The organism is Balnearium lithotrophicum, from assembly GCF_900182585.1.
Taxonomy (GTDB): domain Bacteria; phylum Aquificota; class Aquificia; order Desulfurobacteriales; family Desulfurobacteriaceae; genus Balnearium; species Balnearium lithotrophicum.
The window spans coordinates 1-50,701 of the sequence record NZ_FXTM01000014.1; the positions used below are offsets into that span (position 1 = coordinate 1).

The window sequence follows — 50,701 nt, forward strand, 5'->3', positions numbered from 1 at the left end:
GCCTCATCAAGGTCTTGGTTATAAGACTCCAGTAGAGAAGTTTGAGGAATATATTAAAAAACTCCAGGGTGTCCACCATGTATTGAACGAGAACACTTTATTCTTTTCCAGAGTTTAAATGTCGTGTAGAGCCGTTTTGCTACTTTCGGGGCAACCGATGCCCTGTTGTTCTCATCTGGAGAGTGGGGAATAACTCCACCACCTAAGACTACAATTTCCTGACAGTTGATTTCTTTAGGAAACGGATACTTGTTTTCAAGAGGTGAGAGAACTACGTTCTTTCCAACTTCTGTAGAAAAAAAAGTACAAAAGTATTAGTGTAGTTACGCTTAAAATGAGAGAAATTCTAACGTTCTTTTTTATCAGGAAGAAAATTAATGTTAACAATAGGAGAATTAAAATTCCTGGAGGGATAAGAAAAACTCCGAGTGTTTTTGAAATGAGAAACATCACCTTAGAGAGCTCTCCATTCCCAAATCCTTAATCATTTGTATATCATCTTCCAATTTCCTTCCCTTGGTGGTAAGGTAGTTTCCAACCATTAGAGCATTTGCAGGAAAAAGAGAAAGTGGTTGGAGCTCCCTCAAGTTGTATTCCCTACCTCCACAGACCCTTATTTCTGATTTAGGAACCCCAAATCTGAAGGCAGTTAAGATTTTTAAACATCTAAGGGGAGTTAAAAAGTTGGCATTTTCCAGAGGAGTTCCCTTTATAGGATGGAGAAAGTTTAGTGGAACAGAATCTACCTCAATATCCCTTAACGTTTCAATTAGCGAATATACATCTTCATCAGACTCACCCATTCCAAAAATTCCACCACAGCAGGTTGATAGCCCAACTTCCTTTGCATTTAGAACTGTCCTTAACCTATCCTCCCACCTTTGAACTTTAGATATTTTTGGATAAAACTCCTTAGATGTTTCAAGATTGTGGTGATACCTGTCGAGTCCACAGGATTTTAGATACTTTAATTCTTCCTTCTTTAGCTGACCTAAGGAGGCACATAGTTTAGCTTCAGGTTTTGATGATTTTATCTTCTCTATTACTTTTCCTAACCTTTTTATTTCCTCTCTTGTGGGTGAAATACCACTTGTAACAAAACTAAATCTGTTTATACCTCTTTCAAAAGCCCTATTCGCTGAATTTACAAGCTCCTCATTACTGAGGAGGGGGTACGTTTTTATTGGAATGTTGTATTTTGATGATTGAGCACAGAACTTACAGTCTGCAGGGCAAAGTCCACTCTTTGCATTTAAAATGGAACATGTTTCTACAAAGTTTCCAAAATACCTTTTTTTTATTTCGTAAGATTCAAATAGAAAACTGTAAAAATTTTCATCTGTAGATTTTAAAATTTCTAAAATTTTCTCTTTCACTGTTTCAAATTTTGAAGTACTTGTCGAGATATTTCTTTAAATGTTTCGAGAACACCAATACCCTTTATAGCAATTGCCTCAAAATCTGGTCTGTTCCATCTATTTAAATCTTTTCTTAGAACTTCAACAGGGAGAATGTTGGGTAAATCTCTCTTATTGTACTGAAATACCAGAGGAATCTCCTCAATCCTTATCTCGTACTCCGTTAAATTTTCAATCATATCGTCCAAGGTGTCTAAATTTGCATCATGCCTTTCCTTCTGAGAATCTGCAACGAAGACAATACCATCAACACCTTTTAGAATTAGCTTTCTGCTTGCCTGATATATTATCTGACCGGGAGTAGTGTAGAGATGGAATCTTACTTTAAATCCCTTTACATTAGTTAGTTCTATAGGAACGAAGTCAAAAAACAGAGTCCTTTCTGTTTCAGTTGCTAAAGTTATCATTTCTCCTCGATTTTCAGGCTTTATGTGCTCATAAAGCCACTTAATGTTCGTTGTTTTTCCAGAGAGACCAGGACCATAGTAAACTATCTTACAGTTAATTTCCTTCGTAGCAAAATTGATGAAGGGCATTTCAACTCCTAGGCTATTCAAAGAGAGTATCTAAGTCAATATCTTCTATATCTATCTCCTGGGATACAGATTTTTCACTTTCAGCTCTCTCTTCAATTTGAGAAATAATCTTTTCCAATTCGTCTTGGTATTTCTTTATCTTAAATCTAACAATACCAATATTAGTAACACTTTTGTTGAAAATGGAAACAAGAATGTACTTATCACTAATTAGAACCATATATATTCCTTCTTTTTCTGTCTCAGTAAACATGTGGTTTATAGATTCATCACCAAGTAACTTTGATAGGGCCTCGGAAGCAGCCACATTTCCTGCAGTAAGTGATGCAAAGGTTATATCGTTAGAAGAAAAAGCCGGAGATTCACTCCGGCTTATTAACTGTCCTGCTTTATCAATAAGAAGTGTTATGTTGGCCTTACTTTCCTCGTTAATCTTTGTAAGTAAGTCCCTAAGCTTCTTATCTTCTTCCGGTTTTAAGTTCAACATGACTTATTCCCTATTAGAAATTTCTTCCATTCTGTTAAGCCACTCCCAACGTCTGTTAACTTCCTCCTGAAGCTCCTTTATTTTATCCTGATTTTCTGGTTTAAACAAGTGTTTAAACCTGCCCTGTAGTTTAAGATACTCCTCTATTGGCTTGGGATTCTTCGGCTTATGAGTTATTCTCCACTTCCCATTCTCAACTTCAAACAGTGGCCAGTAGTTCGTTTCTACAGCAAGTTTGCTTACGAGAATTCCCTCCTCCTCTTTAGAGCGCCATCCCCTTGGACATACAGAAAAGGCATTGATAAATGATGGCCCTTCAGTTAATAGTGCCTTTTTGAACTTTTCCATTAAGTCCTTCCAGTGGGAGGGAGAAACTTGAGCCACGTACGGTATTCCGTGGGCAGCTGCGACTTCTGGAAGCCACTTCTTGTGTTGTGGTTTTCCTAAACTTTCAGAACCTACCGGTTGGGTTGTTGTATTTGCATACTTGGGAGTTGCAGAGGAACGCTGAATTCCCGTGTTCATGTAGGCTTCGTTGTCGTAACAGACGTAGATGAAGTCGTGTCCCCTTTCAAGAGCTCCAGAGAGTGACTGGAATCCTATATCGTAGGTTCCTCCATCACCACCTAAGGCTACAAACTTAACCTTTTTATCCGTTGGCAGTTTCCCCTTTCTCTTTAAGGCCTTATATGCAGCTTCCACTCCAGAAATTGTCGCTGCAGCATTTTCAAAGGCGTTGTGTATCCACGGTGACTTCCAGGACGTGTAAGGATAGATAGAAGTACAAACTTCTACACATCCTGTAGCATTGGCCCATATCAGTTCGTATCCAAGGGCATTTGCAACCATAAACATCTGTCTTATGATTATTGAAGCCCCACAGCCTGCACAGAGCCTATGTCCCGGAGCCAACTTCTCAGGATAGTTTGTAAGTTTCTTTAAAGGGGGAACCTTTATCTCAGCTGTCTTTATTTCTGCCATAACTCCTCCATTACTCGTTTAAATTAAGGTAGTTAACGAAAGGAACCTCTTTTCCTGCTGCCTTCTGCATGACCTTATCTATGGCTTCCTCAATGTGGTGAACGTTTGTATCCCTACCACCTAAGCCGTAAATAAAGCTAACCAATGGATAGTACTTGTTTCTGAGGTGCATTGCAGTAGCAACGTCACTGTAAAGTGGACCTCCTAAAGCTCCAAAGGTCTCGGCCCTGTCAAAAACTCCGACAGCCTTACAGTTTGACGCCTCTATAGCATCCATAACATCGTAGTAGGGGAAAGGTCTGTAGGTTCTTATTTTAATTAGACCTACCTTTATTCCTTTTTCACTCCTTAGTTTGTCTATTACGTACTTGGCAGTTCCTGCCGTTGAACCAATGATTATTAGAATATAATCGGCATCTTCAGTTCTGTAGGTTTCAATGTGTTCGTACTTCCTACCAAACGCCTCCTCAAATTTCTCTCCTACTTCTCTTATGACCTTGTAGGCCTCCAACATTGCTTCTCTCTGCTGTCTCTTAAATTCCATGTAGGAGTCTGTCATGGCAACGGGACCGTGGGTTACAGGATTATCAACGTCAAGGAGAGGATAGATAGGTTTATGTTCTCCGACAAACTCCTCTACAGCCCTGTCTGGAAGGAGCCTTACTCTCTCAATTGCGTGGGAGATGACAAAACCGTCCATTCCAACCATTACGGGAAGCCTCGTCCTTTCGTCCTCTGCAATCTTTATTGCCTGAATTAAATTATCGTACTGCTCCTCAGCATTTTCTGAAAATAGCATTATCCACCCTTGGTCCCTTGCTCCCATCATGTCAGACTGGTCACCGTGGATGTTAATGGGGGCCGAGAGAGCTCTGTTAACAACTGTCATAACTATTGGCAATCTCATCCCTGAGGCAATTCCTAAAACTTCCCACATGTAGGCAAGTCCAGGGCCTGCCGTTGCAGTCATTGCCCTGCTTCCGGCAGCGGCAGCTCCTACACATGCAGACATTGCAGAGTGTTCACTCTCAACCGGAATGTACTCAGTATCAACAAGGCCATTTGCAACAAAGTCTGCAAAGAACTGCATAAGCTCCGTTTGAGGTGTAATTGGATATGCTGCAACGACGTCCGGGTTAATCTGCCTCATGGCCTCTGCAGCGGCCATGTTTCCCGAATAGGGAACGTAAGTAACCTCCTTTATCAACTCAGGCCTCATACTAATCCTCCTCACGGAACAGGTATTCTGGTTTCATTTCAAGGGCGTTTGTTGGACACTCGTGAGCACAGATACCACAGCCCTTACAGTGCTCATAGTCAACTCCTACCATCTTCTCCTCTTTTACTTGGATACAGGAGTCGGGACAGAAGACCCAACAGAGCATACAGTTAACACACTTATCGGCCTCAAAAACAGGTCTCCAAGCCCTCCACTCACCAGTGTTGTACTTTTCACTTGAACCTGGCTCAGGTATAACAGCTCCTATAGGTAGTTCCTTCCAACTCTTCATTCTGACCTTACCTCCTCATAAGCTCTGTGTAGTGCCCTTATGTTTGCCTGAAGGGCATTTTCAGAAATTTTCTTTCCAAAGGCCTTTCTTACATCGTTCTCCACAGTCTTAATGTCAACAAGGCCATTAAGTATCTTAACTAAAGCTCCGAGCATAGGAACGTTCATAAGGGGCCTCTTAAGCTCCTCCATGGCTATTCTTGTGGCGTCTACAGTGTAGATTTTCCTTCCCTCAATTCCGTACTTTTCCCTTACTTCCTGGGGGGATTTGTCCGTGTTGATGAGTAAAGTTGAATTCTCGTCAGTTCCCTCTAAAAAGGGAACGGTCTTTAAAAGTGTTGGGTCAACAACTATTACGATATCAGGGTTTAAAACCATGCAGTGTAGTGTTATGGGGGTCTCAGATACCCTGTTGTATGCCCTCAGCGGAGCTCCAGACCTCTCAGCTCCGTAATCTGGGTTACTCTGAGCGTACTTTCCCTCTTCAATAACGGCAGAAGCCAAAATTTTAGAAGCTGTAACTGCACCCTGTCCTCCACGGGCGTGCCACCTAATCTCTATCATTCTTTCCTCCGACTATAAGTTTCTTGTCCTCTAAAGCTTTTCTCAGTGTAAGCTCATCCGAGGCATCGATAGTTCCACCGTAGGGAATGCCGTACCCAATTCTGTAAACCGTAACTCCAAGGGATTCAAGTCTGTCTGTTAAAAACTTTGCGGTTGCTTCACCCTCAACTGTTGGATTGAGGGCAATTATTACTTCCTTTATTCCCTTTTCCCTTATCCTGTTGAACAAACTTTCGATGTTTAAGTCCTCAGGAGATACGTCCTCCAAGGGGGAGATAACGCCCCCTAAAACATGGTAAAGACCTCTGTACTCTCCCGTTTTCTCTATCGATACTGCATCCCTTGGCTGTTCAACTACACAAACAACCCTTCTATCCCTCTCAACATCGCTACATATTGAACAGAGCTCCCTTACTGCAGGAAGTCCACACTCCTTACAGGGGTGAACCTCCTCCAATTCCCTTAAGGCGTTTGTTATTACTCTCTTTTTCTCCTCAGGAAGCCTTGAAAGGGAAAGGACAGCCCTCTCTGCAGCCCTTTCGCTGATGCCCGGAACCTCAGAGAGGAACTCAATCAGGAGCTCCAAATTCTCAGGGTATATCAAAACAGGCCTCCCATATCGATTCCAAGCCCACCTGTTATCCTCTCAAGCTCCTTGGCCATTTTCTCCTTCGCTTCCCTTAAGGCCTGATTTGCAGCGGCAAGAACCAAATCCTGAACCATTTCCCTGTCGCCGCTTTCAAAGAGCTCCGGCGATATTTCAATGGAGACCAACTCTCCAGAACCCTTTGCCACTACCTTTACTGCTTCCCCTCCAGCCGTTCCTGTAAACTCCATCTGCTCTATCTCTTCCTTCATTCTTGCGGCCTGATTTTGAAGCTGTTTTGCCATTTTCATCAGCTGATTTATATTTCCACCTTTGAACATGAGAATCCTCCATTCTAAAATCTAAATCTAATTGTAAACAAACTGTAAAAATTTAACAACAGGAGAGATATGGAGTTAGAAAGGGAAAAGGTTGCCCTCATAGCCGTAAAGAAAAAGGGGGAGGAAGTTGACCTTGAGGAGTTGAAGGGACTGGTTGAAGCCTTAGGAGGGGAGGTAGTTCAGGAGGTTGTTCAGAGGAGAAACTCCTTTTCTCCATCAACCTACATAGGAAGGGGAAAGCTTGAAGAGATTGATAGGGAAAAGGTTACGTTAATAGTTTCCTACCATCCGCTTTCCTACTCTCAGAAGAGAAATATAGAGGAGATAACGGGAATGCCCGTTATTGATAGGACTGAGGTAATCCTTGAGATTTTTGCAAGGAGGGCAAAGACAAAGGAGGCAAAGCTTCAGGTTGAGCTTGCAAGGGCTTACTATAAACTCTCACATTTAAGGGGAAAGGGAAAGGAGCTCTCAAGGCTCGGAGGAGGTGTTGGAACGAGGGGACCCGGTGAAACCCAGACAGAGGTTGAGGCGAGAGCCCTGAGAAGGAAAATTCACAAGCTGAGAAGGGAGCTTGATGAGGTTCTGAAGAAGCAGGGGCTCCACAGGGAGAGCAGAAGGAGAAAGAACTTTAAGACGGTGGCTGTTGTGGGATACACAAACGTTGGAAAGTCAACATTGGTTAGGCTCCTTACAAAGAAGGATGTGTTGGTCAAGGATATGCTCTTTGCAACCTTGGACGTGAAAACGGGAGCTCTCTACCTTGACGGTCAAAAGGTTCTTATTTCCGATACCGTTGGATTTATTAAAAACCTCCCCCACGAGCTCGTTGCATCCTTCCGTGCCACTTTAAGTGAGGTAAAGGAGGCAGACCTCCTCCTCATCGTTTTTGATGTTTCCTCAGGAAATACTGAGGAGGAGCTCGAATCTGTTAAGGCTGTACTGAAAAAGCTCAAAAGCTGGGAAAAGCCGAAAATTTTTGTTGGAAACAAGGTTGATAAGCTCTTTAATGAGCCGAAGAGTAAGGAGGAAATCTACTCCCTTGTTGCCGGAAAGATACCTGAGGAGAATCCGGAGGTCGTCTTCGTATCTGCAAAGAAAAGGTGGGGAATAGAGGAGCTAAAGAGGGCTATCTCTGAGAAGTTAGCCTCTTAGCATTTTCTCTAATCCCTCTACCTCCTCAACCTCCTTAAGTTTGCTGTATGCCCTCTTTATCTGCTTCTCGTCAACTGCCTCCTTTAAGATTCTTTCGTAAAACTCCTTTGCTTCTTCAAATTTACCCAATTCGTAGAGAACATCCCCTACAATCTCTGAAACCTCACATACCTCGTCCTCTGTAAGTTCTGGATTGTCGAGGATGAACTTTCCTATTTCAACGATTTCCTCCAACCTTCCCTGGTCTAAGAGAATTACTGAAAGCTCTGAGAAGGCATCCAAGAGAACCCAGACGTTGTCGGTATGGAAAATAATTTCCTTAAGGACCTCCTCTGCCTGGTCAAATCTACCCCTTTCGGTGAGAAACTCCGAAAAGGCCTTGAGGGCATCCTCCCTGATAAACCCCTCAGATAGTCCTATCGCCCTTCTGTAGTAGTGCTCTGCCACATCATCCTTTCCTACCATTGCATAGAGGGCTGCAGCACTCTCTAAGAGGTAGACTGCATCTGGAAAAAGCTCCAAAGTATTGTGAACGACCTGCAGAGCTCCCTCGTAGTCCTCATCGCTCACCATAACCTCGATTAACTTCTGCCTGTAGTCCGCATTTTTAAAGTCGAGCCTACAGGCCTCCCTCAACTCCTCTTTTGCCTCTTCCAACTTACCCCACTCTGCGTACACCCTTCCGAGCTCGTAGTGAAGGTCTGCAGAGTTTATGAGTTCTATTCCCCTCCTCAAAACCTCCTCTGCCTTTCTGTAGTTCCTCCTTACTGCATAGAACCTTGAAAGTTCAACGTAAGGAAACTTCGAGTAGGGGTCTATAGTCATTATCGTTTCAAGGGTTTTTACCATTTTCCTGTGTGAATTCATCTCCTTGTAGAGCTTGTAGAGCTCCAAGTATGCGTCCTTTTCAAAGGGGTTGAGCTTGACGGACTGGAGGAGTTCTCTCTCTGCAGCCTTAAAGTTCTTCATAGAGGCAAGGGTTATTCCCCTTTGAAGGTAGTGTCTCGAGCGGTACTCGGTATCTAAAAACCTTGCCTCCTCCAAGTAAATCTCGGCCTTTTCAGAATTTCCGATTCCCTCGTAGGCTTCAGCAAGGAGGAGGTAGTAATCAATGTCCCTGAATCTGTTTTTCTCAAGTTCCTCTATGGCCTTTTTGTACTCCTTTGATTTAAGGAGCTCTTTCGCCTTTTCTAAGACCTTTCCTATCTCTGACCTCTTTTCCTCAAATCTGTTTCTCAATAAGTCCCTCTTGAGAAGGTTTCTGATTTTAAGTATAAATCACTGTTACCGAATTTCAACCGGAGGAAGTATGCTTTCAAAAATAAGGAAAAACCTCAGGGCCTTCAGCCTGCCACTATGGATAGTTGCTGCCTCCTTTGTAGGAACGATTTTTCTGGTCTGGGGAAGGGGCTCCGTTTTGGGACCATCTGGAACAGAAGTTGCTACTGTAAATGGAGAGGGAATAAGCTTGGTTGAGTTTAACAGGGAGTATTCGAACATTATAAATGATTTGAGGACAAAGTTTGGGGAAAACTACAGGAAGTTTATAAAGAACGATGAGATAAAACAGGCAGCTCTTCGCAGGTTGGTTGTGAGGAAGCTTTTACTTCAAACTGCAAAGGACGAAGGTATACAGGTCAGCGACTGGGCTGTCGCAAGGGCAATTGAGGAGATTCCGGCATTTCAGGACAACGGAACGTTTTCAATCAAACTCTACAGGTCCTTTTTAAGGGCGCGCCACATGACGCCCAAGTCCTTTGAGAACATCGTAAGGGAAGATTTGCTTATAAACAAGGTTCTCTCCGTTGTCAACAACTCACCCTCCGTTACCGAATTTGAACTAAAGAAGCTCTACACCTCATTTTTTGGAAAGAGGAAGTTCAAGTACAAGCTCTTTCCCCTAAAGGACTTCAACGTTTCCGTTTCAGACAAGGAGATAGAGGAGTACTATAAGAAGAACAGGGAAGAGTTTTCTAAGGAGGGAGAGGTTTCAAACTTTGTTCTAACCTTTCCAAAGACGGCTGAAGGGGAGAAGGAGGCTCAGAAGGCCTTTGAGATTGCAAGAAGCGGGAAGTTTTCACAACTGTTCAATTTCAATCCAAAACCTCTTAAGGATAAAAATTTAGAAAAGGAGCTCCAGAAAAAACCGTTCATTTTTAAGAGCTCCGATAGAGAACTCCTGTTGGCATTTAAGTACAAAAAGAAAGAGTATAGGCCGCTATCAGAGGTTAAAAATGAGATAGAGGCCGTCTTAAAAACGGAGAAAGCTCTGAAGGAGGCAGAAAGGGCTGCCAAGAGTTATAAGGGAGAACTTCCTAATGAGACGGAATTCTTAGACAGGGCTGAATTTGTTAAGAAGTTCAAGCCATTGGAAATTCCAGAGGGGCTCTACTCCTCTCCAGTGGGAGTTAGGAAAATAGTGAGGCTTGAGAATGGATTTGGCATCTTCTCCCCTGAAACAGATTTAAAGGTGAATAAGTTTGATAAAGAGAAGATGGAAAAGCTCAAGGAGTTTATCATCGCGCAGAAGAGAGAAACAAACTACCAGAACTTTGTAAACCTTTTACTTCAAAGGGCAACAGTAAAGATAAATGAGAAGCTCTTCAGGAGTATTAAATGAAAAGTATGACAGGATACGGAAAGGGAATTTCTGAAAACAGCTTTGCAAGGATAACTGCAGAAGTTAGGAGTCTAAACAGTAAAGCTTTGAGAGTTAGATTTTCAATGGGGAAGGTCTTCAACCCGTTTTTGAACGACCTGAACTCACTGATTTCTAAATATGTAAAGAGGGGTGATTTAGAACTTTCAATTCACTACGTCCTTTCCCCTAACGTTGAGGTTCCGATTTCCGTTAACTACTCAGAGGCAGTTAACCTTGTAAGAGAGATTAAAAAAATTTCATCACTGTCAGGAGAGGAAATTTCGGTTTCACTGAGGGATTTATCCCTAATATCTGATATTTTCCAGAGAGAGGAACTTGATTCCGAAATCTTCAGAGAGCCCCTCTTTGAGGCAGTTGAGGAGGCACTGTTATCACTGGATGAGTCGAGGAAGAGGGAGGGAGAAAAGTTAAAGTCGTACTTTTTGGAAAAGCTGAAAGTGATAGAGGATGAAGTTAGGGGAATTGAGGAAATGGTTTCTCAGTTGGAGGAGCTCCTGTTCAAAAAACTCAAGGAAAGGGTTAGAAAGCTCCTTTCCGGTGAGGAGCTCCCCGAGGAGTTTGAAAGGAGGATAGAGCTTGAAGTTGCTCTCCTTGCTGAAAAGCAGGACATTTCAGAGGAGGTTTCAAGGTTAAAGGTTCACATAGATAGGTTTAGAGAGCTCTTAAATCTTGAAAGTGAACCTGTAGGAAAGACTTTGGACTTTCTCTGTCAGGAGATGCACAGGGAGATAAATACGCTGGGAAGTAAGTTGAAGGAGATTGACGTTACAGAACCTGTTTTAAAGATTAAGACCGAAATTGCGAGGATAAAGGAGCAGGTTCAGAATGTCGAATGAGTTAAAGGGACTCTTAGTAGTTATCTCCGCTCCCTCTGGAACGGGAAAGACGACTCTGACGCACATGCTGTTAAAGGAATTTCCGAATATGGAATTTTCTGTCTCCTATACTACCCGTCCTCCAAGGCCTGGAGAGGTAAATGGAAAGGACTACTACTTTGTTGATAGGGAAACGTTTGAAAGGATGGTTGAGGAGGGGGACTTTTTGGAGTGGGCTGAGGTTTACGGGAACCTTTACGGTACCTCAAAGAGTCAGGTTTTAAAGGCCTTAAACGAGGGTAAGGACATTATCCTTGACATAGATACTCAGGGAGCCCTTCAGGTAAAGAAGAACTTCCCTGAGGCGGTTTTAATCTTTGTTCTACCTCCGTCACTTTCAGAACTTGAGAGGAGGTTGAGAAGGAGGGGAACTGACGACGAGGAAACAATTGAGAGGAGGTTAAAAGTAGCAAGGGAGGAAATAAAGAGAGCTCCCCTCTACGATTACATAGTCGTTAACGACGTTTTGGAAGTTGCCTTTGAGAATTTGAAGTCTATCATTAGGGCTGAAAAGTGCAAAACAGAAAGGTTAGCTGAACAGTTTGAAAAGGTGGTAAAGGACCCTGAAATTGTTACTCTTTTAAAAGGAGGTAGAAATGAGTAAGAGAATCCCTTTAGAACCTGTAATAGAAAAGGTAGGAAACTTCTATGAAACGGTTCACGTTGCCGCTAAGAGAGCAAGGCACCTCTACACGATTGACCCTTATACCTTTGGTAAGGACGAAAGGGGAGAGGAGCACAAGAAGACAATAATTGCCCTCTACGAAATAATGGAAGGTAAAGTCTGTCCTAAGAGAGAGGTTTAATGGAAGTTTTAGAAAATCGCCACGTAACCGGACGGGACTACATTTTAACAGTTAGAGTTCCCTTAGGTACGATTGAGAGGATAAAGCCCGGTCAGTTTGGAATGGTTCAGGTGAGGAGCTCCCTCCAGTTTGACCCCCTCTTAAGGCGTCCCCTTGGAATATTTAACGTTGAAGGGGATAGAGTTTCCTTTCTCTACAGGGTTTACGGTAGGGGGACAGAGCTCCTAACGAAGGTTTCACCGGGAGAGGAAGTTGAAATCCTAATGCCCCTTGGTAATTCAATTCCCGAAAACTACGATAGGTACCTGTTCATAGCAGGGGGAATAGGAATAGGAGGGCTCTTTTTGGCTTCAAGGTGGTTTAAGGAGAGGGGAAAGGAGGTTGTTTTTGTATATGGGGAGAGGAGTTCTGAAAACTTGTCCGGTATTGAGTTTTTAAGAAAGTACGGTATTAACTCTGTTGTTTACACGGAGGACGGCTCCTTTGGGAAGAAGGGACTTGTTACATCGGAACTTCAAAGCTACGAAGACTTTGTCTGGATTGCCTGCGGACCAACACCTATGATGAAGGCCGTTAAGGAGTTAGCAAAGGAATTGAACGTTGAGTGTTACCTATCCCTTGACAGGAGAATGGCCTGTGGTGTTGGAGCATGCTTAGGCTGTACAGTTAAGACGGTAAACGGCTACAAGCGCTGCTGTGTAGAGGGACCTGTATTCAAAGCTGATGAAGTAATTTTTGACTAATTGAAAAATTTTGCTAATTGCAATTAATTTCCTAAATTAAATTTTACTATTACTTTAGGGAAACCTAATGGAAGAAAAGAAGATTTTAGGTATAAGTGACGAACTTGTAGAAAAGTGTGTTAGATGTGGTTCGTGCCGTCAGGTCTGTCCGGTCTTTAACGTTACCCACGAGGAACCCTCCGTTGCAAGGGGAAAGATATTTTTAGCCAATTTAATAAACAAAGGAAAGGCAGAGCTCAACAGAGAAGCTGCCCACTTTTTCAACCTCTGTACCACCTGTTTAAGGTGTGCAGAGATATGTCCCGTTATGGTTGACTATGAAAAAATCATCATCTCAGCGAGGGCAAGGGCTGTTGAAAAGTTTGGACTGCCACCTGAAAAGTCGGCAGCTGTAAAGCTCTTTTCAAACAGGAAACTGTTGGAAGTTACGACTAAACTGTCATCTCCTTTAACAAAGCTCTTTACAAAAAAATCAAAAAGTCCTCAAAACAGACTTTTGCCTGTGAATGTACCCAAATTGGGAAAGGTTCTCCTTCCAGAGCCTTCGTCTAAACCCTTCAACAGTGAAGATAGGCTATTCCCAGCAAAGGGAAAGGGGAAGGGAAAGGTTATCTTCTTTACAGGGTGTATGTTTAACAACTTCTACACTCAAACGGCAAATAACGTTGTTAAGGTTTTAAATGCCCTTGGTTATACAGTTTTTGTTCCGAAGGAGCAGTTTTGTTGTGGAGCTCCGGCCTTCTTCTCGGGAGATTTAAAGACGTTTGAAGAGTTGAAGGAAAGGAACTTAGAGGGCTGGGGAGGAGAAAAGGCCGATTTCATTGTTTCTGCCTGTGCAACCTGTGGACACATTTTAAAAAAGGAGTACGGTGAGGTTTCCATACCTGTTAAGGAGCTTATAGAGGTTCTCTACGAGAGTTTAGAGGAAATTGGAAAGTGGAAACTTCCCCAAAAAGTGACGGTTACGTGGCACCATCCCTGTCACATAGTCAGGGGCCAGAAAATTCCCCGTCACTATCCCTTAGATGTTTTAAGGGTTGTTCAGAACTTGGAGTTTATCGACATGCCTGAGGCCGATAACTGCTGTGGGATGGGAGGTTCCTTTAAACTCTCCCACCCTGAAATATCAAGAGAGATACAGATTAAAAAGGCAAAAAATATAGAGTCAACAAGAGCCGAGATGGTCCTTACAGAGTGTCCCGGCTGTGTTATGAACATTGCAGAGGGGCTGGAGAGAATAAACTCACCCCAAAAATCGCTCCACATAGCTGACATTTTAGTAATGGCTCTTGAGTAGCTCAGGTTCTAAGTTATTTTTAGAGTTTTTCTATGAAATAGCAGAGAAACTACTTGTAACACCATAACTAAACCTAAAAAACGTATAATTTCCCCCCAAATCTTAGAAAGGAGACTAAGATGCCAAAGATAGTACTTGTCAGGCATGGAAAGACCGTATGGAATGCAGAAGGTAGGTATCAAGGGAAGTACGATATCCCTCTGAACGAGGAAGGAAAAGAGCAGGCCAAGAAGGTTGGAGAGGCGCTAAAGGATTTCCCAGTAAAAGCAGTTTACTCAAGTCCCCTTTCAAGGTGTGTTGATACTGCAAAGGAGATAGCAAAGCACCACAATTTAGAGGTTATTAAGAAAGAGGGATTTAAAGAGATAGACCACGGTGAATGGGAAGGAATGCTTGCAGAGGAAGTTGAAAAGAAGTATCCGGAGCTCCTCAAACTTTGGAGGGAAAAGCCAGCAGAAGTAAAAATGCCAGGTGAAACGGGAGAGACTTTACAGGACGTCTACAATAGGGCTGTAAAAGCTTTTGAGGAAGTAGTTTCGAAGTACTCCGATGAAGATTTGATTGTTATTGTAGGACACGATGCAACGAACAAGGTTCTTATGTGTTACCTCCTTGGAACGGATTTGAACAAATTCTGGGCTTTTAAACAGGCAAACTGTGGAATTACAGTTATCGACTACAATCCTAGAACAAAACAAGTAATTATCCACGTTTCAAATGCAACGGGACACTTAGGCAAGGAAATAGACTTTGAGGTTCAGAAGTCCCTTTGATGGTTCTACTCAACGTTAAGGAATTTTTAGGTGAATTTACTTTTGGTCAGTTTTTAGAGAGGGAAAATCGCTTTGTATGTAGAGTTTTAGTAAAAAACAAGGAGAAGAAAGCACACCTTTCAGATACAGGTAGATTAAGGGAGCTCCTTAAAAGGGGAGCTCCCGTTGTTCTCTCTCCAAATCCCAAAGGGAAACTTGACTATAAGGTCGTTTCTATAGGGAACGAAGGAGAGTGGATTTTCCTGAATCCATCCCTTCACTCAAGGATAGCTGAAAGGTTGATAAAAGAGGGATTCATAGGAACTCTTCCTAAATCGATAAGGAGAGAAGTAACTGTTGGAAAGAGTAGAATAGACTTTCTGATTGACGAAAGCTTTTATGTAGAAGTCAAAGGGTGTAACCTTGTAGAGGAAGAAGTTTGTCTATTTCCAGATGCACCAACGTTAAGAGGAAAAAAACACCTATTGGAATTAATAAGACTCAAGGAAAAGGGATTTAGGACGGGAGTTCTATTTTTAGCCTTTAGAGAGTGCAACTGCTTTTCACCTAACCAGAGAACAGATTGGGCATTTTGCAACACTTTTAAAAGAGCCCTCTCTTCAGGGGTTGAGTTTTTTGGATTCAAACTGGGATTTTGTCCTGAAAGTGGAGACATTACTGTAAAAGGCAGACTCAAGATTTGTAGAGGAGTTTTATGAAAGATTAAAAATGGTGCCCGGGGCGGGAATCGAACCCGCACGGGCTTGCGCCCAAGGGATTTTGAGTTACTTGTCTATTGCTGATTTTCAAGGCCTTGAAATGCTACTGAGTGCAAATTGGGTGCAAAAGTGTATTTCAGAGGGGTAGTTTCTTGATAGCTTCCTGTAGGTGTTGAGGAGCTAAATGAGCGTAAATTTCAGTTGTTTTGTAGCTTGTATGCCCTAATAACTCTTGAACTGTTTTTAAATCAACCCCTGACATTACCATTAGAGAGGCAAATGTATGCCTTAAATCATGAACTCTTAACTCTGGAAATCCTGCCTTCCTAAAGTATTCCTTTAGCCTGTGCTCTATGTGGTCTCGGCTGTAAGGAATAACCTTCCCAATTGCAGGATAACGTTTAAGGAGCTCCTTTCTGAGGTTAGGATGAATAGGTATAACTCTCGTTTGGAAGTTCTTTGACTTTCTAACGGTAATCAGGCCCCTCTCTAAGTCAACATCCTTCCAATATAGCCTTACGGCTTCTCCTATTCTCATACCGGTATAGATGAGGAAACGGAAGATGAATAACCACTCCTCCCTGTCTATAACTTCCTCCACTTTAGCTATATCCTGAGGTAGGAGAAATCTTGGAGGCTTCTGCTGAACTTTAAGCTGTTTATATCCCTTCATAGGATTTTCTTTTATGTATTCCCACTCTACGGCCTTTGAGAGAGCCGATTTCAAGGTTCTAATGTGAACGTTAACGGTTACTTTGGAGAGGCCACATTCAAGAAGGTGATTAACGTATTCATCTACATTCCTTTTCGTTATCGCCGATAGATATAAATCTCCTACCACTTCTCTAAATCTGTTTAGAACGTGCCTTGCCTTAGTGAAGGTCTCCTCTGAGCGGTTATTTTTAGCCCAGTCTAAATATTCTTGAGTAAACTGAGACAGGGGGACTCTGATTCCCTCTTTAAGAACTATCAATTTACCCTTCAGGTATTCTCTCTTTAGCTTGTTGTAAATCCTAATAGCCTCCGCCTTGTTACGGGTGCGGAGGCTCTTTTTCTTCCCTCTCTCAAATTCTACATACCAGACGCCGTTTTCTCTCTGAAATAGCCTCATACTGATATTAAACTTCATTATTTGACCTCATGCAAGAGAAGTTCCTCTTTTAATGAATCTTCTCCTAAGAAAGCGTCTATACTTTCCCTGTCCCAGAGCCACTTGTTGCCAATCTTTTTGGCTGAAATGAGACCTTCGAGATAACGCTTTTTGAGGGTTTTAAAACAAAGATTGCTGTATTTTTCAGCTTCTTTCGTAGTTAGCCAACGTTTTTTCATTAGACAGCCTCCCTTTAAGGTTTTAGGGAAGCCGAACAGGGGGACGGGCGGGGAGAGAAAGAGGGATTATCTTTTAGCTTCCTTCTTTTCAAACGGCCATGCAAGGTAGATGAAGAATAGGGCAAGAATAATAAACATTAAAGCAAAAGTTGCTAAAACTAAGTTTTCCATTAATCCTCCAGTTCATTTACTTTCTTTTTATAAAGATACCCTGTAATTAGAACTGAGGCAAATAGCACTATACTTGCAATCAGACCTGTAGCTACAAAATTGTCAAAACCCTTTTGAGATAAGCGGGTTATAGTTCCTGTTGCTACAAGAAGAAAAACAGTAAAAACCTTTCCAAATATGTCCTTGTAAAACTCAATCTCCTTCTCTATCCTGCTCACTCAAATACTCCTTATAGACTTCTGGACAGTGCTTTTGTAGGTATTCTTTAATGGCTTCCCTAATAACTTCTGTCTTTCTCATACGAAGTATCCATTGAGCTTCCTCCAATGCTCTATCCATTTCATCTGAAACTCTCAAGGCTATTAGCTTTTTTAGTTTAGCCATGAATTCCTCTTTAATTCTTCAACTAACCTATCTAAATCCTGCCTATCAAACCTTGTGCTTTTCCCTATCTTCACAGGTTTGATTTTCCCCTCTTTAATGAGCTTATAGAGAGTAGCCTTTGAAATACTTAGATACTCACAAGCCTCCTTTACTGTAAGCAGTTTCTTTTCCACTTTTCCCTCCATCTTTTGAAATTCTATCAGTTTATAGTGGTATTTTGCAGACTTTTAAAGTCTTGACAAGTTTACTGGTGTTTACTAATATAAACGATAGAAAACTACTACATACAGGAGGAGGCTATGCGAGAGACTAAACCAAAGTTCGTAGTGGGTGAACCTACGCAAATTGAGTTCCACGGAGACTACTTAACTGCCGTTTTTGACGGCGAAACTGTTTGGGTAGCCGTTAGACCTCTAATTGAAAACCTTGGCTTGGACTGGTCTAAACAGTATCGCAAAATCATTGCCGACCCTGTCTTATCTCAGGTCGTTGCCCAGAAGGCAACAACCTCTCAAGGCAAGGATGGCAAGACTTACCAAGTTAAAATGCTCTGTCTCCCTCTTGAATACATCAACGGTCTGCTTTTCAAAATCAATCCAAGTAAGATTCCCAACCCGCAGGTAAGAGAAAAGGTCATTCTCTACCAGAAAGAGTGCTACAAAGCTCTCTATAACTACTTCATAGCCGATAAGGTTGAAAGAGCCTACAGTTTTGAGGAGTTTGTTAAATGGGCGGAACTTGAAATCAAAACTATCAAGGCTAAAAGTCAAGGAATAGCAAAAGCCGCAAGGCTTATTAATGCAGTTGTTAGAGCTACGAAAGACCCTGTTCTACAGGACAAGCTAACCCGTAAGGTTCTTCAAGAGTTTGGTTATAAAGATGTTGTTGAGGAAGCTGAAAGGGAAAATCCGAAAACCATTCAACGGAGGTTATTTTGAGGAAGAATTGAGAACGGCCGACGAGGTCATCATCTGGATACTTGACACCCGCAACAACCAAACTTTCCCAATCGTCATCGGCCGTTCTTCTACTCAAAAATTTATTCGTCTGGAGCTCTCCCGCAACCTTTAGGGGGAGCTCCCCCTTTTTTCCTCAATTAGGTTCTTTTACAACTTCCTTCCAACAAAACAAAAACAAATCAAGCTCAGCAATATCATCTTCTGTTAGTTCAAAAGCTCCTTTCTTTCTTATGTTCTCCCAAATATCAGCTATTTCGTAGATAGAGGCCATTATTCCTCCAAAAATTCCCTTTTAAACCACTCCGCTCTTTTCTGCCTTGCTGGGGTGAAAATCGGATTACAATCCTCAACCCATCTATCAAGGTAATCAGCCATCATCTTAACGATTTCAGGTTGATGTTCTTTTAATAAGTTCCACATAGATTTTGCTACAAGCCTTGTCTCCTCTTGAGCTTCGGGATGCAAACGGTGAATAAAGAAATTCAGCCAAGCCCTGTAATCTCCCTGCATCCAGAATTGAGTATAGAGACCTAACGGAAGGAATGCACGGGCTTGTTCGGGTTCCCAACCTTCAGTTATAAGTTGCTCATAGGCCATCTCCCCCATCATACAAGAACCTATCCTAATGTCTGGATGAATAATAGCTTCCCTCCCCAGCCAACAAAAGAACTTCACCTTATTTCCCTTCACATACCGCCTGCTCATTTCCATATAGGAAAAAGCCCTGTGTCTTTGAATTTGACGGGCTACGAAAATCGGAACTTTGAGCTTAAAGGTAGCAAAAAACCTTTTGTTTATACTAATAGAAGATGAGATATAACTGTCATGATCCTGATTGAATTCCTTGATAGCCTTCTCCCAATTTATGTAATCACTATTTCTTAAATCTCCAACATCCCAACACCTCACAAACTCAAACGGACTTTCATGTCCCCGCTCAATCAGCAAGTTCCAGAGCCTATCAGGGTCTTTGCAGTATTCGTTTCCGTAAGAAATAGAAGCTACGAGACAAACGGCTTCTTTCCTACTTTCCTCATTTTCGTTAGCCTTGGAGAAGTCCCAGAGCACCACCTTACAGATTGGCGGTTCCTCGTAATCGTAAGGAAATTTCTCGGCAACTTTGTGGATATATTTAAGTTTCATCCTTCATCACCTCCAAAATGTTAATGCATGCCTCTACGACAGCCTTCCCGAGAGAAGTTAAATAAATAGTTTTGCTCTTCCTCTCTACTAACCTCCACTTTTCCATAAGCTCTAAAGTTTCTAAGACTTTTTCAGTTCCTATCTTCTTAACAAGGGTGCTCTGGAAAGAAGCTCCATTGTTGTAGAGGAGAAACAAAAGAGTTCTCAATCTCAAATCGCTAAGATGCGAGAAAAGCAAGGACAACTTCTTTGTATCTTCTTTTGTTATTACAAGCTCTTTCATGTTTCATCACCCTCTTACGAGATTTACGTTTAGGAGGTTTCCAGAGTGGCTCAAATTCATCTTTTTTAGGAGGCTTAACAAGTTTATCTGCCTCTTCCTTCGTTATATCGTCATAGAAAGCTACGTATATTTCCCCTGCATAAGCATCAACCTTAAAGGGACAGGATAATTTCCCTTTCACTCTTGCCCGCCAGAGTCGTCTTTTTACCAGCCTTGCGTCCTCTCTTGTTCCTACGTACTGATAAACTCTCTTTATCCTCATTTCCTTTTCCTCCATCAATAATCGCTTCAGGACCAAAAATCACTTTTGCTAAAGATTTCGGGAATCCATCCGGTAATATGTAAGTGAACGCCTTGTTGAAGTCTGTAGGCTGTACTACTCTACAAAAGAATTCTTTTTCAACTCCATTTTCTATTATCTTGATGTACTTATCCTGAGTGAACGGCGGTTCTGTAAATTTGTAGATAGGCAAAACTACTTTCATCTCTCCTCCTTAAAATTCGATGTCGTCAGGCGGTTCCTCTTCAGTTGTTTCTTCCTTTCTTGCATCCAACGGGCTGAACTTGTCTGCCCTAATCTCAATCTTGCTTCTGTTTTCTCCACTTTCAGTTTTCCAGGTTGACTGCCTTAGACTTCCTTCAACCAAAACCCTGTCTCCCTTGTTGAACCTGCTAACTGTCCAATCTGCTAAATTGCCCCATAAAACCACGTCTATAAATACAGGGTCTTCTTTCCACTCTCTGTTTTTGTCTTTGTATGGATTGTTGACGGCTACCCTGATTCGGGAGAATGGAGTTCCATTAGAGGTGTGTTGAAGCTCTGGGTCAGCAACTAAGCGACCGATAAGAAAAACTTTGTTTAAGTTCATGATTTCCTCCAGAAAATTTAAAGAATGAAAAAGAGAGCTCCACTAAGGGAGTGGAAGACCTTAGAGAGCTGCTAAGGGAGTTCTATTGGAGCTTCTTCCTTAACTCTATTAGTCAGTTCTTTGGCTTCCGGATACTTAATATCATCTAAAGACTTGCTTAATTCATATTCAGGGTCAATTCCTAACTCCATTATTTTCTTTCTCCACCTTTCCTTGGCTTCTTTGATTACCTCGATAGCTTCCTCTTTTGTTAACTGCTTAGAGGATTCCTTGCCGAATTTCTCTCTGATGTAGCTCTTATAGTCAAATTCAGCCAATCCAGACCAGGAATGAATTCCTTTTATGTATTTCCTGTCTAATTCAATTTTGCTATTCTCAACAGGCTTGGTATTAAGCACTTCCCCAGTTTCCTCATCTATTTCAACTCCCATTTCCTCTGCTACGTACATTCCGGACATTTCACTCGGAAATGCCTCACGAAGAGCCTGAACGAGAGCAACTTTTCTAATCATTGTTGCAGGCATAGTTGCCCAGTTGCTCATTAACTTCCCGTCTTTCGTCTTGCGAGCATATTCCTCAATCGCCACTTCAGTGCGTATAGGGTGATTAAAATCTTTTCTGTAAACCTCAGCCCAGCCGCCAACAAGTTCCTCCTTGCTCTTGATGTAAAAAGCTCCGTTTCTATACGTAACTTCTCCTGTATCTCTGTTAACCGTAATAACTCCTGCTTTGTAACCATCTAACTGCTTTGAACGTTCAGCACGTTTAAGAAAAGCATCTTTTCCAACAACTATTACAGGCTGAGAGTTGCCGTATTTGATGAAGTGAACATCATAGGGAGATAAGCTCCTTAATTTGCAGTAGTTAAAGAACTCTTCTATTTCCTCCTGTTTTGCATTAGGAGCGTGATATTTGACGTAAGTAGCTACCTCGTCAAAGGTATATGTTCTTCCATCTTCTGCTACAATAATTTTTGGACTTTCAATAACTGCTTTTGCCATAACTTCCTCCTTTTATTTATTTCCGCTACTCCCGAAACCGCCCTCTCCTCTATTGGTTTCGGTTAGTTCTTCAACCTCAATAACCTGAAAATCTGAAACGGGAACAGGAACTAATTGAGCTATCTTTTCGCCTTTTTCTATTCTCTGTTCCCGTCCTGAAAGGTTAGCCAGAGCAACGATGATTTCTCCTCTGTAGCCGTTATCAATTACTCCAGCAACCACATGGAGTAATCTTCTTGTTGCCACACTTGAACGGTCTTTGATGAAAGCTCCCCAACCTCTTGGAAGCTCAACAGCTATTCCTGTTCTAACCTTCACAACGGGTATTCCGCCATTTTCATTAACAGTTGGGATAACTACATCTTCAAGAGCATACAGGTCAAAACCTAAGTCTCCCTCGTAAGCTCTTGTTGGTAGTTTTGTATCTGGATGCAGGCGTTTACACTTCACGTTCAATCCTCCTTTTAACTTTCTTAACCTTTTCTATTCCCTCTAAAATCCCTTTCGCAGTTTTCTGCTCTCCTATAGCTAAAAGCAAGTCGTGAGCTGCTTCTAATCTGCTTTGCGTTTCTGTTAGATACAGTTTTATAACTGCTAAGGCCTCCTTACGCTTGACTTTTTCTAATTCTTCGTTTAGTATTAATTCAAAATTCGCATTCATCTCCGCCTCCTTGAAATGGTTTTAAGGAGATGAGAGGGCTTTAGGCCCTCTCAAGGGTTTGTTCTTCTATCCTTGCTATTGTTTCTGCAAGTCTGAGAAGCTCTTTCTGAGCTTCTTCTTTTAGGTCAAAAAGAGCATAAGTGTATTTACCTCCTCCTCTTGTTCTGATAAGCACACGGTATTTCTTCACATCAACATCTTTGGTTACCGAAATAGCCTCTATTTCGGTTATTTTGATAAGAGTTCCCTTGTTAGTCTCTATCCACGGCCACATCTCACACCTCCCATAAAGTTCCGTATCTAATTGCTCTTTCTAAGAGGTCGGAAAAGGGACTTTCCACTTCCCCGTAAGGTTCATATCTTCTATCGTCCCAGACTTCTTCCGGTTCTGCTTTTCTTTCCTCGTCTTCGGGGAGCCATAACTCTGGCTCCCCCATCATTTTGTCAATCCAAGAAGAGTCGTAAACTTCCATGGCTCACCTCCATAAGTTTTCTCTCCCTTTAGGAGCAGAGTCCGTTTACAGAGGGCTTGTTAACCCTCACCGGGCTACGTGCACCCGGCCGGTCTTCGGGAGTTACCCCTACTCCTGCTCCCCGCCCGTTACCCCCTATTCGGCTGTCAAAGAGCTTTCTCAAGCGTCTGCTTTAATAATAAAGCGTATGGATGAAAATGTCAAGTCTTTTGCTTTAGTTTTTAAAGCAAAAGCTATTAATATACACCAACCTCTTGACAGACAAGGGATTAAAGGAGGCAGGATTTGAAGGGAGTGGTTAAAGAAGGGAAGGCAGAGAAAGCCCTTACTTTAGGCTTTCTCTATAGTCGTTCCAGAGGGAAACGAGGTTTTGAAGAAGAAAACGTATGTGTTTTTCGTTTTTTAGATTTGCTACGTTAACATTCTTTTTAAGAGATTGGTTGTACATTTGAAGGTAAAGTCTGTCTTTATACTCTTTAAGATAGAGTTTAGGTAAATCTTTAAACTTTAACGCCTCGCGTAAAACTCCAAAATCTCTTCCGGTTTCTTTTTCTATTTGCTCTAAAAGTTTATCAAGTGGGTAATACTCTACTTCAATAAAGAGAAGATTTTTATCGTCAATACATTTAATACATTTACGGCCAAGAAGAGGAGTTGAATCAGTATTTTTCTTGAGTTCTTCTTCTAATCTCTGAATCTCCTGAAAAAACTCTGAAATTTCTTTTTTGTTTGTTGTTTCTTTGATAGTTTCCTCTACTACGAAATCACAAAACTCACAGTTCTCAGGATAACTTTCTTTAACTAACCTATAGATGAACATCTTCACCTCCCAAGTTTTTATTCCACAACGTTCAGATAAAAAAGGGCAGGGACTACCCCTATCCCTCATAACAAGTTTTATCTTTCTTATCGCAAATTAAATAGAATGTTGTAAAACCAATTCTAATTTCTTTTTCGTCTTCTTCTATTGCTTCAATATTGCTTTCTGTTTCTGTGTAGAAGTCAGCGAAGTTTTCGTACTCCCAAAATTCATTTAAAATATCCATGACTTCCTCTACATCATTTTCATCATAGTCATTTCTCCATTGAGGGTAGCTTTCATCAAGAACTTCCAAAACAACTTCAAATGGAGAGTTATAGCCTTCTTTGATGTTTTCTACTGGGAACTTAAATCCTTCTTCTTCTGCGAACCTCATAGCTTCTAAGACTGCTGTTCTGAATTCTGATGTTCTCATCTCCGCCTCCTTTCGATTTGTTTTCCTTCTACTTAATAATATAGACTCAATTGAGTTTATTGTCAAGGGGGAAGAGGATAATTTTTCAAAAAAATGTCGTGAAATGTATTCAAAACGCGGTTGTATCAAGGGCTTGGAGGGTTTATACTGAAAGAAAATCAGAGGAATTAATGAAAAGTAAGATAATACTATCTCCCGAGCTTGCAGCTTTGAAAAAAGAAGGAATCCCTCAACGCGTTATAAGGCAAGCACTTAACAGAACAGCAAAGTCGGCAAAAGCAGCAATATCAAAAGAAGTAAGAAAAATCTATAACATAAAAAAAAGAGACTTCGATAAACACATCACAGTTACTCCAGCCCGGAACACAGACATCGCCGTTGTAGCTATCAAGGGCAAAAGACTACCTCTCTTCTATTTTCTTTCGAAAAGTAGCGTTTCTATCTCACTTAAAAGAAAAAAGCTTCCGGTTTATGAAAGAAAAACAAAAACCGGAAGAGTTGTAAGAGTTCAATCAAAGTGGCCTGCTCTAAAAGTTAAGGTAAAAAGAACGGAAGGATGGAAAGTTTTAAGGCGTAATGCTTTTATCGCACGGATGAAGTCCGGGCATATTGGAATTTTCAGAAGAATGCCAAATTGGAAACACAAGCTTGTCTCTACTAATCCCCGAAAGTATCATGGTCTCCCAATTGCCGAGCTTACAACTCTCAGCTCAGTTCAAATGGTAGAAAACTCAAAAGCACTTAGAGAAGTCGAAAAGATTATCCCAGAAAGACTTAGAAACAACATTGTTCACTCTGTAGCAATGTACTTATACAAAAAAGGGAGGAGGAGGTGAAGACTATTGTTTATACCTATTTCCCTCATTTTTATCATTCTTTTGTAGCTTACGAAAAGAAGTTGCGGCCTTCTGCAGTCCAGGTCTATTTTGCTCTTCTATCACTTGCGGGAAAAGTAATTCCATGTTCACCAAGAAGCTATCTCAAAGAACAACTTCCCCTTTCTAAAGATACGATAGACAAAGCCTATACATCGCTCATTGTACACGGTTTTATAGAAGAAAGAAAAGGAAAAACAACTATTGAGGTTATCTTAAAGCCAAGAGCTGCAAGGAATTTGCTGCAATCAGGATGCAAAAGATGATGAAATCGGGTCCTTCCTGGCAGGTTGGGTTGCGGGTGCAGGAGGTGCAAAAAACGAGCGAATTTCGCCCAGAGCTTTGCTGTGTCGTCGCCAAGCCTCTTGGACACACAACAAAGCTTTATGGAGGATAAAAATGAGCTTTAAAGCAAGTTTTAGCTTCATTTACGGTTTTCTTCCAGTAATAACAATTTTTTCAAATAAATTTATACCAAAGGGTTTTGGAGGATACAACTACGGATTTATCAATATTATTCGGCCAAAATACAAGGACGATAAAGGTTTAATTAATCATGAGATTCAGCATTCGAAACAGTTCTACAGAACCTTTGGTTTAGCCCCAATATTCCGTTCCTTAGGAATATTTCCCTTCCTTAAGAAGTTTTCAGATAGAAAGATTTTCAACTACGAATGCGAGGCTTACGGGAAACAGCTGTGTTTTATTGACTCTGAAAGTTTCAATTGGGCTCTTAAGCTCTTTTCTCAGTTCGTAGTAACTAAGTACGGCATTGTGGGGTATTCTATAGAAGAGGCAAAGGAGGAAATATTTAAGCACTACGAAAGGTTTAAGAGGAAAGATGGATAAACTTTTTCTATCAACAAAGGAGCTCTCTATTTTGTTTTCAAGGCACGAAAGGACAATTCAAAGGTGGATAGAGAAAGCTCAACCGAGGACAAAGAACGGCAAATACTATGCACCTGACCTTTTCCTCTATTTTGAAAACAGTATTGCAAGAAAAAACGACAAAAGTAAAGAAGAGTTAGAGTTGGAACTTAAAAGGGTAAAGTTAGAAAAGGAAAGGTTTACCCTTGAAAAGGAAAGGGGAGAATACGTTAAAAGGGATGATGTTGAATTGGAGTGGGCTCAAAGGGTTTCAGAAATAAAGTCTGGTCTTTTGGCTTTAGAGTTTCGTTTATCTACTCAGCTTGCAAATAAGAAAAGGAGTCTCCCTAAAACGAGGGAAATCATAAAAAAAGAGATTCTTGACCTTTTGTGGTCCTACGTTAGAAAGGGGAAGTACATTCCTAAAATAAACGAAAATCTTCCGTTAGACAAACAGGAAGAGATTACGTTTGAATTTTTTCAGAAACTCTCTGAAATCCCCTGCGACAACCCTAAATTAGAAATCAAATGCCCTAAAAAGAAAACAAAGCGGGAAAAGAAATGATTGATTGGACAAAAAGGGAACTGAGAGCTCTAACCCCTCCAGAGGGAATAACGGTTTCAGAGTGGGCAGATAAATACAGAATACTTTCCTCTCGTTCAAGTAAAGAACCTGGAAAGTGGAAAACCGAGAGAGTTCCCTATGCAAAGGCTGTAATGGATGCTTTTTGTGATAACGAAGTTGAGGAAATAGTTCTCTGTTACGGAGCTCAGCTTTCAAAGACGGAAACGATGCTCAACATGTTAGGTTATGCCATCCATCAAGACCCTGGACCAGCTATGTTCGTTCTACCGAGTGAAGATATTGCAAGGTCTTTCTCTAAAAACAGGCTTCAGGATATGCTTATTTCCTCAGAACCTTTGAGGGAAAGGCTTCCATCTACTTCTCACGACTTTACAAACCTTGAACTAATAATGGAATCTATGACGATTTACTTAGCCTGGGCGGGTTCCCCTGCAGTTTTGGCGAGTAAACCTGTCAGGTACGTTTTTTTAGATGAGATAGACAAGTACCCTCCCTTTTCAGGAAGGGAGGCAAACCCAATTTCCCTTGCAAAGGAAAGGACTAACTCCTATCAGGGATTTCATAAAATTGTTTACGCTTCCACTCCAACAACAGAAGACGGCAACATCTGGAAGCAGCTCCAAAGCTGTGGAATTATCTATCGCTATCAGGTCCCCTGTCCAAAGTGCAAAAAATTCATGTTCCTTGAATTCCCAAATCTTAAGTGGGAAGATGTGGAGAATCCTGAGGATGTAATAGATAAAACCTGGTACGAGTGTCCTAACTGCGGGGCTAAAATAACGGAAAACTATAAACACGAGATGCTTTTAAAGGGCAGGTGGGTAGAGTGGAAAAGGAAGTCAAAGAGGAGGAGAAAGATAGGCTTCTGGCTCTCAGCTCTTTACTCTCCATTTATCCCTTGGGGAAAGTTAGCTTACGAGTTTTTGGTTTCAAAGGATTCTCCTTCTGAACTAATGAACTTTGTAAACTCAAAACTTGCAGAACCTTTCAAGGAAACGGTTAAGAGGAGGGAAGTTTCAGATATTTTAATCTGGAAAAGGGATTATCCCCCCGGCATCTGTCCTTCCGATACGGTAGCTTTGACGGCAGGGGTGGACGTTCAAAAGGACGGATTCTACTTCACAATCTGGGCGTGGAATACTCAGTTAGAACAGTATTTGGTCCGCTACGGCTTTGTTAGAAACTTTGATGAACTTGAAGCGGTTTTGTTTAATTCCCGTTATCTCGTCGGGGATTACCCTGCAAAGATTTCCCGAATTTTCATAGACTCCGGAAACGACACGAGGGAGGTTTACGAGTGGGCTTGGAAATACTTGGGGGTGGTTTTCCCGATAAAAGGACAATCTCAGATAAGGTCAGGGGTTCCATTCAAAGAAACATTAGTTGAAAGGCTACCGGGGTCAAGTTTAAGGTACGGAACGGGATTGAGGCTCGTTAACATAGACGTTAACTACTATAAGGATGACATCCAGAGGAGATTTGAGCAGGGAAAGATTTTTCTACACAATGAAACCGGGGAAGACTTTGCAAAGCAGATTATTGCAGAGGAAAAGAGGAGGGTTAGAAGGAATAACGTTTATGTGGAAACGTGGGTGAAGGTTCACCAAGATAACCACTATTTGGACTGTCTCGTTTACTCTAACTGTGCAGCAGACCACTTACAGGTAAGATTTTTGGAGCCAATTTTAAAGCAGGTTAACCCTCAGTCTGTAGGGAGCTTTACTCAGAACAATAGCGGCTGGCTTCCTAAAAAGAAGGGATGGTTGAAATGATTAAATACTTTAGCTTTTGGTTTAGGTGGTCTATAATTATTTTGCTTTAATTTTGGACTGCCCATAGATAGAAAAAAGTAATTAAAATGCTGTTGGCTGTATAAACCAGTGAGAAAAATCATATCCCACTCTATAAACAGTTCTTTCTTTTGGTTTCACAGAAATCTTAATTTCCGAAACGGAAACTCCTACCCCACAAATACTATTAGGCTTCATACCTAAAATATGAATTCCTGCAGGTAAATAGAGTATTACTTTTTCTTTAGTTCTTACTTCTGCAACTTTTTCACCATCGATGAAAATTGTAGCTGGACACACCAACGCACCAGGAATGTGTCCTTTATCTTCTTTTACTATTACAACACCACAGTTTTTACAGGGAGTAGAGTATTTATTGGTAAATATTCTATTTTTAGGAACAAGCTTAGCTTGTTCTGTTTTTATGGGTTTAGAAGTATAACAACCAGTTAAAACCAATGGAGTTAACAAAACAATAAGTATTTTAACTAAATTCATATTCCTCCCCTAATTGCGTAAATCAGTGAAAATTTTACAAAATTATTTCCTTCTTTTTTCTATAAACTCCACCAGGTCTCTCATTCTAAAACGTATTATTTTTTCATCTAAAACCACTTTAGGAAGTTTCCCCTGTTCCGCCCAACGCAAAACGGTTCTCTTATCTACCTGACATATATAAGCAACATCGGTAGGTTTTAGCAATCTTTCTGGAAAAACTTCTCTAATTCTTTTCTTCAATACATCTCTCTCCATATTCTATAACCCCCCGAAAAGACATTTTCTTCCGTATTCAGCTATTAGAAGAGCCTCAGCAGGTCCATCACTTTTTATCTGCACTCCAGGGAACATCTGTTTTGCTTTCTCTATTGATTTCTTTTTCTTCTCTTTTCTCGGTCTTTTCTTGTGTTTACTCCCGTGTATAAATGCCTGCCACCTTTGAGGCGGAACTTCTTCAAAGGGGATATGAAGGGCTATCAGTATTCCTAAAATCTGCCCGTAATGTTTCATTAGATTTCCGCTGCTGACAGCTCCCTGTTTTGGGTATGGATGCTGCTTTTCAACAAAACATCGATATATTTCGCCTCTACGCTCAAAAAGAAGGTCAGCAAGGGTGGATGTATCTGGCATAGGAAAAACTTCAACAGATTTACCCTCTGCTGAAGGTAAGAAGGGAATAAATGCAACTCCTCCCTTTTTACCAGGGTCAATACCGACGATTAGTGTTTTCTCAGAAATCAAACAATCCATCTACTTCCTCCTCCCCTTTAGATACTGGTGTAGCTGGGCTTAATGTGAAGTGAGGGAATCCGTTGTCAAAGTCCACGATAATTTCAGAGCCAGCCTTGTTTACACGGCACTTTGCAATTTGAATTACGAGCTTGTCCGGAGCTTCTTTTAAGTTTCTATGGAGCAGTAGAATGTTAGAGGCATCTTGTTCAAGGTTTCCTGTCTCTTTTATATTCTCAAGGCTCGGCTTATCTTTCCCTGTCCTAACTCCACGGTTTAGCTGTGCAAGAGCTACAACGGGACAGGTGTTTTTAGATATTTCCCTTAATTCTGCCGATGCGTAGTCAAGAAATTCTTTTCTTGTCTTGAAATCTTTCGAATGGTTGTGAATTATCTGAACATAATCGATATAGACAATATCTGGCTGAACCTCAAAGATTCTTGCTTTGATTTGCGGCATGGTGAACTGGCCAGCTTCTATGTGAAGTGGCAGGCTCTCTATTTCAGTAACGGCATTTACGATGGTTTCAAAATCCTCCCAGCCAAAGACTATTCGTTTAAGAGGAATTCCTGTGTGGATAGAGATGAGCCTTGCCATAACTTCTTCTTCTGTTAGCTCCAGAGAAAAGAACTGAACCTTTATTCCTCTTTTTGCCTGATTTAGAGCAAGAGCAAGGCCTGTTACAGTTTTTCCTATAGAAGGCCTTGCACAGATAAGGGTCAGTTCATTTCTATATGAAAAGTACTGGTCTATCTCACCTGAACCCGTATGGATTCCAGGAACCGTATCCTGGTTATAAATCTCCTCCATTTTCTCAAGCCATCTGGAACCCACCTCTGCAACAGTTCCTCCCTTTTCCTGTCTATCCCTCTCAAGGTCTGATAGAAGCCCTAAAGCTTCTTCCCTCGTTATCTTTCCAGAGGCTAATTTCTCGGCTATTTCAAGTTCTTTTCTCTTTTTAGAGGACTCTATCAGCTTCTCTACGCAGACTTTGAATTTTTTCTCGTTTTCAATAGCAAACTCTACTGCATAGAGTAGAGTGCTCTCCAAGCTTTCTCTTTCCTTCTTGTTGGCAATTTCTTTAGGGATGCATGTAGTAGCTTCCTCAAATGTTTTGCCGTTTTCAAAGCCTTCCTTAAGCATAGAAAAGATTTTCTGTAAGTCTGTTAGCACGAAATCATCTGGCCTTAATCTTGAAATCCCGTAGTAAAAAGCTTTTTCATCTACAAGCATCGTCCCGATAACTGTATATTCAAGCTCTACATCCCTTGCAGCTGCCACTACTCTACTCATCCCTCCCTCCTCTTCTTTTGTCTGTGCCTACTACGTGAACGGCAATTCCGCACTCAAGCAGTCTTGAAATAGCTTTTTCAGATAAAAGGCCAGGAGAATCCTCGGTTCCGATAAACTTTGAGGGAGGAGCTATATTTGTTGTTACTATGATGAAAGTCTCTGTGTCGTAAGCCTGCAGGATTAGTTTTTCTAAAGCAGGAACGGCATCTTCTTCTAAGTCGTCAATCATTATGATGTCGTAGAACTTTGTAATAGCCGTAAATGGAATTCTTTCCCAGAATTCGTAGTGAGTTCTTGAGGGTGTAATCTTTGTTTCAACGGCATAGGTGATGTCGTCTGTAAACTGCTGGAGCTCTAAGGAACCGTTGTATAAACCTAAAAGCTCATCGTTTGTAAGAAATAGAGGGTAAAGCTTTTCCGTTACTGTTTTTATAGCAAGATACTTTACTCCCATTAATGTCTTATAATTTCCTATATCACCGCTTAAGATTAGGAAAAGTGGTTTGAATCCCTTTTCTCTTATCTCTTCTTCCTGTCTTTTTATTTCATTGAAGTAGGTTCTCGTATATTCTTGCGGAATAACGTTTTTAGACATAGCTTTAATTAACAGCGGAATATCTCCTTTGCGGTTTTTCGGCAGATTGCAGTTAACTAAGCTGTTCCAAATCCTGCTGTCGCAATCTGCCGTCTTTTCTAAGAATCTTTTTAGGTCGTTGAGAGTTAAAGTTTTCATCTCCAACCTCCCTTACAAGCGAATTTGACGTTTGGTGTATTTGTTACTTGATAAGAAACCGGTTGGCTTGTTAAATCAGTTACTCTGTAGCTGAAGGCAAAGAATGAATATCCTTTGTCTATTATCCACTTATCGCGGAATTTAAAGAAGTCAGGAACCTTTTGGATTAGTTGATTAGCAAGGTCTTTTAGTTCCTCTTGGTTAGCTGCAGAATTAAGGAGAGCTTTCTCTACTCTTTTTATTGATGCTGTATCAATTAGAGGGTACCTGTTGAATCTTCTCTTATACTCAGTTTTAAAGGCATTAATGATTTGTTGAACTACAAGAGATATTAGAGAAGGAGTTATTTCCTTCTCTTCTAAATTCTCCTTTCTTTCTTCCTTTTCATCACCATTCGGTTTTTGCTCGGCGGGTTGGTTTTTTACCTCCTTTTTCTCTTCTCTAATATTTTCTTTTAAATTTTTATCTAAATAATCTTTTCTAGAAATATTATTTACGGTGCCATCTGGGCTTTGTGAGGCTTGGGCTTCGGGAGATTTTTTAGACCCATTTTGGGTCTTACTTAGACCTATATTAGGTCTTTCTAAAACCTGTTTTGGGTCTTCTTTAGACCCATTTTGGGTCTTTTTTAGACCTTTATTAGGTTTATTTGAAGAACCTAATTTAGTTGTTATGAATTCTTTTAATTTATCAATGTCTAAAGAGATTTTCTTACCCTCTCGTCTAATGAAAGGGAGTTGTTTTAATTCACAGTAGATATGGTCTTTCCTTATTCCCGTTTTCTCTGCTAAAATATCAATGCTAAAAGCCCCTCCCCCTTTGAGATTGAGGAAGGAGAACAGGCAGAGGACGATGCACCTCTGCCTGTTAGTGAGAAGTTTTGAGTTGTAGAGGAGTTCGGGAAAATCGTAGAGAGAATATTTTTCTTTACTCATTATTTAACCTCCTTTAACTGCTGTTTAAACTTGATTAGTTCGTCTATTGCCTCGTCTATTTCTTTGATGCAGGCTTTAGCTTCCTCTTTTGTTATTTCTCCATCCTCTAACGCTTTAGCTATTTCGGAAATAGCTTCTCCAGTTTCCTTCATTAGTTTTCCAAAGGTTGTAGGGAGAGAACAGGAGTTAATTTCAATAGCCCTCATCCCGATAAGTTCAGCTATTTTTTGAACCGGCTTTCTGAGTTTTAATCCTGCTATGAGAGCTAAAAATCCAGCTAAGGAAGGAACTCTTTCACCGGAGGCGTATTTCTCAACCGATTTCGGGCTAACTCCTACCTTGAAAGCAATTAGCTCGTAGGTATATCCCTTTTCGTGAGCTTCAAGAATTGCAAGCTTTACTAAATCCTCGGCAACTGATTGAAAGGCTTCCTTACACATTTTCTACCTCTTGTAGGTTTCTTTTTTCAGAGCTCCCCTTATCCCCTCTCCTGTTAGGTTTTATCTTCAAAACCAGAAGGGAGGGGGAAATGAAAAAGACGCCCGCCGAAGCGGACGCTTTCCTGGAGGGACTCCAGAAGGGGAGGGAAAGGGGGGATAGATGTTCCATCTATCTTACCCCCGCAGGGGTTTTGCGGGTTAAAACATCAAATAGTGTTTTATCTTTTGGGCTTAAGAGTTCTCTTACGGCTTCTTGTGAATATCCTAACTCCAGTAGAGCCGCTGCTTTATCAGAAGGAAGAAATCTTTTCCCTTTTAGGATTTGGTCTAAGAATTGTGGAGGAATGTTTAACTTTCTGGCTAACTCTGATTTACTCTCTTTAAGCTCTATTTCCAATAGCTTCATAATTAATCCTCCTGCTTTAAATATATTAAAGCTATTGCTTCAGATTGTCAATACTTTAAAGCAAATTAGAGGATTGAAAATTGTTTAATGCAGTTGCTATAAATAACAACATGGCTGAGACAATTGGACAGAAGATTGAAAAGTTAAGAAAAGCCCAAAAATTAAGCCGCCGTGAATTAGCCGAAAGAATTATTAGTAAGTTTGGTGGTGCATCAGTTGAAGGAATGTCTCAATACATTTATCAATTAGAAAAAGGAAAAAGAAAACCAAAAGTAGAAACTCTTAATAAAATAGCTGCTGTTCTTAATGTCCCTCCCTCATATTTCTTTGAAGACCAAAGCCAAAAAGAATTTGAATACTTAGGAAAGTCCGACGGTTATGTAAAACTTCCGATATACGGGGAGGTGGGAGCTGGGGACATGATAGTTCCTGTTTCAGAAGGAGATTTCTACGCCGTTCCTCTTGCTGGTAGGGCAAAGCCTAAGAAAGACTGGTTTGTTCTAAAAGTCAAAGGGAAAAGCATGGAGCCTTACATTCACGACGGCTCTTTCTTGGTAGTAGAACCTGCTCAATTTGGATATGCAGAAAGCGGTCAAATAGTAGTTCTCTGCGAAGAAGATGGAGATTACCTGCACGGTTGCACGGTAAAGAAAATAAAAGATGCAGGGGATAAATGGTTAGTAATACCTCTTAATGAATCGTTTGAGGCTTATACGGTAGATAAAAACAGAGCAAAAATAAAAGGCATAGTGCGGAAAGTGATTTGGGAGCCGTAATCTTTAATCTCATTTAACTGTTGCAACACTTAACTTTAATCATACTGCTTTTATAGTTCCTTATTTCTCCCTTGACAATAAACTCAGCAAATAGAAAAAGAAACCGGAAGAGATTTTGGAGTTTTACGCGAGGCGTTAAAGTTTAAAGATTTACCTAAACTCTATCTTAAAGAGTATAAAGACAGACTTTACCTTCAAATGTACAACCAATCTCTTAAAAAGAACGTTAACATAGCGAATTTAAAAGATGAAGAGCATATACGCTTTCTCCTTAAAACTTTCGTAACTCTCTGGAATGACTACAGAGAAAGTCTGGAATAAGGTTGGTTGAAATGATTACAACAAGCTGTGATAATGTTGATATGGAGATAGGGAAGAAGATAAAATTACTAAGGGAAAGAAAAGGATTGACTCAACAGGAGCTTGCCGAGTTAATAGGGACAACTCAGCAAACAGTTGCTTACTGGGAGGTAGGGCAAAGGAAACCAAGATATTCTAAACTGCAAAAATTAGCAGAAGTTTTTGGAGTTCCTATATCTTACTTTTTAGAAGATAAAAAACAACACTGGGATTTAAATACTGTATTTCAGGAAGGAAAAATAATTCCTGTCCCAATTTATGCTGAAGCTCAAGCTGGTTCCTTTGGTGGGTACACAATGCCAACGCCTGAAAAATACTTTCCAACACATGAATCGATGCTAAAAGGACTTCCTCCTGAGAGAGTTTTTTGGATAAAGATCCAGGGGCATTCTATGGAACCTGAATATCATCCGGGGGATATGATTTTAGTGGCTGACCCTTCTTGGTATGAAGTAAAAGAAGGAGCTCCAGTTGTGGTTTTAAACGGTGATGGGGAATTAACTGTTAAATATTACCACTATGACCCTAAAAATAAAATGATAGTTTTAGAACCAGCAAACCCTTCCTATAAACCAATACTTATTCCAGAAAAGGAACTTTTTTCTGGGGAATATATCTTTTTCCCGGTAATAGCACACACAAGGATTTATTAATCCCTATTTCTTTCCTGCCTTCTAACGTTCTTTCAATATTCGTTCTATTTCATTCAATATAGCCTAATTTTTAGGCTTTAATTCCATTCTTCCCTGCCTTATAGTAATCCAAGGAGGTTAAAAACCTTGACTCTTTCGGAGCTTTACCAGAGGAAGGCAGAAATCCTTACGGCCATTCAGAAGATAGAAAAGGAAGGGCAGGAGTACAGAATCGGCGACAGGTGGATGAAAAGGGCTGACCTTCCTGCACTCTACAAGCAGCTTCAGGAGATTAACTCTCAGATTCAAAGGATTGAATCGGGGGGAACGTTTACCTTCGTGAGGTTTTCAGGGTGAAGGTTTTGGAAAAGGTTGAAAATCTAATCGGATTTTTCTTCCCTAACTGGAGGGCTAAAAGGGAAGCTTTTAAGCTCTACTCCCGTTCATTAAAGGCTGCCGAAAAGGGAAGGCTTACACAGAACTGGAAAAACTGGGTAACTTCCCCCAACTCCATTCTTTCAGAGCTCTCAACAGTTCGCTCCAGAGCAAACTGGCTCTACGAAAATAACTGCTGGGTAAGGGCTTCCGTTGACATTTTACTTTCCAGAATTGTAGGTTCAGGAACTACTTTACAGGCTCTAACAAAAAATGAAGTCTTTAACGATAAGGCCGAAAATCTCTTTAAGGAGTGGAGTTATTCGGCAGACTACTACAGACAGTTTCACTTTGGAGACATAGAGAGGTTAGCGATTTTAAAGCTCTTTACCGATGGTGGTGTCTTTTTTCACATTGTAACCGATACCGACAATAAAGACACAGCTCCTTTTTCAATAGAAGTTCTTGAATACGGAAGGCTTGCATCTTTTTGGGATAAGCCTTACGGGGATAACGAAATAATAAACGGAATAGAGGTTGATAAGTCCGGGAAAGTAGTTGCATATCACTTTACCGTGGCTCCAGACAGCTTTCTTAATCCTACCCTTGAAACTAAGAGAGTTCAAGCTGAGGATGTAATTCACTTTTCTCCGTTTAGAAGGCCTCACCAGCTTTTAGGAATTCCCCTCTTAGCTCCTGTAATTCCCTATGCCTACCACCTTGACGACCTGATAGAGGCGGAGCTGATAAATGCAAAGGTTTCAGCAAGCTTCGGAATTGCAATTAAGAAGAACGCTCCTGTGGGACAGTTTAACCAACAGACCCAGCAGAGGGAACTGGAGATAGCTCCGGGGATGATAGCAGAGCTCAATCCTGGAGAGGACATTGCAGTTATAGACCCAAAAAGACCGGGGAACACATTTGACGACTTTGTAAAGCTGATTTTAAGGGGAATGGGAAGAGCTATTGGCCTTTCCTACGAGCAGATTTCTGGGGATAAGTCGGAGGTTAACTACTCATCTGCAAGACACTCAGAACTTGAGCTCAGGGATTTCATCCTTCCATTCAGGAAGTCCCTTGAACGCTACTTCTTAAGGCCCGTTTACACCGAATTTGTGAAGAATGCCGTTAGTTTGGGCAATCTGAACATAATGGGTGCAATCAAGGACTGGAGAAACTGGACGGCTCACAGGTGGATATTTAAGGGATTTGACTGGGTTGACCCTCTAAAGGAGGCTCAGGCAAAGAGGTTGGAGCTCCTTTTGGGACTAACGACCCTTGCAGATGAAGCTGCAGCAAAGGGTAAGGACTGGAAGGAGCTCGTAAAACAGAGGGCTAAGGAGGTTGAGTTCATGGACAGTCTCGGTCTTTCAGATATATCCGAAACTCAGGTTAGGGGTAAGAAATGGGAGTAAAGCTAAATCGGAAGGGCTACAACCACGCAAAGAAGCTGATTGAAGAGGGAAAGGTAAATAAGACAAGTGACTGGAGCTTTTCAACAGAGGACGAGAACAAGCTCCTTGGAGACGACAACTGGGACGAGTACTCAAAGTGGTTTTTAGCGGTTGACGACAGTGAGGATAAGGAAACCAAGGCTCACTACAAGTTTCCCTACGGGAAGAATGGAAAGGTTTATAGGAGGGGGCTGATTGCTGCGAAACAGAGAGCTTCTCAGCACGGCTACACGGAAATAGAGAATGCTGCAGATAGGCTTTTGAAGATGATTGACGGGGATGACGAGAGGAGCTCCCAGACCGAAAAGAGAGAAGTTCCTTCAACCGGTGCTTTGGTCAGGAGGAACTTCAAGGTTGAAGTAAGGGGAATTGTAGATGAGGAAAACAAGATTGTGGAACTCTCCTTTTCTTCAGAAACTCCAGTAGATAGGTGGTGGGGAAAGGAGATTCTCCTTCACGACAGGGATGCCGTTGACCTAACTCCTCTTATGAGTGCGGGCTCTGTTTTGAGAAATCACGATGCAGACCAACCCGTTGCAGTTCCTTTAGAGGTCTGGATAGACGAAAAGGAGAAAAAAGGCAGGGCAAGAATCCAGTTTAAGAATACGGAACTTTCTCAAAAAACTTGGGAGGAAGTTAAAGAAGGGCTTATAAGGGGAGTTTCCGTTGGTTACGTAGTTGATGAGTGGCTCTACTTGGATGAAAAGGAAACCTGGAAGAGGTTTGAAGGACCTGCTTACGTAGCCAAGAGGTGGAAAGTCCTTGAAATATCACTAACGCCAATTCCTGCAGACCCAAGCGTAGGGGTTGGAAGAAATACCGAAACAAATGAAAAGGAGGTAGATATGCCTGAAGAAGCTGTGAAAGACCAAATAGAAAAAAGGGATGGGGTTCAAACCCCACAAGGAGAAGAAAAGAGTATTACTCCTGAAGAGATTGCAGCTCAGGAAAGAAAAAGGGCTGCTGAAATTCTAACTCTTTGCAAGATGCACGGGTTAGAGGAGAGGGCTCAGGACTGGATAGAGAAGGGGCTTTCTGTTGAGCAGGTCAAGGATGAAATACTCAAAGAACTTTCTCAAAGGAGAACTGCCGTGGGAGCAAGCATTCAGGTTGTTAAAGAAGAGAGAGAGAAGTTCAGGGAAGCTGCCGTTGATGCAATCCTCATGAGGGCAGGTAGGAAGATTGAAAAGCCTGCCGAGGGTTCAAGAGAGCTTATGTCCTACAGACTTGAAGATTTGGCCAAAGAAGCTTTAAAGAGAAGCGGAGAGAGGGTAACAGGGTCAAGGACTCAAATTATTCGCCGTGCCATGTCAACTTCTGATTTCAAGATTGTTCTCATGGACGCCGTTAACAAAACTCTCCTTCAGGATTACAGGGACATTCCCACAACCTACCAAAAGTTTACAAGAAAAGCATCTGCATCTGATTTCAAGACCCTCCACAGAATTAGGGTTGGAAGCCTTCCATCTCTGAAGCTCGTTAAGGAGGGGGTAGAGTACAGAAACGTTACCCTTGGAGAAGAGGGAGAGTCCTACGCAATAGGTAAGTACGGAGCCAGGTTCGGAATTACACTTGAAACGATAATCAACGACGATTTAGACGTCTTTTCAAGGATTCCAGCTCAGCTTGCCCGTTCTGCCAAGAGGACTGTTGAGGAGACCGTTTATGCCCTCATCCTTCAAAATCCAAAGATGTCTGACGGCAAACCGGTGTTTGATTCCTCTCACAACAACTTAGGAACTGCAGGGCCTATAGGTCTTGATACCCTCAAGGAGGCAAGGACGAAGTTTAGGACTCAAAAGGATGTTGACGGACACTACATAAACGTTATGCCTGAATTCCTCTTAGTTCCTCCAACGCTCTTCACAGAAGCTCAGATGTGGATGAAGGACACTACCCTGCCCGGTGGAACAAACGAGCAGAGAAACCCATTTGCCAACTTTGCTCAGGTTATAGAGTCTCCTTACCTTCTGCAGGCTGGAGATGTAGAGGGTTCTGAAACTGCATGGTACTTGTTCGCTTCTCCTAACTCCATTGACACGATTGAGGTTGCCTTCCTTGACGGAAAGGACACTCCTGAAATCACAACAAACGAAAGCTTTGATAACGACGTTCTTGAATTCAAGGTAAGGCTCTTCTTTGGAGCTGCATTCATTGACTACAGAGGAGCATTTAAAAACCCAGGAGCTTAATTGAAGGAGGATGGCTATGAAGAACTACGTTTATGAAGGAGATGAAATTGTTCTTAATGTAGGAACTGGAAAAACATCAGGGACTCCCGTTGCCGTTGGAAACATCGTGGGAGTTCTTCTAACCGATTCCGACTCTGACGGTAATGCAACTGTTGTAACAAGGGGAGTTTTTTCTCTCCCCGTAAAGGGAAGCGACGGCACAAACAACGTTGCCGTTGCTGTCGGAGACAAGCTCTACATCAAAAACGGTGTTATCAGTAAGGATGCAAGTGGAGTTTTCTTTGGTTATGCACTTGGAACCGTTACGGCTGGAGCAACAGAAACCATTGAGGTGAAGGTCAATTGCTGACAGACGAAAGGAATGTTTTCTATGAAGATTTCGGGGTTGACGTTGCACGGGAGGACGGCTCAACCTTCCGTGCCGTTCCTTTTGATGAGGAAACCTTTTCAGATGAAATCGTTGACGGAAGGGCTACAAACCTTGTGGAGTTCTACTTAAGGGCAAAGATGGAGGAAGTAGAAACTCTCTCAACCGGGGAAAGGCTGACGGTAAACGGTGAAACCTACTACGTGGCCAAGAAGAAGGTTTTTAGAGGATTAAAGGAGACGTTCATCTACCTATCGAGGGATGCTGTAAATGAAACGATTTGAGATTATGCAGTTTCTTTCTAAGAAATTGAAGGAAATTTTACCCGAAAACGGCTACCAAACGGATACGGGAAGATTTGTTTTTGTAGCAAAGGCAACTCCTCCAGACCCTGATAGATGCGAAGTTCTGATTTACGACCTTGGGCAGGAAAACGAATACAGGAATGGGATAAGGCAGAGCTCTTTAAGCGTTGAAGTCTTTGTAGTGTCAAGTGAACCCTATCAGGAGCTTATAAAGAGAGTTTACGACATCTACTCTGCAATAGAAAAAGACCCCTTTCTTTTTGGCAGTTCATCCCTTACTAAGGTTGAAAGCGATGAATTCCTCTTGGCTCAGGAAGATAAAAGGTATTTAGGATGTTCCATCAAGTTATCAATCGTCTATTTAGAGGAGGCTTAAATGAGGGCTTCAAGAAAAACAGTTGTTCTTGCAAAGATAGAAGATACCTACGGTGTTGATGCTTTACCAGACCCTACAAATGACGCAATACAGGTTGTCTCAGCTGACCCTTCTCCTGATTACAAGTTCTTGGAAAACAATGAGCTTTCTCCAACCCTCTCCCGCCGTCCCGGTATGAGTGCAGGGGGAACGTGGAAGATTGACATTAAGGTTAAATTGAGGGGAAGCGGGGATAAAACAAAGGAGCCGAGAATTGGAAGGTTAATTGAGGCCTGCTCCTTCAAAAAGGAAGTTCTTGATTCAGATGGGGACGGCTATACCGATACTTACAAGTACACCCCAATTTCCTCTCTGGACTCTCAAAAGAGCCTGACAATTTACCTTTATAAGGATGGAGAGCTCTACAAGTTTGTAGGCTGCAAAGGAGATATTTCTCTTGATGCAGAGGTGAGGGAGTTTTCAGAGGTAACATTTTCATTTGTAGGAAAGCTCTTGGAAAGAGTGGAAGCTCCCGTTCCAGACGTTACCTACGAGGTCACTAAACCGGTAGTCTTTAAAGATGCTATGTGCAAGATTGACGATACCTTTGCTCCGAGGTTTTCAAAGGTTTCTATTGGGCTTAATAACACGATTACGGCAGTTGACGATGCCAACTCTTCAGATGGAATCTGGAAGGTCTTTATAACAGACAGAAAGCCGTCAGGCTCTTTTGACCCACTTGCAACCCTTCCTTCCGAATACGACTTCCTCACAAAGTTTGAAAACGGCGATGTTGCTACCTTGAACTTCACTTTAGGACAGGAAGAGGGCAACAAGGTAGTTGTTACCTCAAAGATTCAGTTTAGCGATTACAAGTTCAGTGATAAGGATGGAGTTCTCACAAACGATATGACGTTCAACCTCGTAACAGAGAACGGGGATGATGAGCTGATTATTGAGTTTAAGTAATTAAAGGAGAAACCATGAATTATGAGCTTTTTGCCCTAATTGTGTTTTTCGGATTAGTCCTTGGCTTTATAGGTGGTAGGCTTTTAAAGTGTGAAGCAAAAAGTTCTTCCAAAAGATATAGATATATCGGTTATCAGCCTGAAAGTGAATTACTTACTCAACCACCCAAAGGAGGAAGCGGGTTAACAAGGATTGGCAGGAGTGGAGGAGCTAATCCCCTACCAGCAACAAAGAAACCTGAGTTTAAGAAAATCCCGCCACAAACTTGCAAGGAGGTGAAATGATACCTGTTAGTAAAGTTCCAGAACTCTTGGATAAGTTGGGAATGAGTGAGGAAGATGTTAAGAAAATGGTGGCGGATACGAGAAAAACGATAGAAGGAGTTTTTAGCAAAGAGGAAGGGAAAGAGGTCGAAAACCTTATTCTTCCTGAATTTCCCGTTTCAAAGGCGATAGAGGTTTTAAGAACTGCAGGAATTGACCCCGATTCTTTCAACAGCGTCTTTGAGGTTAAGGCAAAAGCACTGGCGGTTCTCTACGAGATTTTTTTTGGCCGTACGTCAGAATTAGAAAAGCAATGATTCTCTACTACCTGCAGAAGAGTGGAAAGTTTACCTCATGCAGTGAATGCAGGGAGAAGGGATTGGACGAATACGGAAACTGTCCCTTTCTTCCGAAAGAAAAACACAACCCAAGAGTAGTTTACAACTTGGGGCAGGAGCAATTTGAGTTTTGTCCTGTCCCGTTGGTAGATAAACAGGCAGAGATGGATTTAGAGATGGCCAATCTATTCTGGCAGTTTGGAATTTTGCCAAGGTCTGGAGGGTATTTGGAACAGCCCTATCCTGAAATGGTTGTGTGCCGTTACTTAGCTTCTTTCTTAGCCAAGGAGAGTAAAAATGAGTAAGCAAACCCACGAGCTTTATTTGTTGATAAAGGCTCACGACGAGGCAACGGCAAACATAAGAAAGATTCTAAAGGGTCTTGAAAAGGATATAAACAAGACTCTTGAAAGAATAGACAAAATGGAAGACTCCTTTTCGGGAGTGAATAGGGTTATCTACAAAGCAAAGCAGCACCTTCACCAGTTAGCAGATGAGGCGAAAGATACAAGTGGGGCATTTCAGGAGTTGGGTTCGTCTATAAGGTTCACCCTTGGAGCTATAGGAACTTACGTTGGACTTGATTCGTTAAGGGATGCACTTGAGTTTGCTCTGGACTACAACAGAACAATTGAGGATACGAGGATAGGGCTTGCAGCTGTTCTCTCATCTGTGGGGCAGATAAAGGACAGCACAGGCCATTTGGTCAAGGGACAGGAGAAATTTAATGCTTCCCTGCAGATTTCTGAAAACATAATAAAGAGACTTCAACAGGCAAACCTTAAGACTACGGCAACCTTTGAGGAGCTCCTTGAATCTTTCCGCTCCATTCTCGGCCCTGCGATGTCTGCAGGTTTTAATCTCGACCAGGTTATAAAACTTACTACTGTAGGAGTTAACGCAGTAAAGGTATTGGGGTTACACGATATAAGGCAGTTAGTTCAGGAGTTGAGAGACATTATCCAGGGAGGGATTCAACCAGGAGCTTCAACTTTAGCTACTACATTAGGAATAACAGATGCTGATATTAAAAGATGGAGAGAGGCAGGGGTACTCTACGAAAAATTGATTGAAAGACTGGAAGGTTTTGCAAGGGCATCTGACAAACTTCAGTTTACTTTTTCAGGACTCCTATCTAATCTAAAAGACATTCTTGGTATGACTTTAGGGGAAGGTACAACTCCACTATTTAACTTTTTAAAAGAACAGATACAGGGAATTATAGGAAGCATTGCAGAAGTAAAATATACAGCAAGCGGAGCAATAGAAAGTATTACCCCTAAACCTGAAGTAGTTCAGAGATTACGACAAATATCCTTAGAGTTAGAAGATGTCATAATCGACCTGAAGGAAATAAGTAAATTAGCCTGGCATCATAGAACGCTTCTTGGAGAGGTTCTTAAGCTTATAGTAGCTTATAAATCTCTAAATTGGGTTATCAAAAGCATTTCAGCTGCTTTGATGGCAGTGCGATTTAATCCTTTAATTTTCGCCGTTTCAGCTTTAGGTTTGGCATTTTTAGAATTGAAGGATAGGGTAGATATAGGTACTCTTTCTTTAAAGAAAGCCGGAGAAGCTATCCCAAAGGAAGTAGATAAGATTAACGAAAGCCTTGAAGAATTCAGAAAAAAGATTGCACAGCTAAATTCTGAAAAACTTAAATCAATTGAAATAAATCTACAGCAAGAAATTGAAGATACTCAAAGAAAAATAGACAAGCTTAAAGAAAAGCTTTCCACATTTCCCAAGAAAGATATTTCTGGTCCTCTGGTAGAGTTGAAGTTACAATCTCAGGCCGTTTCAGGTATAAAGAGCTGGCAAGATTATATGAAGGCTGTTAAAGGGAATCAGCCTGTTTTTACAAAAAAACAGCAAGAGATATTAAAAATTCAAAACCAGTTGGTAGGTTATGAGGAAAAGCTTCAAATTCTGAAGAAAAAGATGGCTCTCCTAAAAGGGAAAGAGTACGAGGTTTTCGGGGCTTCTCTTCCTATTCAGTTATCAAATTATAAGTCAGAATTGAATTCTCAAGTTCAGTTAATTCAAGAGAAATTCAAAAAACAAGAACAGGTAATTTCTTTTTCCTATCAGCTTGCCAAAGCTCAGTTAGACAGGCTTAAGCAGTTAGGAATCATAGGAGAAAAGGATTACATAGAATCCCTGAAAGCCCTTGTTAACTGGGAAACCAACAAGGAAATAGAAATTAGGAAAGAATCTTTTGAAAAGAAGAAGAAAGAGTACGGAAAGCTCCTAAAAGGCTATCAGGAGGCTCTAAAGAAGGCTACAAAGGAAAGCGATAAAGAGGAAATCAAGAAAAAGATAGACGAGATAACCAAAGCATTGGAACTTGAATTCAAGAGATTTCAGGCTGAAATAGAAAGAATCAAATCACAGGGAAAGATAAGGCTCTTTGATTTAGATACTCAGCTGTTAGTTTTTGACAAGGAACAAAAAGACAAGTTAGATAAACAGCTTCAAGAACGGGCAGAAAGAGTAAAGAAGCTCATAACCGACGTTACGGGGCAAATTCCCCAAATTCAGGCAGACATAGAGAAAAAGCTTGCAGAAGCCAACCCTCTTGACCCCTACCAAAAGAAATTCGCAGAAGTGAACAAGTGGACAGCTTCAACTATTAGCAAAATTGAGAAGCTAAAACAGAAATTAGACGAGTACAAGGACGTTAAGGGTGTTAAGGAGCTGATAGCACAGCTTCAAGAACTTGAAGATAAAACTAAAGAAGCTGGGAAAGCGGTAACTGAGCACGTTAAGGAGCTCCAGAAAGCAGATACCGATGCAGTTACTGGGGCGAGAAAGGCTTTAGACGACATTTCAAAGGAGATGCACCAAACTGGCAAATACGTTCAGGAGCTTGTTAAAGACACCGTTTACGGTATTGAGGACATCCTTTCTAACAGAGTTTTGGAGCTTTTAGAGGGAAGGGCTATAAAAATCAAAAATCTCTTTCAGGATTTAACGAGAGAGATTCTTTCAATGTTTGTCAGATTAGGAATAAGGGAAACCGTCGGGGTTAGAATTGCTGACTTCTTTAAAGCTCTTTTCCCAGAAAAGAAAGCATCCGGAGGAATCATTACAGGAGGAATACCGGGTAAGGATTCTGTCCCCATCCTTGCAATGCCCGGAGAGTACGTTCTAAACAAGAGTGCAGTTGATTATTACGGCGTTAACTTCATAGAAGCCCTTAATAGAATGAGGCTTCCAAAGTATGCAGGTGGAGGAGTTGTTGGAGCTCCCAAGCCAGCAGTTCAACATCAGCCTCAACCTCAAACGATAGTTATTCAGAACTCCTTCCATGTTACAGACCCTGTCAGCTTTGAAAAGTATGTAAGAAAGAGCGGTATAGATAGGCTCATAGCTCAAAGGGTTAGAGAGGAATTGGAGAACGGATATTAAGGGGGAAGTGTGAAGTTTTACCCGACTGAGATTCCGAGTCTGCCAAACGGAACTTTGAAAACCGTTACATTTAAAACTCTCGTGTCCAACCTTGAAAACGGCAGGGAATTTCGTAGGAGAAAATGGCTCTTTCCAAAGAGAAGCTTTCGGCTCAAATACGACGTTCTAACACAAGAGCAAGCTGATACACTCTGGAATTTTTTCATAGAGCATCAAGGAGCTTACAAACCATTTCTCTTTCAGTTTCCCTACAAAACAAAACACTACAATGAATTTGTGGCACAGGCAGACGGAAGCCAAAAAGTCTTTGACCTTCCATCAAAGGATGCCCAGGACGTTGTTATCTACTTTGACGGCAATCCTGTAGGTGGATTTTTCTTTCTTCCAGAGGGAGGAGAGTACGGAAAGGATAGAGTGGAGTTTAAGGAGCCTCCTCCTGCTGGTGCTTTGATAACGGCCGACTTCTACGGTTATTTAGTGATTACGGCAAGGTTTGCAGAAGATTCTCTATCCTCTGAAATCTTTAAGGCTTACCTGCAGAGAGTGGGCATAGGAATCGTGGAGGTTAGATAATGCAGTCTTTACCCTCTGAAACCCTTAAACGACTTGAAAGCCTTTTTTCTACTACCTGTTTACTCTTGGTCTTTTACCTTGAAGAACCCTTAAGGTTTGCAAATCTTGACATAGATGTCTGGTATGAGGGGAAAAGGTACGTTTCCGTTCCCTTCAAAATAGACGAGGTTTCAAGGGATGGGAGATTAACCTCAGATACCTTGGTAGTTACCTTTGATAACGTTTCCCTAATTCCTGCCTCAACGTTTTTAAACGGAGATAAGAGAGGGAACGGGGCAGAAGTTAAGTATGCCCTGATAGATGATTTTGGGAAACCTGTATCGGTCTTTTCTGTTTTTGACGGGATAATCGACCAGGTAAGAATTAAGGATGGAACTGCTGAGATTACGTTGGTAAGTGACCTTACCCGTTTTTCCAAAAATACTTTTAGAAAGCACATAGCCCTATGTCCATGGAGATTTAAAGACCAGAACTGTAAGTATTCGGGACCAGCATTTTCCTGCGATAAAACTTACGAAACCTGTCAAAAGCTTGGTAATACAAAGCATTTTGGGGGGTTCCGCTATCTTCCGAACATAATGGAAAAACAGCTTCCTTGGGGAAGAAAAAAGTGAGGTTAGCCGAGAAAGTAGAGAAGTTATTGGGGGAAAAGTTAGATATAGAAGGTGTTATTAAGGAGTTTTACCCCGACCTGTCAGGGCTAAAACAGGCAAGGATAAGAAGGGTTGGAGACGTTGTTAAGTGGAACGGTGAAATTATCGGCATATACCTTGGGAACGGCAATCTTTTAACGGCAGAACCTGACGGGGTTTGTGTTGTTCCAGTTCCAAAAGGTTCGACTTTCTGGAGGAAATGATGGGATTCTTTCACAAGATAGGGCACTTCTTTTCTTCTACATTAGGGAGTGCTTTACTTTTGGGGGCTTCCTTCATTCCTTTTTTCACTCCGATTTCTACAATCTGGAAAATTGCAATAGTTGCAACAGCTTTTGCAGGTAGTTACGCTGCTGCTAAATATCAGCAGTCTCTTTTAAAGAGGTCCTTTGGAAAAATTTCTGCAGGGGGGTATTTAGCTAATACCCGCTCTACACAGAGTCAAATCCCTGTGGTTTATGGAAGGTGCAGGGTTGGGATTAACTGGATTTGGGCGGCAACTTCAGGAAATAATAACGAGTATCTCTACATAGTGGGAACCCTTTCCGAAGGTCCTATTGAGAAAGTGGAAGAAATTTGGTTAGACGGAAAACCTCTTGTAGGAGTGAAGGAAATAGAAAAATCAGAAAGCAAGGTTGTGAAGAAGATAACTAATCAGAGGATTAATAAGGTTAAGCTTACTGTAAGCTATCCAAAACTTCTATTATCATCAAGAGCCGACACTTTAGAAATCGCAAGGGGAGAAACAGTTGATAAAGGAAGTTATACTGTCAGTTTTTCTAATGATGGAACTGTAACTGTTGAGGGAAAAGTTATTGACAATGTCTGTGTTAAATGGAGTTATGAGTGGGATGATTATACAAGCTTGACAAAGGTCTGCAAGGAATCCAAGCCTGTTTATCAAAGAATTAATTCCGTTACCTTTAATGAGTTTTCTACAGACGGGGGGAATACTTGGTTTAAAAGCCCTAACGATTTAGTTGAATGGGACTACGTCGTAGGTGGTGAGGATAACTTTAATTCAAAGTTTGGAGGGCTATTCGACGAGGTGAAGAATCTCGGATTCACTGACAATGTCCCTTATACTGCATGTCTTATTGTAAGACTCAAATGGGCAACTGTGAAATCCGGAAACGTTATTCAACCCCGCTGGTCAGGAGTTCCGAACATAACGGCAGTTGTAAACGGTAGAACTGTGGACAATAAGGGAACAGGCTTCAATAAGGATAATCCCGCTCTTATCCTCCTTGATTACCTCACAAATACAAGATACGGCCTTGGAATACCAGAAGAGAAAATAGACATAGAGAGCTTTCTTGAAGTAGCTCAATACTGTGATGAGCAGGGGTTCTCTTTCAATGGAGTAATCTACGATTCGTCTGCAAAGGATGTTGTGGAGCTCCTCTGCAATCATTTTAGGGGAATTCTTATAAAGAGTGGAGGGAAGTACAAACTCAAATACAAAAATCTCTACTTTGAATCTCCAGTTATGAAGTTTGACGAGGCAGACTACATTGAGGGTTCTTTCTCCTACGACTTACCATCAAGAACGAGAATTCCAAACTCCATAAAGGTTGAGTACATAGACCCCGTTATGAACGATACTCCTAATACTCTAACCCTTGAAGTTCAAGACGATGTAACCGTTGAAGAAAATCCGATAGATATAAAGCTCTACGGTGTAGATAGACTTGGAGCTAAAAGGCTTGGAGCTTACTTCCTTGAAAGGGCAAGGCTTAATCATACAGTTACATTCACAACAACTACAAAAGCCCTCCCCTTAGAACCCGGGGACATAATCTCTGTTACCTATAAAGACTTCGGAATAGAGAATCAACTCTTTAGGGTGGAGGAAATCAGACAGGTTGACGATGATACGGTTTCCGTTGTTGCAGTTATAGAAGACTACAAACTCTACAATGAAGATATAGACCTTGAAATAAGAAATGTTGACGTTACAGACTTGCCATCCCCCAATGACCCCCCTCTGCCTGTAGTCCCTTCCGTCTTAGAGTCCACTGAGCTTGATAAAGACGGAACCCCTATGAGCTACGTTGTTGTTAGTTGGCCTCTAACAGAGGGATATATAGACCATTACGAGGTTTGGGTAAATGAGAGTGGGACCTGGGAATTGGCAGGGATAACGAAAGCACCCCCCTACAAAGTCTTGGTCAAAGCAGGTGAAACCTACAAAGTGAAGGTCATCCCTGTAACGATTTTCGGAATAAAGGCAGACTGGGAGGAGTCTCCGGAGGTTTCTATCTCCGTGGCTGGTATAACAGAAGGACCTGTTTTTTCTGGGGGACTGTCCACCAGTATAGACAACACAAAGAAACTCCTAACAGCTACCTGGTCAAGGGTAACTGATAAGGATTTTGACCATTTCACGGTAACTGTCTATAAGAAGGATACTAACGAAATCTTAGACCAATACTTTACATCTACTAACAAAATTACCATTCCGTTAAACTATGAAAGTGATATAACAATTGGAGTTAAAGCCGTTAATACTTCAGGGGTAGCTTCAGAGGAATTTAGAGAAACCATAATAAGAAATCCTTTATTTCCTCTTATTGTAGGGCATCTGAGCTGTGCTGGAAATGTTTTAATTATTAATCCCTGGAAGCCGCTAAACGGTAACCTTACAATAAAAACCCCTATCTTTTTGGTTAGGGATTTCTTCTCCAAAGGGTTTGCAGGACTCAGGTCAGGAAACCTAACAACAGACCAGCTAACCGGTTTGGGGTTTTATTTTGATAATGTAGTTCCTTATAACGATTCTCAGAAAACCTGTCATATTTATAAATTTTCACTAACAGGGGATTTATCACTTATTGACACAATAGAGCTACCGGAGGCTAAGGCTCATCCGTTCTATAGGACAGATACCTCTCCACTTTACGTTGCTGCATGGTTGGATGTTTTTGACTCTAACTTTTATGTAGCTTACTTAGAAAACAAAGATAATCCTACGTACTTAAAAATCTTGAAAAACGGTTCTGACTGGAAAACTCTTGATATTTCGTCAGAAACAGCGAATGTGTACGGGTTTAACTGTAGAGTTTTTGTTTTTGAAAACGAGGAGTTTATAGCGGCTTATGATTACGAAGATAGCGATTTAAACTGGCATTGGAAAGTTTATTCTTCAAGAACAAACTCTTGGATTTCTACAGAAAAACTTGCAAGTTCAGGCAATATTTTCCCTCAGAAGATGAACGATGGGATTTTCTATATAACTAACGACTCTTCTCTTTCTCCGGCAGAACAGTACAGGAAGATAGACTTGAACCTCAACAATACTTTTCTTGCCAATGCCGACCACTTTAGGGCTTACAACCCTTATGAAAGAAATTGGTATATAGGGTATGTAGATGATTATCTCTACCGTTTGACTCAGGACGGTAAAACAGAAACCTGGTGGTATGCTGTTTGGAATAAAGCCTAATTTTTAGGCTTTATTTCTGCCTCCCTATGCACTAACCTAATTACTAAAGTGTAGGGAGGCTTGTAATGGAATTTCCCTTTACCCCTTCGTACGAATCCCTTTCAAAGCTAAAAGGAATAAAAGGGGATTGGGGGGACAAGTTTAAGGTTTCTCTTAACTTTTCTTTTAGTGGAACCCAAAAGAATGATTTTTTACTATTTCACTCAAAAAATAGCTTTAATAATTTCGACTACTATCTGAAAAACAAAACTGTAGGACAAGGGATAAGAAGTTCTTTTAAAGCAAAGGATGTTGATGCAGTTGTTTCTATAAAAGATGGAGCAACTCTCTGGGTAAACGAAAGCATTTCTGAAATTTCAGTTAATGCTGGAAGTGCAGACCAGACGCTAAATGTCTCTCTCTCCCCTATGGGAACCTTAAGAATTGCAATGGAATACGTGGGGGAAGAAGAGTATCTCTACATAGTAGAAGGTGATAACCTATTAATAATTTCTATTCAAAACGATACTCTTATGATGTCTTTAAAAACAACAAATAGTTCCTCAGCTGTAGGTATTTCTGTGAAAGATTTGTACGACGGGGGAGATTTAGGAAAAGTTATATCGTTTTCTGTAGGTTACGATTTAGAAAAGTTTACCTTATCTCACGGTGGGCATACAAAGAGCATCGAAAACAATGCAATTGATATGGCTAATGCTACTGTGCAGTGTCTCCAAAACACTTACGATTTCATTATTTTTGACACAGAATTTCCCGATAGAATCCTCCAAATTCTTAATCAACCGCTGACCGATTCCGTTTCTATTTCCGTAAACGAACCCGACATAAGCATTTCAGAAGCTGTCCCGACCTTTGTTTACGGAAGGCTGGGTGTAACTGCAACTTTCTTAACAAAAGAGGTCAAATTCACTCCAGAAGGAGATGTCTTTAAAACCAAAATTGATTTAACAGAGGTGTAAATTGGGAGTAACGATAAAAACTTCCTTCCAGAATCAAATAGATGCCGTCAACGATGCAGTCAACTATGCTCACTCAAAAGTTGACAGCTTTGTAGCTGGTGTAAGGGGAGAATTCCCGTCTGTTAATGTTCATTTTAACTCTCAACTTATCTGTTCATCTGGAGCAGACGATAATGGTCTA

The 50,701-nt window shown here is 41.2% G+C and carries 70 protein-coding genes; 34 read left to right on the forward strand and 36 right to left on the reverse strand.

The window, feature by feature from the left end; translation table 11 throughout:
* Positions 1 to 449: 449 nt before the first annotated feature.
* From bioB to FN732_RS05925, 9 genes are read right to left on the reverse strand one after another with little or no spacing between them, the layout of a single operon-like run.
* Complete coding sequence (gene bioB / locus FN732_RS05885; RefSeq protein ID WP_142935636.1) at positions 450 to 1,376, reverse strand: biotin synthase BioB; 927 nt, start codon at positions 1,374 to 1,376, stop codon at positions 450 to 452.
* Positions 1,373 to 1,954, reverse strand: a complete 582-nt coding sequence (locus FN732_RS05890) for a GTP-binding protein (RefSeq protein ID WP_142935637.1) — start codon at positions 1,952 to 1,954, stop codon at positions 1,373 to 1,375. The genes bioB and FN732_RS05890 overlap by 4 nt, the downstream gene beginning before the upstream one ends.
* Before the next feature lie 13 nt (positions 1,955 to 1,967).
* Entirely contained in the window at positions 1,968 to 2,441 is a 474-nt protein-coding gene (locus tag FN732_RS05895; RefSeq protein ID WP_142935638.1) for a roadblock/LC7 domain-containing protein, read from the reverse strand.
* 3 nt (positions 2,442 to 2,444) lie between these two features.
* Entirely contained in the window at positions 2,445 to 3,422 is a 978-nt protein-coding gene (locus FN732_RS05900) for a thiamine pyrophosphate-dependent enzyme (protein WP_142935639.1), read from the reverse strand.
* 10 nt (positions 3,423 to 3,432) lie between these two features.
* Positions 3,433 to 4,641 (reverse strand): pyruvate ferredoxin oxidoreductase, encoded by a 1,209-nt coding sequence (gene porA, locus FN732_RS05905; RefSeq protein WP_142935640.1) that lies wholly within the window; start codon positions 4,639 to 4,641, stop codon positions 3,433 to 3,435.
* A gap of 1 nt (position 4,642) precedes the next feature.
* On the reverse strand, positions 4,643 to 4,933 hold the full coding sequence (porD, locus tag FN732_RS05910; RefSeq protein WP_142935641.1) for a pyruvate synthase subunit PorD: 291 nt from the start codon (positions 4,931 to 4,933) through the stop codon (positions 4,643 to 4,645).
* A complete protein-coding gene (locus tag FN732_RS05915; RefSeq protein WP_142935642.1) occupies positions 4,930 to 5,496 on the reverse strand; it encodes a 2-oxoacid:acceptor oxidoreductase subunit gamma family protein in 567 nt (188 codons plus the stop codon). The genes porD and FN732_RS05915 overlap by 4 nt, the downstream gene beginning before the upstream one ends.
* Positions 5,483 to 6,100: a recombination mediator RecR gene (gene recR / locus FN732_RS05920; RefSeq protein ID WP_142935643.1), complete on the reverse strand. Its 618-nt coding sequence runs from the start codon at positions 6,098 to 6,100 to the stop codon at positions 5,483 to 5,485. The genes FN732_RS05915 and recR overlap by 14 nt, the downstream gene beginning before the upstream one ends.
* Positions 6,097 to 6,423: a YbaB/EbfC family nucleoid-associated protein gene (locus tag FN732_RS05925; protein WP_142935644.1), complete on the reverse strand. Its 327-nt coding sequence runs from the start codon at positions 6,421 to 6,423 to the stop codon at positions 6,097 to 6,099. Before FN732_RS05925 ends, recR begins: the two co-directional genes overlap by 4 nt.
* A 69-nt stretch (positions 6,424 to 6,492) precedes the next feature.
* Between FN732_RS05925 and hflX the strand changes: the two genes are divergently transcribed.
* Complete coding sequence (gene hflX, locus FN732_RS05930; protein WP_142935645.1) at positions 6,493 to 7,578, forward strand: GTPase HflX; 1,086 nt, start codon at positions 6,493 to 6,495, stop codon at positions 7,576 to 7,578.
* Here hflX and FN732_RS05935 read toward each other — a convergent pair.
* Positions 7,567 to 8,817 carry a tetratricopeptide repeat protein gene (locus FN732_RS05935; protein WP_142935646.1) on the reverse strand — a complete coding sequence of 417 codons (1,251 nt, stop codon included), beginning with the start codon at positions 8,815 to 8,817 and terminating at the stop codon, positions 7,567 to 7,569. The two genes, hflX and FN732_RS05935, sit on opposite strands and share 12 nt — an antisense overlap.
* A 70-nt stretch (positions 8,818 to 8,887) precedes the next feature.
* Here FN732_RS05935 and FN732_RS05940 point away from each other — a divergent pair, with 70 nt between their 5' ends.
* The 8 genes from FN732_RS05940 to sfsA all read left to right on the forward strand — a co-directional run bounded on the left by FN732_RS05940 (position 8,888) and on the right by sfsA (position 15,432).
* Positions 8,888 to 10,198 carry a peptidylprolyl isomerase gene (locus FN732_RS05940; RefSeq protein WP_185954269.1) on the forward strand — a complete coding sequence of 437 codons (1,311 nt, stop codon included), beginning with the start codon at positions 8,888 to 8,890 and terminating at the stop codon, positions 10,196 to 10,198.
* Positions 10,195 to 11,076 (forward strand): YicC/YloC family endoribonuclease, encoded by an 882-nt coding sequence (locus tag FN732_RS05945; RefSeq protein ID WP_142935648.1) that lies wholly within the window; start codon positions 10,195 to 10,197, stop codon positions 11,074 to 11,076. The genes FN732_RS05940 and FN732_RS05945 overlap by 4 nt, the downstream gene beginning before the upstream one ends.
* The gene (gmk, locus tag FN732_RS05950; protein ID WP_142935649.1) at positions 11,066 to 11,719 is read left to right on the forward strand and encodes a guanylate kinase; all 654 of its coding nucleotides are present in this window, start codon (positions 11,066 to 11,068) and stop codon (positions 11,717 to 11,719) included. Before FN732_RS05945 ends, gmk begins: the two co-directional genes overlap by 11 nt.
* Complete coding sequence (gene rpoZ / locus FN732_RS05955; protein ID WP_142935650.1) at positions 11,712 to 11,921, forward strand: DNA-directed RNA polymerase subunit omega; 210 nt, start codon at positions 11,712 to 11,714, stop codon at positions 11,919 to 11,921. Before gmk ends, rpoZ begins: the two co-directional genes overlap by 8 nt.
* Positions 11,921 to 12,664, forward strand: a complete 744-nt coding sequence (locus FN732_RS05960; protein ID WP_142935651.1) for a dihydroorotate dehydrogenase electron transfer subunit — start codon at positions 11,921 to 11,923, stop codon at positions 12,662 to 12,664. The genes rpoZ and FN732_RS05960 overlap by 1 nt, the downstream gene beginning before the upstream one ends.
* Positions 12,665 to 12,731: 67 nt before the next feature.
* Complete coding sequence (locus tag FN732_RS05965) at positions 12,732 to 13,961, forward strand: (Fe-S)-binding protein (RefSeq protein WP_142935652.1); 1,230 nt, start codon at positions 12,732 to 12,734, stop codon at positions 13,959 to 13,961.
* Between the two features lie 119 nt (positions 13,962 to 14,080).
* Positions 14,081 to 14,734 (forward strand): histidine phosphatase family protein, encoded by a 654-nt coding sequence (locus tag FN732_RS05970; protein ID WP_142935653.1) that lies wholly within the window; start codon positions 14,081 to 14,083, stop codon positions 14,732 to 14,734.
* Entirely contained in the window at positions 14,734 to 15,432 is a 699-nt protein-coding gene (sfsA, locus tag FN732_RS05975; RefSeq protein WP_246051344.1) for a DNA/RNA nuclease SfsA, read from the forward strand. Before FN732_RS05970 ends, sfsA begins: the two co-directional genes overlap by 1 nt.
* A 136-nt stretch (positions 15,433 to 15,568) precedes the next feature.
* Here the strand turns inward: sfsA and FN732_RS05980 are convergent, their stop codons facing one another.
* From FN732_RS05980 to FN732_RS06000, 5 genes are all read right to left on the reverse strand, one after another.
* Positions 15,569 to 16,561, reverse strand: coding sequence for a tyrosine-type recombinase/integrase (locus tag FN732_RS05980; protein ID WP_142935655.1), 993 nt, complete (start codon positions 16,559 to 16,561; stop codon positions 15,569 to 15,571).
* Entirely contained in the window at positions 16,561 to 16,761 is a 201-nt protein-coding gene (locus tag FN732_RS05985) for a helix-turn-helix domain-containing protein (protein WP_142935656.1), read from the reverse strand. Before FN732_RS05985 ends, FN732_RS05980 begins: the two co-directional genes overlap by 1 nt.
* A 170-nt stretch (positions 16,762 to 16,931) precedes the next feature.
* A complete protein-coding gene (locus FN732_RS05990) occupies positions 16,932 to 17,150 on the reverse strand; it encodes a hypothetical protein (RefSeq protein WP_142935657.1) in 219 nt (72 codons plus the stop codon).
* Complete coding sequence (locus FN732_RS05995; RefSeq protein WP_142935658.1) at positions 17,125 to 17,316, reverse strand: hypothetical protein; 192 nt, start codon at positions 17,314 to 17,316, stop codon at positions 17,125 to 17,127. The genes FN732_RS05990 and FN732_RS05995 overlap by 26 nt, the downstream gene beginning before the upstream one ends.
* Entirely contained in the window at positions 17,304 to 17,489 is a 186-nt protein-coding gene (locus FN732_RS06000) for a helix-turn-helix transcriptional regulator (RefSeq protein ID WP_221928605.1), read from the reverse strand. The genes FN732_RS05995 and FN732_RS06000 overlap by 13 nt, the downstream gene beginning before the upstream one ends.
* Before the next feature lie 126 nt (positions 17,490 to 17,615).
* Between FN732_RS06000 and FN732_RS06005 the strand changes: the two genes are divergently transcribed.
* On the forward strand, positions 17,616 to 18,254 hold the full coding sequence (locus tag FN732_RS06005; RefSeq protein ID WP_142935660.1) for a phage antirepressor N-terminal domain-containing protein: 639 nt from the start codon (positions 17,616 to 17,618) through the stop codon (positions 18,252 to 18,254).
* Positions 18,255 to 18,408: 154 nt separating this feature from the next.
* Here FN732_RS06005 and FN732_RS09580 read toward each other — a convergent pair whose 3' ends face one another.
* The 13 genes from FN732_RS09580 to FN732_RS06060 all read right to left on the reverse strand — a co-directional run bounded on the left by FN732_RS09580 (position 18,409) and on the right by FN732_RS06060 (position 23,940).
* Entirely contained in the window at positions 18,409 to 18,546 is a 138-nt protein-coding gene (locus FN732_RS09580; protein WP_185954270.1) for a hypothetical protein, read from the reverse strand.
* Positions 18,546 to 19,418, reverse strand: a complete 873-nt coding sequence (locus FN732_RS06010) for an FAD-dependent thymidylate synthase (RefSeq protein WP_142935661.1) — start codon at positions 19,416 to 19,418, stop codon at positions 18,546 to 18,548. Before FN732_RS06010 ends, FN732_RS09580 begins: the two co-directional genes overlap by 1 nt.
* Positions 19,408 to 19,626, reverse strand: coding sequence for a hypothetical protein (locus FN732_RS06015; RefSeq protein WP_221928606.1), 219 nt, complete (start codon positions 19,624 to 19,626; stop codon positions 19,408 to 19,410). Before FN732_RS06015 ends, FN732_RS06010 begins: the two co-directional genes overlap by 11 nt.
* Before the next feature lie 10 nt (positions 19,627 to 19,636).
* Positions 19,637 to 19,963 (reverse strand): hypothetical protein, encoded by a 327-nt coding sequence (locus tag FN732_RS09645; protein ID WP_221928607.1) that lies wholly within the window; start codon positions 19,961 to 19,963, stop codon positions 19,637 to 19,639.
* A complete protein-coding gene (locus FN732_RS06020) occupies positions 19,854 to 20,186 on the reverse strand; it encodes a hypothetical protein (protein ID WP_142935663.1) in 333 nt (110 codons plus the stop codon). The genes FN732_RS09645 and FN732_RS06020 overlap by 110 nt, the downstream gene beginning before the upstream one ends.
* 9 nt (positions 20,187 to 20,195) lie before the next feature.
* Entirely contained in the window at positions 20,196 to 20,570 is a 375-nt protein-coding gene (locus FN732_RS06025) for a single-stranded DNA-binding protein (protein ID WP_142935664.1), read from the reverse strand.
* A 71-nt stretch (positions 20,571 to 20,641) separates the two neighbouring features.
* Positions 20,642 to 21,571, reverse strand: coding sequence for a phage recombination protein Bet (gene bet / locus FN732_RS06030; protein ID WP_142935665.1), 930 nt, complete (start codon positions 21,569 to 21,571; stop codon positions 20,642 to 20,644).
* 12 nt (positions 21,572 to 21,583) lie between these two features.
* Positions 21,584 to 22,021, reverse strand: a complete 438-nt coding sequence (dut, locus tag FN732_RS06035; RefSeq protein ID WP_142935666.1) for a dUTP diphosphatase — start codon at positions 22,019 to 22,021, stop codon at positions 21,584 to 21,586.
* The gene (locus FN732_RS06040) at positions 22,011 to 22,232 is read right to left on the reverse strand and encodes a hypothetical protein (RefSeq protein ID WP_142935667.1); all 222 of its coding nucleotides are present in this window, start codon (positions 22,230 to 22,232) and stop codon (positions 22,011 to 22,013) included. Before FN732_RS06040 ends, dut begins: the two co-directional genes overlap by 11 nt.
* A gap of 40 nt (positions 22,233 to 22,272) precedes the next feature.
* Entirely contained in the window at positions 22,273 to 22,506 is a 234-nt protein-coding gene (locus FN732_RS06045) for a hypothetical protein (RefSeq protein ID WP_142935668.1), read from the reverse strand.
* Between the two features lies 1 nt (position 22,507).
* A complete protein-coding gene (locus tag FN732_RS06050; RefSeq protein WP_142935669.1) occupies positions 22,508 to 22,705 on the reverse strand; it encodes a hypothetical protein in 198 nt (65 codons plus the stop codon).
* 325 nt (positions 22,706 to 23,030) lie between these two features.
* Positions 23,031 to 23,525 (reverse strand): hypothetical protein, encoded by a 495-nt coding sequence (locus FN732_RS06055; RefSeq protein WP_142935670.1) that lies wholly within the window; start codon positions 23,523 to 23,525, stop codon positions 23,031 to 23,033.
* A gap of 58 nt (positions 23,526 to 23,583) precedes the next feature.
* A complete protein-coding gene (locus FN732_RS06060) occupies positions 23,584 to 23,940 on the reverse strand; it encodes a hypothetical protein (RefSeq protein WP_142935671.1) in 357 nt (118 codons plus the stop codon).
* A gap of 170 nt (positions 23,941 to 24,110) precedes the next feature.
* Here FN732_RS06060 and FN732_RS06065 point away from each other — a divergent pair, with 170 nt between their 5' ends.
* The 5 genes from FN732_RS06065 (at position 24,111) to FN732_RS06085 (ending at position 28,040) form a co-directional block, all read left to right on the forward strand.
* A complete protein-coding gene (locus tag FN732_RS06065) occupies positions 24,111 to 24,776 on the forward strand; it encodes a phage tail protein (protein WP_142935672.1) in 666 nt (221 codons plus the stop codon).
* On the forward strand, positions 24,773 to 25,081 hold the full coding sequence (locus FN732_RS06070) for a hypothetical protein (RefSeq protein ID WP_142935673.1): 309 nt from the start codon (positions 24,773 to 24,775) through the stop codon (positions 25,079 to 25,081). Before FN732_RS06065 ends, FN732_RS06070 begins: the two co-directional genes overlap by 4 nt.
* Before the next feature lie 133 nt (positions 25,082 to 25,214).
* Positions 25,215 to 25,664 (forward strand): hypothetical protein, encoded by a 450-nt coding sequence (locus FN732_RS06075; RefSeq protein WP_142935674.1) that lies wholly within the window; start codon positions 25,215 to 25,217, stop codon positions 25,662 to 25,664.
* Entirely contained in the window at positions 25,657 to 26,247 is a 591-nt protein-coding gene (locus FN732_RS06080; RefSeq protein WP_142935675.1) for a hypothetical protein, read from the forward strand. Before FN732_RS06075 ends, FN732_RS06080 begins: the two co-directional genes overlap by 8 nt.
* The gene (locus tag FN732_RS06085; protein WP_142935676.1) at positions 26,244 to 28,040 is read left to right on the forward strand and encodes a terminase gpA endonuclease subunit; all 1,797 of its coding nucleotides are present in this window, start codon (positions 26,244 to 26,246) and stop codon (positions 28,038 to 28,040) included. Before FN732_RS06080 ends, FN732_RS06085 begins: the two co-directional genes overlap by 4 nt.
* A gap of 81 nt (positions 28,041 to 28,121) precedes the next feature.
* Here FN732_RS06085 and FN732_RS06090 read toward each other — a convergent pair whose 3' ends face one another.
* The 8 genes from FN732_RS06090 to FN732_RS06125 form a co-directional block, all read right to left on the reverse strand.
* A complete protein-coding gene (locus FN732_RS06090; protein ID WP_142935677.1) occupies positions 28,122 to 28,556 on the reverse strand; it encodes a hypothetical protein in 435 nt (144 codons plus the stop codon).
* Between the two features lie 42 nt (positions 28,557 to 28,598).
* The gene (locus FN732_RS06095; protein WP_142935678.1) at positions 28,599 to 28,811 is read right to left on the reverse strand and encodes a helix-turn-helix domain-containing protein; all 213 of its coding nucleotides are present in this window, start codon (positions 28,809 to 28,811) and stop codon (positions 28,599 to 28,601) included.
* A gap of 3 nt (positions 28,812 to 28,814) precedes the next feature.
* Positions 28,815 to 29,306: a RuvC family protein gene (locus FN732_RS06100; RefSeq protein WP_142935679.1), complete on the reverse strand. Its 492-nt coding sequence runs from the start codon at positions 29,304 to 29,306 to the stop codon at positions 28,815 to 28,817.
* Positions 29,287 to 30,579 carry a replicative DNA helicase gene (locus FN732_RS06105; RefSeq protein ID WP_142935680.1) on the reverse strand — a complete coding sequence of 431 codons (1,293 nt, stop codon included), beginning with the start codon at positions 30,577 to 30,579 and terminating at the stop codon, positions 29,287 to 29,289. The genes FN732_RS06100 and FN732_RS06105 overlap by 20 nt, the downstream gene beginning before the upstream one ends.
* Positions 30,572 to 31,312 carry a hypothetical protein gene (locus tag FN732_RS06110; protein WP_142935681.1) on the reverse strand — a complete coding sequence of 247 codons (741 nt, stop codon included), beginning with the start codon at positions 31,310 to 31,312 and terminating at the stop codon, positions 30,572 to 30,574. Before FN732_RS06110 ends, FN732_RS06105 begins: the two co-directional genes overlap by 8 nt.
* Positions 31,309 to 32,247, reverse strand: coding sequence for a hypothetical protein (locus tag FN732_RS06115; RefSeq protein WP_142935682.1), 939 nt, complete (start codon positions 32,245 to 32,247; stop codon positions 31,309 to 31,311). Before FN732_RS06115 ends, FN732_RS06110 begins: the two co-directional genes overlap by 4 nt.
* Positions 32,247 to 32,687 carry a phage regulatory CII family protein gene (locus tag FN732_RS06120; protein ID WP_142935683.1) on the reverse strand — a complete coding sequence of 147 codons (441 nt, stop codon included), beginning with the start codon at positions 32,685 to 32,687 and terminating at the stop codon, positions 32,247 to 32,249. Before FN732_RS06120 ends, FN732_RS06115 begins: the two co-directional genes overlap by 1 nt.
* A 169-nt stretch (positions 32,688 to 32,856) precedes the next feature.
* Positions 32,857 to 33,093, reverse strand: a complete 237-nt coding sequence (locus FN732_RS06125; protein ID WP_142935684.1) for a hypothetical protein — start codon at positions 33,091 to 33,093, stop codon at positions 32,857 to 32,859.
* 80 nt (positions 33,094 to 33,173) lie between these two features.
* Here FN732_RS06125 and FN732_RS06130 point away from each other — a divergent pair, with 80 nt between their 5' ends.
* From FN732_RS06130 to FN732_RS06220, 19 genes are all read left to right on the forward strand, one after another.
* The gene (locus FN732_RS06130; RefSeq protein ID WP_142935685.1) at positions 33,174 to 33,869 is read left to right on the forward strand and encodes a helix-turn-helix domain-containing protein; all 696 of its coding nucleotides are present in this window, start codon (positions 33,174 to 33,176) and stop codon (positions 33,867 to 33,869) included.
* Between the two features lie 332 nt (positions 33,870 to 34,201).
* Positions 34,202 to 34,882, forward strand: a complete 681-nt coding sequence (locus FN732_RS06135) for a LexA family protein (protein WP_246051345.1) — start codon at positions 34,202 to 34,204, stop codon at positions 34,880 to 34,882.
* A 126-nt stretch (positions 34,883 to 35,008) separates the two neighbouring features.
* On the forward strand, positions 35,009 to 35,218 hold the full coding sequence (locus FN732_RS06140; protein WP_142935687.1) for a peptidylprolyl isomerase: 210 nt from the start codon (positions 35,009 to 35,011) through the stop codon (positions 35,216 to 35,218).
* On the forward strand, positions 35,215 to 36,651 hold the full coding sequence (locus FN732_RS06145; RefSeq protein WP_185954271.1) for a phage portal protein: 1,437 nt from the start codon (positions 35,215 to 35,217) through the stop codon (positions 36,649 to 36,651). Before FN732_RS06140 ends, FN732_RS06145 begins: the two co-directional genes overlap by 4 nt.
* Positions 36,642 to 38,882 carry a prohead protease/major capsid protein fusion protein gene (locus FN732_RS06150; RefSeq protein WP_142935689.1) on the forward strand — a complete coding sequence of 747 codons (2,241 nt, stop codon included), beginning with the start codon at positions 36,642 to 36,644 and terminating at the stop codon, positions 38,880 to 38,882. The genes FN732_RS06145 and FN732_RS06150 overlap by 10 nt, the downstream gene beginning before the upstream one ends.
* A gap of 16 nt (positions 38,883 to 38,898) precedes the next feature.
* Entirely contained in the window at positions 38,899 to 39,231 is a 333-nt protein-coding gene (locus FN732_RS06155) for a DUF2190 family protein (protein WP_185954272.1), read from the forward strand.
* Positions 39,225 to 39,533 (forward strand): hypothetical protein, encoded by a 309-nt coding sequence (locus FN732_RS06160; RefSeq protein ID WP_142935691.1) that lies wholly within the window; start codon positions 39,225 to 39,227, stop codon positions 39,531 to 39,533. The genes FN732_RS06155 and FN732_RS06160 overlap by 7 nt, the downstream gene beginning before the upstream one ends.
* Entirely contained in the window at positions 39,520 to 39,930 is a 411-nt protein-coding gene (locus FN732_RS06165; protein WP_142935692.1) for a hypothetical protein, read from the forward strand. The genes FN732_RS06160 and FN732_RS06165 overlap by 14 nt, the downstream gene beginning before the upstream one ends.
* Complete coding sequence (locus FN732_RS06170; protein WP_142935693.1) at positions 39,931 to 40,878, forward strand: phage tail tube protein; 948 nt, start codon at positions 39,931 to 39,933, stop codon at positions 40,876 to 40,878.
* A 14-nt stretch (positions 40,879 to 40,892) separates the two neighbouring features.
* Entirely contained in the window at positions 40,893 to 41,162 is a 270-nt protein-coding gene (locus FN732_RS06175; RefSeq protein ID WP_142935694.1) for a hypothetical protein, read from the forward strand.
* Complete coding sequence (locus tag FN732_RS06180) at positions 41,159 to 41,458, forward strand: hypothetical protein (protein ID WP_142935695.1); 300 nt, start codon at positions 41,159 to 41,161, stop codon at positions 41,456 to 41,458. Before FN732_RS06175 ends, FN732_RS06180 begins: the two co-directional genes overlap by 4 nt.
* Positions 41,455 to 41,784 carry a hypothetical protein gene (locus FN732_RS06185; RefSeq protein ID WP_142935696.1) on the forward strand — a complete coding sequence of 110 codons (330 nt, stop codon included), beginning with the start codon at positions 41,455 to 41,457 and terminating at the stop codon, positions 41,782 to 41,784. Before FN732_RS06180 ends, FN732_RS06185 begins: the two co-directional genes overlap by 4 nt.
* Entirely contained in the window at positions 41,777 to 44,890 is a 3,114-nt protein-coding gene (locus FN732_RS06190; RefSeq protein WP_142935697.1) for a tape measure protein, read from the forward strand. Before FN732_RS06185 ends, FN732_RS06190 begins: the two co-directional genes overlap by 8 nt.
* Before the next feature lie 9 nt (positions 44,891 to 44,899).
* The gene (locus FN732_RS06195) at positions 44,900 to 45,463 is read left to right on the forward strand and encodes a DUF2460 domain-containing protein (RefSeq protein WP_142935698.1); all 564 of its coding nucleotides are present in this window, start codon (positions 44,900 to 44,902) and stop codon (positions 45,461 to 45,463) included.
* Positions 45,463 to 46,077 carry a baseplate hub domain-containing protein gene (locus FN732_RS06200; RefSeq protein ID WP_142935699.1) on the forward strand — a complete coding sequence of 205 codons (615 nt, stop codon included), beginning with the start codon at positions 45,463 to 45,465 and terminating at the stop codon, positions 46,075 to 46,077. The genes FN732_RS06195 and FN732_RS06200 overlap by 1 nt, the downstream gene beginning before the upstream one ends.
* A complete protein-coding gene (locus tag FN732_RS06205) occupies positions 46,074 to 46,319 on the forward strand; it encodes a hypothetical protein (protein WP_142935700.1) in 246 nt (81 codons plus the stop codon). The genes FN732_RS06200 and FN732_RS06205 overlap by 4 nt, the downstream gene beginning before the upstream one ends.
* Positions 46,319 to 49,561 (forward strand): phage tail protein, encoded by a 3,243-nt coding sequence (locus FN732_RS06210; RefSeq protein ID WP_185954273.1) that lies wholly within the window; start codon positions 46,319 to 46,321, stop codon positions 49,559 to 49,561. Before FN732_RS06205 ends, FN732_RS06210 begins: the two co-directional genes overlap by 1 nt.
* 65 nt (positions 49,562 to 49,626) lie before the next feature.
* The gene (locus FN732_RS06215) at positions 49,627 to 50,520 is read left to right on the forward strand and encodes a hypothetical protein (protein WP_142935702.1); all 894 of its coding nucleotides are present in this window, start codon (positions 49,627 to 49,629) and stop codon (positions 50,518 to 50,520) included.
* 1 nt (position 50,521) lies between these two features.
* Positions 50,522 to 50,701, forward strand: a 180-nt coding sequence (locus tag FN732_RS06220) for a hypothetical protein (RefSeq protein ID WP_142935703.1), incomplete at its 3' end; no start/stop codon positions are given.

Bases quoted from the DNA above. Each gene is read 5' to 3' on its own strand.
- FN732_RS06155 (WP_185954272.1), top strand. From the start codon at position 38,899: ATGAAGAACTACGTTTATGAAGGAGATGAAATTGTTCTTAATGTAGGA.
- rpoZ (WP_142935650.1), top strand. From the start codon at position 11,712: ATGAGTAAGAGAATCCCTTTAGAACCTGTAATAGAAAAGGTAGGAAAC.
- FN732_RS06075 (WP_142935674.1), top strand. From the start codon at position 25,215: ATGAGCTTTAAAGCAAGTTTTAGCTTCATTTACGGTTTTCTTCCAGTA.
- FN732_RS06060 (WP_142935671.1), bottom strand. From the start codon at position 23,940: ATGAGAACATCAGAATTCAGAACAGCAGTCTTAGAAGCTATGAGGTTC.
- FN732_RS06105 (WP_142935680.1), bottom strand. From the start codon at position 30,579: ATGAGTAGAGTAGTGGCAGCTGCAAGGGATGTAGAGCTTGAATATACA.
- FN732_RS06110 (WP_142935681.1), bottom strand. From the start codon at position 31,312: ATGAAAACTTTAACTCTCAACGACCTAAAAAGATTCTTAGAAAAGACG.
- FN732_RS05925 (WP_142935644.1), bottom strand. From the start codon at position 6,423: ATGTTCAAAGGTGGAAATATAAATCAGCTGATGAAAATGGCAAAACAG.
- FN732_RS06175 (WP_142935694.1), top strand. From the start codon at position 40,893: ATGAATTATGAGCTTTTTGCCCTAATTGTGTTTTTCGGATTAGTCCTT.
- FN732_RS06090 (WP_142935677.1), bottom strand. From the start codon at position 28,556: ATGAATTTAGTTAAAATACTTATTGTTTTGTTAACTCCATTGGTTTTA.
- FN732_RS06120 (WP_142935683.1), bottom strand. From the start codon at position 32,687: ATGTGTAAGGAAGCCTTTCAATCAGTTGCCGAGGATTTAGTAAAGCTT.
- FN732_RS06020 (WP_142935663.1), bottom strand. From the start codon at position 20,186: ATGAAAGTAGTTTTGCCTATCTACAAATTTACAGAACCGCCGTTCACT.
- FN732_RS05895 (WP_142935638.1), bottom strand. From the start codon at position 2,441: ATGTTGAACTTAAAACCGGAAGAAGATAAGAAGCTTAGGGACTTACTT.
- FN732_RS05940 (WP_185954269.1), top strand. From the start codon at position 8,888: ATGCTTTCAAAAATAAGGAAAAACCTCAGGGCCTTCAGCCTGCCACTA.
- FN732_RS06115 (WP_142935682.1), bottom strand. From the start codon at position 32,247: ATGAGTAAAGAAAAATATTCTCTCTACGATTTTCCCGAACTCCTCTAC.
- FN732_RS06040 (WP_142935667.1), bottom strand. From the start codon at position 22,232: ATGAATGCGAATTTTGAATTAATACTAAACGAAGAATTAGAAAAAGTC.
- FN732_RS06125 (WP_142935684.1), bottom strand. From the start codon at position 33,093: ATGAAGCTATTGGAAATAGAGCTTAAAGAGAGTAAATCAGAGTTAGCC.
- FN732_RS06025 (WP_142935664.1), bottom strand. From the start codon at position 20,570: ATGAACTTAAACAAAGTTTTTCTTATCGGTCGCTTAGTTGCTGACCCA.
- FN732_RS06050 (WP_142935669.1), bottom strand. From the start codon at position 22,705: ATGGAAGTTTACGACTCTTCTTGGATTGACAAAATGATGGGGGAGCCA.
- porA (WP_142935640.1), bottom strand. From the start codon at position 4,641: ATGAGGCCTGAGTTGATAAAGGAGGTTACTTACGTTCCCTATTCGGGA.
- FN732_RS06210 (WP_185954273.1), top strand. From the start codon at position 46,319: ATGGGATTCTTTCACAAGATAGGGCACTTCTTTTCTTCTACATTAGGG.
- FN732_RS06170 (WP_142935693.1), top strand. From the start codon at position 39,931: ATGAGGGCTTCAAGAAAAACAGTTGTTCTTGCAAAGATAGAAGATACC.
- FN732_RS06190 (WP_142935697.1), top strand. From the start codon at position 41,777: ATGAGTAAGCAAACCCACGAGCTTTATTTGTTGATAAAGGCTCACGAC.
- FN732_RS06200 (WP_142935699.1), top strand. From the start codon at position 45,463: ATGCAGTCTTTACCCTCTGAAACCCTTAAACGACTTGAAAGCCTTTTT.
- bet (WP_142935665.1), bottom strand. From the start codon at position 21,571: ATGGCAAAAGCAGTTATTGAAAGTCCAAAAATTATTGTAGCAGAAGAT.
- FN732_RS06045 (WP_142935668.1), bottom strand. From the start codon at position 22,506: ATGTGGCCGTGGATAGAGACTAACAAGGGAACTCTTATCAAAATAACC.
- hflX (WP_142935645.1), top strand. From the start codon at position 6,493: ATGGAGTTAGAAAGGGAAAAGGTTGCCCTCATAGCCGTAAAGAAAAAG.
- FN732_RS05980 (WP_142935655.1), bottom strand. From the start codon at position 16,561: ATGAAGTTTAATATCAGTATGAGGCTATTTCAGAGAGAAAACGGCGTC.
- FN732_RS05970 (WP_142935653.1), top strand. From the start codon at position 14,081: ATGCCAAAGATAGTACTTGTCAGGCATGGAAAGACCGTATGGAATGCA.
- FN732_RS06010 (WP_142935661.1), bottom strand. From the start codon at position 19,418: ATGAAACTTAAATATATCCACAAAGTTGCCGAGAAATTTCCTTACGAT.
- porD (WP_142935641.1), bottom strand. From the start codon at position 4,933: ATGAAGAGTTGGAAGGAACTACCTATAGGAGCTGTTATACCTGAGCCA.
- FN732_RS06180 (WP_142935695.1), top strand. From the start codon at position 41,159: ATGATACCTGTTAGTAAAGTTCCAGAACTCTTGGATAAGTTGGGAATG.
- FN732_RS06055 (WP_142935670.1), bottom strand. From the start codon at position 23,525: ATGTTCATCTATAGGTTAGTTAAAGAAAGTTATCCTGAGAACTGTGAG.
- gmk (WP_142935649.1), top strand. From the start codon at position 11,066: ATGTCGAATGAGTTAAAGGGACTCTTAGTAGTTATCTCCGCTCCCTCT.
- FN732_RS06065 (WP_142935672.1), top strand. From the start codon at position 24,111: ATGAAAAGTAAGATAATACTATCTCCCGAGCTTGCAGCTTTGAAAAAA.
- sfsA (WP_246051344.1), top strand. From the start codon at position 14,734: ATGGTTCTACTCAACGTTAAGGAATTTTTAGGTGAATTTACTTTTGGT.
- FN732_RS05960 (WP_142935651.1), top strand. From the start codon at position 11,921: ATGGAAGTTTTAGAAAATCGCCACGTAACCGGACGGGACTACATTTTA.
- FN732_RS06095 (WP_142935678.1), bottom strand. From the start codon at position 28,811: ATGGAGAGAGATGTATTGAAGAAAAGAATTAGAGAAGTTTTTCCAGAA.
- FN732_RS05900 (WP_142935639.1), bottom strand. From the start codon at position 3,422: ATGGCAGAAATAAAGACAGCTGAGATAAAGGTTCCCCCTTTAAAGAAA.
- FN732_RS06100 (WP_142935679.1), bottom strand. From the start codon at position 29,306: ATGGATTGTTTGATTTCTGAGAAAACACTAATCGTCGGTATTGACCCT.
- FN732_RS09645 (WP_221928607.1), bottom strand. From the start codon at position 19,963: ATGAGGATAAAGAGAGTTTATCAGTACGTAGGAACAAGAGAGGACGCA.
- FN732_RS06215 (WP_142935702.1), top strand. From the start codon at position 49,627: ATGGAATTTCCCTTTACCCCTTCGTACGAATCCCTTTCAAAGCTAAAA.
- FN732_RS06005 (WP_142935660.1), top strand. From the start codon at position 17,616: ATGCGAGAGACTAAACCAAAGTTCGTAGTGGGTGAACCTACGCAAATT.
- FN732_RS05915 (WP_142935642.1), bottom strand. From the start codon at position 5,496: ATGATAGAGATTAGGTGGCACGCCCGTGGAGGACAGGGTGCAGTTACA.
- FN732_RS06080 (WP_142935675.1), top strand. From the start codon at position 25,657: ATGGATAAACTTTTTCTATCAACAAAGGAGCTCTCTATTTTGTTTTCA.
- FN732_RS06135 (WP_246051345.1), top strand. From the start codon at position 34,202: ATGATTACAACAAGCTGTGATAATGTTGATATGGAGATAGGGAAGAAG.
- FN732_RS06085 (WP_142935676.1), top strand. From the start codon at position 26,244: ATGATTGATTGGACAAAAAGGGAACTGAGAGCTCTAACCCCTCCAGAG.
- FN732_RS06150 (WP_142935689.1), top strand. From the start codon at position 36,642: ATGGGAGTAAAGCTAAATCGGAAGGGCTACAACCACGCAAAGAAGCTG.
- FN732_RS09580 (WP_185954270.1), bottom strand. From the start codon at position 18,546: ATGGCCTCTATCTACGAAATAGCTGATATTTGGGAGAACATAAGAAAG.
- FN732_RS06165 (WP_142935692.1), top strand. From the start codon at position 39,520: ATGAAACGATTTGAGATTATGCAGTTTCTTTCTAAGAAATTGAAGGAA.
- FN732_RS05985 (WP_142935656.1), bottom strand. From the start codon at position 16,761: ATGAAAAAACGTTGGCTAACTACGAAAGAAGCTGAAAAATACAGCAAT.
- FN732_RS05965 (WP_142935652.1), top strand. From the start codon at position 12,732: ATGGAAGAAAAGAAGATTTTAGGTATAAGTGACGAACTTGTAGAAAAG.
- FN732_RS05995 (WP_142935658.1), bottom strand. From the start codon at position 17,316: ATGGCTAAACTAAAAAAGCTAATAGCCTTGAGAGTTTCAGATGAAATG.
- FN732_RS06185 (WP_142935696.1), top strand. From the start codon at position 41,455: ATGATTCTCTACTACCTGCAGAAGAGTGGAAAGTTTACCTCATGCAGT.
- FN732_RS05945 (WP_142935648.1), top strand. From the start codon at position 10,195: ATGAAAAGTATGACAGGATACGGAAAGGGAATTTCTGAAAACAGCTTT.
- FN732_RS05890 (WP_142935637.1), bottom strand. From the start codon at position 1,954: ATGCCCTTCATCAATTTTGCTACGAAGGAAATTAACTGTAAGATAGTT.